Consider the following 56,978-nt stretch of genomic DNA (forward strand, 5'->3'; position numbering starts at 1 on the left):
CCCAAGCAGAATGACCAATGCGTAGACGTAAATTACCAATCGCGTCATTCACCACCTTTTCTTTATCAGCACCGAAGAAAATAATGTCGCCATCTTTAGCGCCAGTACGTTTTAAGATGCCCTCAATTGCTGCATCATGCAAATTCTTGACGATCGGAGATTGCAAACCATTGCGACCTTCAGCAACCGAGTTCACCTTAATCCAGGCCAAACCTTTGGCACCATAGATGCTAACGAACTGAGTGTAGTCATCAATCTCACTCCGACTAATCTCAGCACCACCAGGGACACATAAGCCGACTACACGGCCGCCCTCTTGGTTTGCAGCGCCTGAGAAGACCTTGAAATCGACATCTTTCATCAAATCAGTCAACTCCGTGAACTCAAAGCTCACCCGCAGATCTGGCTTGTCGGATCCAAAGCGTGCCATACCCTCTGAATAAGGCATAGTTGGGAATGGATTGGGTAATTCAACATTCATCGTCTTCTTGAAAATATGACGAATCATGTTTTCAAAGAGCTCTCGAATCTCTAGCTCGCTTAAGAAAGCTGTTTCACAGTCAATCTGCGTAAATTCAGGCTGGCGATCTGCGCGCAAATCTTCATCGCGAAAGCATTTAGTAATTTGGTAGTAACGATCAAAGCCAGCTACCATCAACAGCTGTTTAAATAACTGTGGAGATTGTGGCAATGCAAAGAATTGGCCATCATGCATACGGGAGGGGACCAAGTAATCACGGGCACCTTCTGGCGTACTCTTGGTCAACATCGGAGTTTCGATATCAATAAAACCAGCCTCATCTAAATAGCGGCGGCACTCCATTGCAACGTTGTAACGCAAACGTAAGTTCTTCTGCATTTGAGGGCGGCGTAAATCTAATACTCGATGAGTTAAACGTGTTGTCTCAGATAAATTCTCATCATCAATCTGAAATGGTGGAGTTACAGAAGCATTCAAGATCACAAGGTTGTAACAAAGGATTTCTACTTTTCCGCTAGCTAGATCATTATTTTCAGTTCCAGCAGGACGTGCGCGCACAAGTCCTTTAATCTGAATGCAGAACTCGCTTCGCACTTGCTCGGCCAAAGTAAACATCTCAGGACGATCCGGGTCGCATACTATCTGGACAAAACCTTCACGGTCACGCAAATCAATAAAGATCACGCCTCCATGGTCACGGCGGCGATTCACCCATCCGGCAAGGGTTACTTCTTTACCAATCAGTGAATCGGTTACCTGTCCACAGGTATGGCTTCGCATCGACATAACAATTTCCTATAAATCAAAGATGGCGTGGTGACTGGGGTGCAGGCAATCCACTAGAACTATTGGGAGGTACAGAGCCCATTGAAACGATATGTTTCAATGCTTCTTCTACGCTCATCTCCAGTTCAATCGTTTGAGCACGCGGCACAATCATGAAAAAACCAGAGGTAGGATTTGGAGTAGTAGGCAAGAATACGTTTACATAATCCTCACCCAATTTAGCAGTCACTTCTCGTGCAGGAGCGCCTGTTTGAAAAGCGATTACCCAAGAATCGGCATGAGGGTAACGGATCAATAAGGCCTTACTAAAGGCTTGACCGCTTCCAGAAAATAAAGTGGATGAAACCTGCTGAACACTGGAATAAATTGAACGCACAATCGGAATACGATTGACAAACTTATCCCAAATCTTTAACCACCATTGACCAGCAAAACTAATCGCCAGTAATCCGGTGAACATAATGACTGCAATCACAATCAATATTCCAACGCCTGGAAGCTCACGGAAATGCTGAAAATCTAATGCGGTATCACTTGGAAGAACCACGATAATGGCATGCATCACCGAGCCATATACGCTGTCTAGCAAACCTAAGCCCCACCCAATCACCCAAACGGTGATTGCTAGCGGTGCCCAAACCAGGATGCCTGCGATAAAGTATTTTTTCATGTGTTCTGCCTAGCCCGCTATTTTAGCGGTTTAGAGCCCAATCAGCCAAAGACTAGTAAATACCTAGGCTGATAATCAAAATTCCAGCTAAAAAACCACCAGCAAAGAGCAAGGCGCCCGCCACGAGACGATGAGTTCGCCTTTCTTCGAGTAAAAGCGCTTTTAGGGCCTCTAGCTCGCCATTTTGATCTTTTGTCTGATCGCGACCTTGCACTAGGGCATCAGCAATCAAACGGGGCAAAGTTGGCAGAATCTTGGCCCAAGAAGGTGCCTCCGTTTTTAAGCCCTCAATTAAGCCACGCCAACCCAATTGCTTACTGATCCATTTTTCTAAGATAGGCTTAGCGGTTTTCCATAGATCCAGGTCGGGGTCTAATTGGCGCGCCAGACCTTCGACATTTAAGAGCGTTTTTTGTAAGAGCGTTAACTGCGGTTGAATTTCTATCTTAAAGCGGCGCGATGTTTGAAATAAACGCAACAAAACTAAGCCAAGAGAAATCTCTTTGAGCGGGCGGTCAAAGTAAGGTTCGCACACTGAACGTACTGCACCTTCTAATTCTTCAACCCGAGTATCGGCAGGTACCCAACCTGATTCGACATGCAGCTCTGCAACCCGACGGTAATCACGATTAAAGAAAGCCAAGAAATTCAGCGCTAAATAATTTTTATCGGATTCGCTCAGCGCACCAACAATGCCAAAGTCTAAAGAAATAAAGCGGCCGAATGTTTCTGGCTCAAGGCTAATCATGATGTTTCCAGGATGCATATCTGCGTGGAAAAATCCATGCTCAAACACTTGAGTGAAAAATATCTCAACACCATCCGCAGCTAACTTTTTGAAATCGACTCCAGCCGCTCCTAGCTCTGCAATTCTTCCAATAGAGATGCCATACATCCTCTCCATCACAATCACATTGGTATGGCATAGATCCCAATACATCTCTGGAATCATTAACTGCTGTGAATCTTCAAAATTTCTGCGTAGCTGACTTGAATTGGAAGCTTCGCGCATTAAATCCAATTCATCATGGAGATAAGTATCAAACTCAGCAACATTCTCACGAGGCTTTAATCGACGCCCGTCTTCAGAGCTTTTTTCGATAACCTTCGCTAAGTCATACATCAAGGCGATATCGCCCTCAATCACCGGCAGAATGCCAGGTCGCAAGACTTTAATAGCAACCGCTTTACGATCCCATTCTGGATGTTTTTCAGTGGCACGCAAAATTCCAAAATGGACTTGTGCAACAGAGGCACTCGCTACAGGTGTCGCATCAAAACTAATAAAGACTTCCTCGATCGGCTGACCTAATGCTTTTTCAATTAAGCGGCGTGACTCTTCATTAGAAAATGGCGGAACTTGGTCCTGTAGCTTTGCTAACTCGTCAGCAATATCTTCTGGCAATAAATCTCGACGCGTTGAAAGCACTTGTCCAAACTTCACAAAGATTGGGCCAAGAGCTTCTAGCGTCAAACGAATACGCTCTCCCCTAGGCAAGCCTACACCAGGTGAAGTCCAACAGACAACGGTGAGGGCGCCTTTACTAATTCCTGGCTTGAGAATATCGCGCAAAAGCGGCAATAAGCCATAACGCCAAGCAGTAAAGAAAATAAAACAAAGACGAGCAATTCGACGCACGATTTATCTAGCCTTTTGCTCTAAGTGTTGAATACGCTTCTCGATTCTATCCACAGATTCGCGTAACTCATTTATTACGGATTTATGAGCTATAAAGTCTCGTTTGTTCAAAAGCACTTTTCTTTCTTCACTGACATACTCAACGACATTGTCCAGCAAATCGGAAGCGGCGGAACGAGATGCTGAGACAAACTTTTTACCTTGTCTCACAGCAAAGTTTGCCGGCGCATCACCAACTAAACGAGCCAAATCTTCTTCATACTCCCAACGAAGCTGACCGGCTAAGCGGCCTATTAATTGAGCTAAGTCTGCATCACCAGTAAGCTTCACAGCTTTAAAAGCTTGCTCACGCAAGCTACCTGAACTTGCTGCTAAATCGCCCAATGCTTTACTTGAAACTTCTAAAGTCAAAGAGGGGCTATCAGCCTCTTTTAAAACGCCTAAGTAGCCAGTAGGCGCAATCTCAAATCCAAGCTCACCCAAAGGCAATTGAAGCAAAATCGTTTTGCCAGTATGTTTAGCCAATTCTGCTGATGCCCAAGGCTCACTCCCTAATACATGGTTGATTCCGCGGCAAGCAGCCCCAGCAGCAATGGTATGGGTAGAGGATAAATGCGTATTCATAAGTGTAAAAAACCCGCACTAGTGCGGGTTTTCCAATGGAAAGTACCTAGAGCTTAAACTAACTGCGAGATACCCGCTAGTACCCAGCCTCCTGGGCCCTCTACTGGCTTACTTAAATTCCAGATTTCAGAGAAGTCGCTTGCCGGAGCGCCTACTTGCTCACGAATCATGCCGCTGAACTGAATACTACAGAAATAATGCGCATCTACAGTCTCAATACCAATGAGCTGGGCATTAATGGTAACTACATCAGTTTGATTGGTAGTATCGGTCCGACCTGCTAGATCCTGTTGAATTGTGGCGAACATATCCGGTGTCGTAAATTCACGCAAGGCAACAAGATCGCCCTGATCCCAAGCTTTTTGCAAAGTAGAAAAGTACTGCTTTGCGTTCTCCAAAAAACTCCGCTCATCAAAACCGGGTGGTAATGTTGATTGAAATGCCGGAGCCTCAGCGCTCACGCCACCAAAGGCATTTGCAGCTGGCGTAAAAGCGGGCTCATGTCTAGGGGCTTGCTCAATACTAGTTCTCTGTAGACCACCCGCTGGAGCATTAGCAGCGCTACCTGCACCAGAAAAGGATGGGAGCAATCTACGAATCACAAACATGATGGCAAAGCCTGCCAACACAGCAATTAAGAGTCCAGTAATCATGGAGGATGCACCCTCCCCTAAACCGAAATGAGATAAAAGATAGCCAATACCTAAACCGGCAGCTAAGCCACCTAAGAGACCGCCCATACCACCAAAGCGGCTAGGTGCTTGAGGAGCTGGAGCAGGAGCGGCTGGCTGAGCTTGCTGTGCAGGCTTTTGTGCTGGAGCAGCCTGCTTTTGCATTGGTGCGCTTGGCGCTTTTCCAACGCTCTTGCCATTACCCAAACGGGCAGCATCAACATGGCCAACAGTTGCAAATACCAAAGTAAGACTTAGTAGAACTGCTTTGAAAAAATGCTTATTCATCTTTATGACTCCCTCTAATAACTTCTGAATTACTTTAATTTATAAGCGCTTAAAAGCTATATAACTGTCAGTATTTAACACCAATATGTAAGGCAACGATACCCCCAGTCATCCTATGGGTTTCTACTTCATCAAAACCCACACCCAGCATCATTTCTTTGAGGGTTTGCGCATCGGGGTGCATCCGGATAGATTCTGCCAAATAGCGATAGCTTTCTGAATCTTGCGCAATCTTATCGCCCAACCAAGGCAAGACCTTGAAAGAATAGGTGTCATATGCAGGCTGCAAAAATGCATCGGGCTTAGAGAACTCCAACACCAGAACTCGTCCACCCGGCTTAATCACCCGACACATTTCACCTAATGCCACTTCTTTATGGGTCATATTGCGCAAACCAAACGCTACGGTGACAACATCAAAATGATTATTTGGAAACGGAATCTTTTCAGCATCAAACTGTACGCAAGGTAAGGCCATGCCGCGGTCTAATAAGCGATCACGCCCCACACCCAACATCGACGCATTAATGTCACTTAACCAAACTTGAGCGTCAGGATTAATACCCCAATCTGCTGCCTTGGCAAATGCTGCTGCAAGATCGCCAGTACCTCCAGCGATATCTAAAACCTTTTGTCCTGACCGAACATTTGCACGCGCAATCGTGATTTTTTTCCAAACACGATGCAAACCAAATGACATTAAGTCATTCATCACATCATATTTGTTTGCTACTGAATGAAATACCTCGGCAACCTTGCCGGCTTTTTCAGCCTCATCAACGCTTTGATAACCAAAATGAGTTTTACTCATTAGTGACTTCCACAAGAATGGCCAGCGACATTCATAGGCGCATCACGATCAAGGCCTGCGGCCGCCAATTTATCTAAATGCTCTTTCCATAACTGTTCTTGATTCTCACAGAGGTACTGCAAGTAATCCCAAGAATAGAGGCCTGAATCATGGCCATCAGAAAAGCTAGGCTTTAGTGCGTAATGTCCAACTGGCTCAAGGTTAGCAATCAAAACATCGCGCTTACCAGTTTGCAAAGTCTCCTGTCCTGGTCCGTGACCCTGAACTTCTGCTGAAGGTGACAGTACCCTCAAAAACTCAAAAGGAAGACGATAGATATTGCCATTTTCATAAGAGAGCTCAAGCACCTTAGATTGCTGATGTACCACGATATTATTCGGAATCATTAAACGAGAACCCTTTCAATACCACCCTGATTTGCTTTAGCAACATAATCTTGCATCCAATTTTCACCAAGTAATTTATTGGCCATCTCCACCACAATGTAATCAGCAGTGGTATCGCTATCTGAATCGAAACGGCTTAAGCCCTGCAAACAAGATGGGCAGCTTGTCAATACTTTGACATCGCCAGCAGGGCTGTCCTTACGTAATTCATTCGCAGCTTTTTTCATCTCAATTTCCTTACGGAAGCGAACCTGGGTCGAGATGTCTGGCCTTGTAACGGCCAAGGTTCCAGACTCGCCGCAGCAACGATCATTCTTCAAAATCGATTTACCATCCTCTAATTGAATCAACTCATTTACGGTCTTCAAGGGATCCTGTAACTTCATTGGAGAATGGCAAGGATCGTGATACATATACTTCACTCCGGTGACTCCAGATAGCTTGACGCCTTTTTCTGCCAAGTACTCATGAATATCAATGATGCGACAACCTGGGAAGATCTGTTCGAACTGATAACCGGCTAACTGGTCATAACAAGTTCCGCAGGAGACCACGACGGTCTTGATGTCTAAGTAATTCAGAGTATTGGCAACCCGATGAAATAAGACACGGTTATCCGTAATCATCTTGTCAGCTTTATCAAAATCACCATTACCACGCTGTGGATAGCCGCAACATAAATAACCTGGCGGCAATACTGTTTGTACACCAACATTCCACAGCATTGCTTGCGTTGCTAGGCCCACTTGCGAGAAGAGGCGCTCAGATCCACAGCCCGGGAAGTAAAACACAGCTTCGGTATCAGCAGAAGTCGTCTTTGGGTCGCGAATAATTGGTACATAGTTTGCATCTTCGATATCTAATAAAGCACGGGCAGTTTTTTTAGGCAGATTACCTGGCATCTTCTTATTGACAAAGAAAATAACCTGCTCTTTTATGCTCGGCTTTCCTACAGTTGCAGGTGGATGTACGGTTTGCTTCTTGGCAAACTTGCGAAAAATATCGTTACCTAAACGCTGCAACTGATAACCCCAGCCAATCATGGTCTTGCGAGCCAAATTAATCGTTTCTGGACTAGTAGCATTCAAGAAGAACATCGATGCCGCTGTACCAGGATTAAAGCGCTGCTGACCCATCTTACGTAAGAGGTTGCGCATATTCATTGAGACATCACCAAAGTCAATATTGACTGGACAAGGTGTCAGACACTTATGGCAAACAGTACAGTGTGCTGCCACATCATCAAACATTTCCCAATGGCGAATGGAAACACCACGACGGGTTTGCTCTTCATACAAAAAGGCTTCTATTAATAATGAAGTAGCCAAAATTTTGTCGCGTGGGCTGTACAGTAAATTAGCGCGTGGAACGTGAGTAGCGCAGACAGGCTTGCACTTACCGCAGCGCAGGCAATCCTTCACGCTATCAGCAATCGCTCCGATATCACTTTGCTGCATGATGATGGACTCATGTCCCATTAAACCAAAGCTCGGCGTATAGGCCATACTCAGATCCGCATGCGGCATCAGCTTACCCTTATTAAACCTGCCTTCAGGGTCAACACGATTCTTATAACTCCGAAAATCTTTTAATTCCGCTTCAGTTAAATACTCAAGCTTAGTAATGCCAATCCCGTGCTCACCAGAAATCACGCCATCTAAAGATCGAGCCAATTTCATAATGCGATCGACTGAGTGGTGTGCATCTTGCAACATCTCATAGTCATCCGAGTTCACTGGAATATTGGTGTGTACATTGCCGTCACCAGCATGCATGTGCAAAGCCACGAATACCCGTTTGCGCAAAATAGTTTTATGAATTGCCTCAAGCTTAGCCAGAATAGGTTCAAATGCTAGGCCGCCAAAAATAATACGCAGTTCAGAGCGGACTTCTTCTTTCCATGAGGCGCGCAAACTGTAATTTTGTAGTTGCGGGAAATAGGTATCCATCTGCGTCAGCCAATCAGCCCAGCGACTACGTACCTTGGTAATAAGGTCTAGAGCCTGCTGAACACGATCTCCCAAGATTTCTGCTGTTGGTATCTCGTATTCTTGATCGCTCTTACCTAATGGCAAAGTGCTCTTTTTCAAAAATAATTCAAGACCATCAAGCACTTGCAATTTGTTCTTTAGGGACAATTCGATATTGATACGATCAATGCCATCGGTGTACTCGCCCATCCGCGGCAATGGAATCACAACGTCTTCATTGATCTTAAATGCATTGGTATGGCGAGCAATCGCTGCTGTACGAGCGCGATCTAACCAAAACTTTTTACGAGCCTCTGCACTGACTGCAACAAAGCCTTCACCAACACGCAAGTTCGCCATCCGCACTACTTCGCTAGTAGCTGCCGCTACCTCTGCTTCATTATCGCCAGCAATATCTCCAATTAAGACCATCTTGGGCAAGCTATTGCGCTTAGATTTTGTGGAGTAACCAACCGCCTTTAAGTAGCGATCATCCAAATGCTCAAGGCCAGCCAAAATGGGTCCGCCCTGTTTACTTAAGTCATCTAAGTAAGCTTTAATTTCTACAATACTCGGAATAGCCTCGCGTGCCTGTCCAAAGAACTCGAGGCAAACCGTCCGCATGAACGCGGGCATGCGATGCAAGATCCAAGTTGCGCTGGTAATTAATCCGTCGCAACCTTCTTTTTGAATGCCAGGTAAGCCAGATAAAAATTTATCTGTTACGTCTTTACCCAAGCCTTCTTTTCGGAAACGCTTGCCTTCAACTTCTAATAATTCGGTTTTCAAAATCCGTTGGCCAGGCTCACTATTGCCATCAGACCATGTCAGCTGAAAGCGGACAGTGGCAACATCATGAATCTTGCCAAGGTTATGTTCAAGACGCTCCACATCCAACCAATTACCTTGTGGATCAACCATGCGCCAGCTTGCAAGATTATCTAAAGCAGTTCCCCAAAGAACTGCTTTTTTTCCGCCAGCATTCATCGCGATATTGCCACCAATACAGCTTGCATCTGCAGAAGTAGGATCTACTGCAAATACAAGTCCGGCCCGTTCTGCAGCATCAGATACACGACGGGTTACAACTCCTGCGCCAGTAAAAATAGTGGGCACATCATGATCAAGACCAGGCAAACGCTTACTCTTTACAATATCTATTTGCTCAAGCTTCTCAGTATTAATCACCGCAGACATCGCATATAGAGGAATAGCGCCGCCGGTATAGCCAGTGCCGCCTCCCCGAGGAATGATCGTGAGACCTAATTCAACACAGGCTCTAACTAAGCCCGGAATTTCAGACTCGTAATCAGGCTTCAGAACAACTAATGGGTACTCCACCCGCCAGTCAGTTGCATCTGTCACATGTGCAGCACGTGATATACCATCAAAACAAATATTGTCACTAGCAGTGTGGCGTCCTAATTCTTTATTGGCACGCTTACGAATTTGCTCAACTTCTTTAAAACCGTTTTCAAAACTTTCAATCGCGCCATAAGCAGCACTTAATAAAATTTCTACTTGATCAGCTGAGTCACCACTATTCCGTTTTTTTACTTCGCCCAGACGATGCCATAAAGCATCGATCAATTGTTTGCGTCGATCAGGGCTATCTAATAAATCATCCTGCAAGAATGGATTGCGTTGAACTACCCAAATATCACCCAAGATTTCAAACAACATCCGTGCAGAGCGGCCAGTTCGTCGGACGCCACGCAAATCATTCAGAACGCGCCATGACTCCTCGCCCAACAAGCGAATAACAATCTCTCGATCAGAAAAGGAGGTGTAGTTATAGGGAATTTCACGAAGACGGGGGGAATCCGCCTCAGCGTCCAACAACCGGTTCAAAGCTAGTGGGGCATTCATAGCGACATATTTGGTAAATAAGCATTTTAATTGAGCGAACCTGATAGTGGCAGGAAAAGGTGAAAGTCGCTCCCTGAAGAGATAAAACCTTGCAAATCTAAGGGCTTAGGAGCCATCCGTGGTACGCTCATTGGATGGCAACGAACTATTTAAAGAAAATTTTATCGGCTCGCGTCTATGACGTAGCCAGAGAAACTGAGCTACAGCTCGCGCCTGAGCTCACCAAACGTTTGGGCAATCAGGTTCTCTTAAAAAGAGAGGATAACCAACCAGTTTTCTCATTCAAACTCCGTGGTGCCTATAACAAGATGGCTCATTTATCCCCGGAAGCCATAAAACGCGGGGTAATTGCCGCTTCCGCAGGAAACCATGCCCAAGGGGTGGCTCTCTCAGCAGCCAAAATGAAATGTAAAGCCGTCATCGTGATGCCGGTAACTACGCCTAGCCTAAAAATTGATGCAGTGAGGGCCAGGGGCGGCTCTTGGGTAGAAATCATCCTGCATGGTGAGTCTTATAGTGATGCCTTCAAGCACTCAGAACTCTTGGGCAAAAAACGGGGTCTGACTTTTGTCCACCCATTTGATGACCCTGATGTCATTGCCGGTCAAGGAACAATCGCGCAAGAAATTTTTTCACAACACCAAGAACCAATCGATGCAATTTTTGTTGCCATCGGTGGTGGTGGCTTAATTTCTGGTATCGGCGAATACACCAAAGCAGTTAGCCCAAAGACTAAAGTCATTGGTGTACAAGCTTCCGACTCCGATGCTATGAATCAATCTCTCAAAGCAGGCAAACGTATCGAAATGAAAGATGTTGGTCTTTTTTCAGATGGTACTGCGGTGAAATTGGTTGGCAAAGAAACTTTCCGTATTTGTAAAAAGGTGGTTGACGAAATCGTCACTGTTGATACTGATGAAATCTGCGCAGCCATTAACGATGTCTTTACTGATACCCGTAGCATCCTTGAGCCTGCTGGCGCACTAGCAATTGCAGGCATGAAGAAGTATGTTCAGAAAAAGCGTATTCAGAAGAAAACGCTTGTGGCAGTTGCCTGTGGCGCCAATATGAACTTTAGTCGTCTACGCTTTGTAGCAGAACGCGCAGATGTTGGTGAGTTTCGTGAAGCAGTATTTGCTGTGACTATTCCTGAAGAGCGAGGATCGTTTAAGCGTTTCTGCCAATTACTCGGCAAGCGTAACGTGACAGAATTTAACTATCGTATTGGCGATCAAAGCGAAGCGCATATTTTTGTTGGTGTCAGCACTCAAAAAGCGGGCGACAGCGAGGCAATTGCAAAACACTTCCGTAAAGCGAAGTTTGCAACGATTGACTTAACGCATGATGAGCTGGCGAAGTCTCATCTACGTCATATGGTGGGTGGTCACTCTGTACTTGCTAAAGATGAATTACTCTACCGCTTTGAGTTTCCAGAACGTCCGGGGGCTCTAATGAAATTCTTAACCAGCATGGCACCGAACTGGAATATTAGCTTGTTCCATTACCGTAACCATGGTGCGGACTACGGCCGCATTCTAGTAGGTATACAGGTCCCCAAGAATGAGCAAAAGAAATTCCAAGTATTTTTAGAGAAATTAGCCTATCCGCATTGGGATGAAAGCAATAACCCTGCTTATCGTCTTTTCCTGAAATGAAACTGAATACGTAAGATGTCATATACGCTCACCGGAAAACTTGTCGTTGCGATTTCTTCGCGCGCCCTGTTTGATTTTGAAGAAGAGAATCGCATCTTCGAATCGGCCGATGACAGCGCCTACATGAAGTTACAACTTGAGCGCCTAAGTGAGGCAGCTCAAAAAGGTGTGGCATTTCCCTTGGTCAAAAAACTTCTTGCCTTTAATGACGAGGGTATGCAACGCGTTGAGGTGGTGATCCTCTCCCGCAATGATCCAGTCAGCGGCTTAAGAGTATTCCGCTCTGCAGAACACCATGGCTTACATCTTGAACGTGGTGTATTTACAAGAGGTCGTCCTCCATATCACTACCTACGCTCATTGCACGCTAATCTTTTCTTATCTGCAAATGAAGATGATGTGCGAGCCACCATTGATGCAGGCTTCCCAGCAGCACGCGTCTATCCAGAATCAAGCAAAACAGCAGAATCACATCCAAATGAGATTCGTATTGCATTTGACGGAGATGCAGTACTTTTTTCAGATGAGGCAGAGCAGGTTTTCCAGAAAAAAGGTCTTGAGGCTTTTGTAGATCATGAAAGCAAGAAGGTCGATATTCCACTGCCGCCAGGGCCCTTCAAACCCTTACTGGAAGCACTTCATAGTCTGCAACGCTCCACTAGCGAAAACGGTATGAGGATTCGTACTGCCTTGGTTACTGCACGCTCCGCTCCTGCACATGAACGTGCCATTCGGACTCTGATGGCATGGGGCATTGATGTAGATGAAGCAATGTTCCTCGGTGGTTTATCAAAGAGTGAGTTCTTAAGAGAATTCGAGCCAGACTTCTTCTTCGATGATCAAACTGGTCATTGCCAATCAGCAGCATCTGTTGCGCCTACTGGCCATGTGGTATCAGGCGTATCGAACAAACCTAAGAAGTAAGCAAATATATTAATGGCAACAATATCTCTTGGACAAGCAACGCAATATCCAGATCAATATGATCCGAGCTTGCTCTTTCCGATTCCTAGAATTGAGAACCGCAAAAAACTAGGCCTTCAAGAAGGTCGAGTATTGCCTTTCGTTGGTGTTGATATTTGGAATGCTTTTGAACTCAGCTGGCTCAATAAAAAAGGTAAGCCTCAAATAGCATTAGCAGAGTTTCAAATTCCTGCAGACTCCCCTAATATGGTTGAGTCTAAGTCCTTCAAGCTTTATCTCAATAGCCTAAATAGTGCTCGCTTCGAAGATGAGAATGAAGTCAAAGAAAGGCTCACCACTGATTTATCAGCAATCGCTGGCAGTAAGATCACAACCCGCATCAACCCAACTGAAGTAATTGCTAAAAAAGGTATGCAAGAAATGGGAGGCATCCTAATGGATCGCCTGGATATTGAAATAGATCCGAATCTCCCTGCAGACCCAAGCCTGCTTGGAGTCAATGAATCATTTGGGCCAATTGAACAGTGCTTAGTTTCCCATTTACTGAAATCGAACTGTCCCGTAACAGGGCAGCCAGACTGGGCTAGCGTGCAGATTCGTTATCAAGGGCGCCCAATTCTTGAGGAAGGTTTATTACGCTACCTCATTGGCTTCAGACAATTAGGAGAGTTTCATGAGCACTGTGTTGAAACGATCTTCACCGACATCAAGCGCCAGTGCAAACCGGAAAAACTCTCTGTCTATGCGCGCTACACAAGACGGGGTGGACTCGATATCAATCCATTTAGAACGGATCACAACTCACCGTGGCCTGAAAATATTCGGCACGCACGCCAATAAAATAGGAGTAGGTAAATAAAAACCCCTTCTAGGAATTCCTAGAAGGGGTTTTTGCTATTACGGTTTTACTATTTAAAACGGAATATCGTCATCCATTGCACCGAGTGATGCGGCATTAGATGATGCTGGAGCAGACTGCTCAGCCGGCTTTGAACGAGCATAGCTCTCGCCACCATCACCACTTCCACTTACTGGCTTACCACCAAGCATTTGCATTGTTTCTGCAACGATCTCAGTAGAATACTTTTCTTGCCCACTGGCATCCGTCCATTTACGTGTTCGTAAACGGCCTTCACAATAAACTTGGGAACCTTTTTTGAGGTATTGACCGGCGATTTCTGCGAGCTTACCAAAGAACGCAACACGATGCCATTCTGTGGTTTCTTTCATTTCACCAGTTTGCTTATCTTTGTAGCGATCAGATGTTGCTACTGAAATGTTTGTAACGGCATCGCCGCTTGGCATGTAACGTGTTTCTGGATCGCGCCCTACGTTACCTACGATGATGACTTTATTTACCGAAGCCATGTTGTCTCCCGAAGAAAAATACTGCTGTTATTGCTGCTCGAAATGTACTGCTCGTTTTAATTTAATCAATAGTGCTACGGCTATGTCTTTAGGGCTACATCCTTTGAGTCTGTTGCTCTCGCCGGCATTTCACCCATCGACCAAGCGATTATAAGCCAGCAAACTAAGAGGACTGTGCCGGCTGCAAAGACCGATAAATCACCATGGCTATCCATCAACCAACCCCCTAATAAGGCACCAGAAAAGAGACCAATGGATTGGGTTGTGTTGTAAACCCCTAAAGCCGTTCCCTTCGACTCTTTTGCATAACGCGTCACTAATGAAGGTTGTAAAGCCTCTAGTAAGTTAAAGCCTACGAAATAAATCAGTAATGCGACTGTGATTAGCGTCACAGTTGAGGCTTGAGTAAAGATAATTTCGGCAATAATCAGAAGAATGATGGCGATTAATAAGACAAGTCGTATGCGCTGTTTTTTCTCGCCATAAATTAAAAGTGGCACCATAAAGACAAAAGAAAGCAGCACGACTGAGAGATAAATTTGCCAATGTGAAGCTAGCGGAAATCCAGCCTGCTCTAATAAGCGCGGTACTACTAAAAACATTGCCACTTGAGTGGCGTTTAATACAAATACTCCAATATTGAGACGCATCAGCTCTGGCCGTAGAAACACCACTTTGAGTGAATCTTGTTGCACAGGAACTTGAGGTTTGTTATCTGGTAATACAAAATAGGTCACAACCATTGCTATCACGCCTAAGATTGCGAGCACCACAAACATTCCGCTCAAAGTAATCATGCGGTACAGAGGAGCAGCAACAACCAAGGAAATAGCAAAAGATAGAGAAATGCTGGCACCAACCAAAGCCATGGCTTGACTACGTACTTGTTCCCGGGTTAGATCGGCAACCCAAGCAGAAACAGCCGCAGAAATGGCTCCAGCACCCATAACGCCTCTACCAATCGAGATCCACAGCAAATCATCTTTAGAGGCGCAAATTAAGGCTCCAGCAACAAATAAGGATAGGCCCCATAAAACGACTGTTTTTCTACCAATTCGGTCGGAAAGTCTGCCTAAAGGTATATGGAAGCAGGCCTGAACAATATTGAAAATTCCCAAGGCCAGCCCTATCAAGAAGGCTTGATCGCCTCCGGGCAAGTCTTTGGCATGAATGCTAAAGACGGGCAAAAGCAAGAAAAGGCCCAGCATACGCAGGCCAAAGATGCCTGCCAAGGCTAGAGAGGAGCGAAGTTCAGAAGGATTCATGGGAAAGAGCTATATTAACAAGTTACGCTAAAAAATAATGACTAACGAAATCAAGATCCGCGGTGCCCGCACCCATAACCTCAAAAATATCAATCTAGACATCCCTAGAGAGAAATTAGTCGTCCTCACTGGATTGTCAGGCTCCGGCAAAAGCTCATTAGCTTTCGATACTCTCTATGCAGAAGGCCAGCGTCGCTATGTCGAATCGCTCTCTGCCTACGCGCGGCAGTTTTTGCAGCTCATGGAAAAGCCAGATGTCGACACCATAGAAGGTTTATCACCTGCAATTTCGATTGAACAAAAAGCAACTAGCCATAACCCACGCTCAACTGTGGGAACTGTTACTGAAATTCATGATTACCTACGTCTGCTGTTCGCACGAGCAGGTACACCCCATTGCCCCGACCATGATCTTCCATTAGAAGCGCAAAGTGTTTCGCAAATGGTAGACACCGTACTGTCGATGCCAGAAGATACAAAGTTAATGATTCTGGCGCCGGTTGTCAGCGAACGCAAAGGCGAGTTTGTAGATCTCTTTCAAGACCTGCAGGCTCAAGGCTTTGTGCGCTTTCGAGTGCGCTCTGGTGGTGGCACGGCCAATGCCGCAAAAGCAGCAATCTTTGAAGTAGATCAATTACCCACGCTGAAAAAAAACGATAAGCACTCCATTGAGGTAGTAGTGGATCGCATTAAAGTGCGCCCTGATATTCAGCAGCGTCTTGCGGAATCTTTTGAGACAGCTCTGCGACTAGCAGATGGCAAAGCCATGATTGTCGATATGGATAGTGGTAAAGAAATGATTTTCTCAAGCAAGTTTGCTTGCCCAGTTTGCTCATACTCCCTTCAAGAACTGGAGCCACGCCTCTTCTCATTTAATAATCCAATGGGTGCTTGCCCATCATGTGATGGCCTTGGTCATCAATCCTTTTTTGATCCAAAACGGATCGTTGCCCATCCAGATTTATCCCTGGCTTCTGGTGCGATCAAAGGCTGGGACCGTCGCAATCAGTTTTACTTCAAGTTACTGCAGACCTTGGCTAAGCACGGTGGCTTTGATGTGGAGAAGCCTTTTGAAACACTCTCTAAGAAACAGCAAGACCTCATCCTGCTGGGCTCAGGCGATGTGACTATTCCTTTTGAGTACATCAACGAGCGTGGAAAAAACACGACGCGAGAGCACGCCTTTGAAGGCATCATTGCCAACTTTGAGCGTCGCTATCGTGAAACAGACTCCATGACTGTGCGTGAAGAGTTATCGCGCTATCAAAATGTACAAACTTGTCCAGTATGTAATGGCACCCGCTTACGTAAGGAAGCGCGTTTTGTCAAAGTCGGCGAGAAAAAACAATCACGCGCTATTTATGAGATCAGCGCATTACCACTTAAAGAAGCAAAAGAGTATTTCGAAGCTCTAGAACTCAAAGGGGCTAAACGAGAAATTGCTGACAAGATTGTTAAAGAGCTTAGTGCACGCCTACGCTTCTTAAATGATGTAGGACTTGACTATCTTTCTCTTGAACGTAGCGCGGACACCCTTTCTGGCGGTGAAGCGCAGCGTATTCGCCTTGCAAGCCAGATTGGCTCTGGCTTAACCGGAGTCATGTACGTTCTAGATGAACCATCTATTGGACTACATCAACGTGATAACGATCGTTTGATTGGCACACTCAAGCACTTACGCGATCTTGGTAATAGCGTCTTAGTCGTTGAGCATGATGAGGATATGATTCGGGCGTCTGACTGGGTCATCGACATTGGTCCTGGTGCCGGCGTGCATGGTGGCGAGATTGTGGCTCAAGGCACTCCTGCTGAAGTTGAAGCAAATCTGAATTCTTTAACTGGTGCCTATCTTTCTGGTCGCGAAGCCATTGCAGTTCCAGAAAAACGCATTCCAGTTAATGATCGATTCTTAGAAATTCTCGGCGCACGTGGCAATAACTTGCAATCTGTGCACGCCAAAATTCCTGTAGGGCTACTGACTTGTGTTACTGGTGTTTCAGGGTCTGGTAAATCCACATTGATTAATGACACCTTGCATCATGCGGTGGCACAGCACCTTTATGGCTCTAACGCAGAACCAGCAGCACACGATTCAATGAAGGGCTTAGAACATTTTGACAAAGTCATTAGCGTAGATCAGTCACCGATTGGCAGAACACCGCGCTCTAACCCAGCAACCTATACAGGGCTATTTACACCGATTAGAGAACTTTTTGCAGGTGTTCCAGCGTCACGTGAGCGTGGCTATGAAGCTGGCCGCTTCTCTTTTAACGTTAAGGGTGGTCGCTGTGACTCTTGTGAAGGGGATGGTGTACTGAAAGTAGAAATGCACTTTTTGCCAGACGTGTATGTGCCTTGTGATGTTTGTCATGGCAAGCGTTACAACCGCGAAACTTTGGACATTCGCTACAAGGGTAAGAACATTCATGAAGTTCTGTCGATGACCATCGAACAAGCACATGAATTCTTTGAGGCTGTTCCGATTGTTAAACGTAAACTCAAAACTCTGCTTGATGTTGGCTTAGGTTATGTCAAGCTTGGGCAGAGTGCTACCACCCTATCTGGCGGTGAGGCACAACGTGTCAAGCTTTCACTTGAGCTCTCTAAACGCGATACCGGTAGAACCCTATATATCCTGGATGAACCGACTACTGGTTTACATTTCCATGATATCCAGCTATTGCTTACAGTAATTCAGACATTGAAAAAGCAAGGCAACACTATCGTCATCATTGAGCACAACTTAGATGTGATCAAGACTGCCGACTGGATTATTGATTTAGGACCTAAGGGTGGTGCTGGTGGTGGGCAAATTATCGCTACCGGAACACCAGAAGATGTGGCTAAAAATGCAGCCAGCTTTACTGGTCATTATTTAGCGCCATTACTAACGCGCAAGTCTGTTGCAGCTAAAAAGAAAAAATAATATCGGCTGAAGAAGTGATTGATATCAGAGTAATTTAGCTTCAGCCAAATCAGTCGCTTCTGAATTGCCTGAGATCACTAAAATATCATTCGCCTCAAGCTTCAGTTCGGGAGCAAGTGTAAGCTGCACATAATCAGCGCTTGCTGTTTTTCGACGGACAGCCTGAACACTGACTCCCTCATTTTCAAGATCAAGCGCGCCAAGGGTTTTACCAACAGCTTGGGAGTGCGGTAATAGCGTAATCGCATGCAAACGCCAAGACTCGTTTGACCCAAAGTCATCATCTGCAGAGCCCCGGAAATAACCCCTCAATAAGCTATAGCGCTCTTCACGAGCAGTAGTAATTCGTCTGACCACCTTGCGCATCGGTACGCCCATGATCAGTAAGACATGAGAAGCAATCATGAGGCTGCCCTCAATGAGCTCCGGAATGACTTCAGTAGCACCAGCGGCCTGTAATTTTGCAATATCAGCATCATCCCTAGTGCGAACCAATATCGTCATGCCTGGACGCAAGTGCTCTACTTGTCTTAGGACGCGTATGCTTGCCGCAGTATCTGCATAGGTAATGACTACCGCTTTTGCTCGAGAGAGGCCGGCAGCAATCAAATAGTTCTCACGACTAGCATCGCCATAAACAACGTTATCACCAGCAGCAGCCGCTTCTTTAACACGATCAGGATCCAAATCCAAAGCAATGTAAGGAATCTTTTCTTGATCTAGCATCCTTGCCAAGCTTTGACCTGAGCGACCAAAACCACAAATCACAACATGGTTTTCATTGCGCACACTCTTTGCTGCTACCCGGGTCAAAGCGAGTGATTGCAATAGCCATTCATTACTAGAGAAGCGCATTGCAATAAGATCGCTATATTCAATTAAGAAAGGCGCACAGAACATCGAGATCAGCATTGCTGCTAACACTGCCTGACTCAAAGTGGGATCAATTAAATCTAAGCCATCAATTTGAGTTAGCAAAACAAAACCAAATTCGCCTGCCTGAGCCAGACATAAGCCGGTTCGAATGGAGATCCCAGTGCTAGAACCAAATGCCTTAGAGAGTAAAGCAATGAGGCCGAATTTGAATACCAGCGGGCCTATTAGCAAGGCCAAAACTAAGATCCATTGCTCTCGAATGACATTGAAATCGAGCAGCATGCCAATCGTAATAAAGAAAAGTCCAAGCAAGACATCGCGGAAAGGTTTGATGTCTTCCTCAACTTGGTGGCGATAGGGTGTCTCGGCAATCAACATGCCCGCCAAAAATGCGCCGAGCGCTAAAGACAAACCGAAGTGCTCAGTCAAGCCCGCCATGCCCAAAACAATTAATAAAAGATTGAGCATGAATAATTCTTGAGAGCGCAACTTGGCAACCAACTTGAACCAGCGGCTCATCAGTGTTTGACCGATAAAGAAAATCAACACTAATGCAATCATGATCTTGACTGATGCAGCAGTAAGTGCAACAAATAAGTCTGTAGGATTTTTTCCAAGCGATGGCAGTAAGATCAACAAGAAGACGACTGCTAAATCTTGAAATAGCAAAATACCAATCACATTACGACCGTGCTCTGTCTCTAACTCAGCCCGATCAGAAATCAATTTAATTACGATGGCAGTCGAAGACATTGCTAAAGCGCCGCCCAAAGCAATTGCCGCATGCCAAGAGATGGGATAAATCCAGTTCATCAGCAAACTAGCTGGAACTGCCAAAAGTATGGTCAAAATTACCTGGCTAGCGCCAAGACCAAATACGATCTTGCGCATTGCCCTCAGCTTATTGAGGTTAAATTCCAGGCCGATTGAAAACATCAAGAAAACAACCCCAAATTCAGCCAAATACTTTACCGTGGCAGAGTCGCTTGCTAGACCAAGGGCATTAGGGCCAATCAGGACACCAATGGCTAAATAGCCCAAAATAGGGGGTAAGCCAAAATAGCGGAAAATAACCACTCCGGCCACACCAGAGGCCAAGAGAATGAGAGTTAATTGAAGGGCTGACGGCATATACTTACCCGATGATAGCTAAGACTCGAGAACGAACCCTAAAGCTTGCACGCGATACCCTCACTATTGAGGCTGCCGCACTGCAAACGATGCGCGACCGCCTTGAAGGGCCTAATGCTGATGCCCTTGTGCTGGCGGTTGAACTACTCCATGGCTGCAAAGGCAGAATTGTGGTGTCTGGCATCGGTAAATCTGGTCACATTGCACGCAAAATTGCTGCCACCTTTGCCTCTACTGGTTCCCCTGCTTTCTTTGTTCACCCAGCTGAGGCCAGTCATGGTGACTTAGGAATGGTAACTCGGGATGATGTTTTTGTAGCACTCTCAAATTCTGGTGAGACCGATGAACTACTAACCATTGTTCCCATCATCAAGCGTACTGGGGCAAAACTGATTGCATTAACTGGTGCACCGAATTCATCTCTTGCAAAACTGGCTGATGCACACATAGACACTAGCGTTGAAAAAGAAGCTTGTCCACTCAATCTTGCACCAACCACGAGCACTACCGCAGCATTAGCAATGGGAGATGCCTTAGCAGTTGCCTTGTTAGATGCAAGAGGATTTGAAGCGGAGGATTTCATCCGCTCGCATCCAGGTGGCAGACTTGGTCGTAAACAACTTATGCATGTCAGCGAAGTGATGCGCAGCTTTGATGGCACACCAAAAATTTCCGTTGAAGCTTCATTACAAGATGCTTTGCTAGAGATGACCTCTAAGCGGATGGGTATGGTTGTTGTCTTAGATCAAGACAACAAAGTATTTGGCATTTTGACTGATGGCGATCTACGCCGCCTGTTAGAAAAGAAAACTAATCTTGATGGCATCACCTTAAAAAGTGCCACCACACCTGGGCCCCGCACCATTCCACCTGAGCTTCTTGCAGAAGAGGCAATTGAGATGATGGAGAAACATCGCATTAATCATTTGGTTGTCAGCAATAGCAATGGGCAACTATTAGGCGCACTCAATCTGCATGATTTGTTTGCAGCAAAAGTTATTTAATCTTTCATCTAATTTAATTACGATGCCGAGCGCTTTTACTCCACACAATACGAATCCTCTAGCTCAATACCCACAAGCCTGGGAGCGTGCTAGCAGAGTCAAGCTCTTGGTTCTAGATGTCGATGGTGTCTTAACCAATGGGCAAGTATGGATGGGTGCCGATGGCAAAGAGTCTCTGAAAGCGTTTGATATTCAGGATGGCCTGGGCATTAAATTACTAGAGCAATGCGGAATACCAACTGCCATCATCACCGGCAGAAATTCAAAAATGGTCTTAGCGCGCTGCGAAGAATTAGGCATTAAACACCTCCACATGGGCGTAGAAAACAAAGCCATTGCCTTGGCCCAGGTGATCAAAACCTTAGATCTTTCTCTCTCAGACTGTGCTGTCATGGGTGATGACTGGCCGGATTTACAAATGATGAAAAATGCTGGCTTTAGGATTTGTCCTGCTCAAGCTCATGAAGCAGTGAAAGAATCTGCCCATTTCGTAACGATTCATCACGGTGGAGATAGGGCTGTACGAGAAGCATGCGATCTGATTCTGAAGGCGCAAAACCACTACGATGAATTACTGAATAAAGCGCGTAACTAGGTAATGCAATTCAATTCCCAAAAAATCAAACTCGGTATTGGACGTGCTTTATTACGTTTGATGCCATTGATTTTGATGGGGACGTTAACACTCGTAACTTTTTGGCTGGTACAAAAAGTTACCCCTCCTGAAAAATCTTCGCTGGAGCGTGTCAGACTTCATGAGCCTGATTACATCATCAATAATGGCGCTCTATCTGCACTAAATGAATTTGGTAACACCAAGTACCGAATCTTAGGCAAGAAAGTAATCCATTATGACGATGATGCCTCGATTGATATTTTGACGCCTCGCATGCGCTTCTTTCTGGCTGGTAAGGCTCCAGTGACCGTGAAATCTGACACTGGACACCTTGATGGCGAGCTCACCATTTTGGATCTGATTGATAACGCATCTATTTTTCGACCTGCCCAAACAGCAACTGCCTCGCAGGCTGCAACGCTGAGAATGCTTGCATCCTCCACCTATTTCAAAGTACTCATTAATGATGACATTATTGAGACCAATAGGCCCATTACGCTTGAGCAAGGCATGTCAATCATGCACTCTACCGAAGGTGGAAAATTTAATAACGTTGAACAAAGTATAGCGCTATTAGGGCAAGTGAAAGGACGCATTGAGCGAGCGCCAAGAGGTAATCAGTAAATGATCAATCAATTGCACTCCTCGCTCCACTCGATTACTTTTATTCTAGTAGCTAGCTTAGGTGTGGCCGGTTTTTCCCATGCAGAAAAAGCAGATCGAGATAAGCCAATCATTCTTGTGGCAGAAAAAGTTTCTGTAAACGATGTTAAACAAATTTATGATCTCAAGGGTCAAGTGTTACTGATTAAAGGAAGCATCATCGTTACTGGTGAAGATGGTCATATTCAAGTAGATCCTGAAGGTTATGAGTTTATTGACGTTGAGGGGACACCAGATACTACGGCTAGCTTTAGACAACGTCGCGAAGGGCCTGCGGATGAATTCATGCAAGGCTTAGCGACTCAGGTTGTCTACAATGGTAAAACTGAAGTTCTCACATTAACTGGTGATGCTAAGCTCAAGCGCCTACTCAATATGGAAATGCTAGACCAATTGCGCGGCTGGAAAATTGAATATGATGATGTAAAGCAGTACTATCGAGTTACCCCCCCTAAAGACGCAAAGCCAGACGATCTCCCTCTGGCTAGAGCAATTCTTTCACCAAGACGAAAAGCCACCTTAGAGAAATGACAACGGATTTAGCTCAAACCAATAGCCCAGCAACTCTGAGTGCGCACCATTTACAAAAACGTTATGGCTCTAGGACGGTAGTTCGAGATGTTTCTATCGAAGTGAAATGTGGCGAAGTGGTTGGCTTACTTGGACCCAATGGTGCCGGTAAAACAACCTCGTTTTATATGATTGTTGGTTTAGTTCCACTTGACGCAGGCAGTATTGTTTTGGATGGTGCCGACATCACCCGCCTACCCATCCATCAGCGCGCTCGCATGGGTTTGTCTTATCTTCCTCAAGAAGCCTCTATTTTCAGAAAACTCAATGTTGCCGAGAATATTCAGGCCGTACTAGAACTTCAGGCGCAAGGTGGCAAGGCTCTGACTAAAGCCGAAATTGCCGACCGCCTCGATGAGCTCTTGGGTGAGCTGCAAATTGGCCATCTACGCAATAACCCCGCTCTATCCCTATCTGGTGGTGAGCGTCGTCGAGTGGAGATTGCTAGAGCTTTAGCCTCCCAGCCCAAATTCATCTTGCTAGATGAGCCATTTGCCGGCGTTGACCCTATTGCCGTTGGGGAAATTCAGCGCATCGTGCGTTTCTTAAGAGACCGCCAGATTGGCGTTCTCATCACAGACCATAATGTTCGGGAAACCCTGGGTATATGTGATCACGCCTACATCATTAGCGAGGGCAGCGTGCTGGCAGAAGGCGAGCCAGACCAAATTATCCAAAATGATGCCGTCCGTAGAGTCTACTTGGGTGAAAACTTTAGGATGTAAGCTAGGCGGCCTTCTGGGCCATTTAACTAATAAAGATGGTTTTCCCTCTTGGTTTTCAGCAAATTCGCTGATACGCTGGAGGTTCATGAAGTTCCCTTCCAAAAATACCGTTCAAACGATTTCAGGGGCTTGCTGCGCACCCCAGGCATGAGCATGCGCACGCGTATATAGGAGATGCTGATGAATTTGAAAATTAATAGCCGCCATCTGGAAGTAACCCCAGCCATGCGTGCCCACCTAGAAGCTGGAATGGCCAAAATTCGTAAGCACTTTGACCATGTCATTGATGCATCTGCCTTTCTGGTAGTTGATAACGCCAAAGAAAAGGAACTTCGTCAGAGCGCTGAAATTACCATTCACCTGAAAGGCAAGGAATTATTTGCCGAGGCACACAATGCCGACCTTTACCATGCGATGGATGCCGTGGTCGATAAGTTAGAACGCCAGGTTGTAAAACACAAAGAAAAGATCCAGGATCACCACCACGATAAGCGATTTGAGTGATATCAACAGTCAGGACACCTATAATCAATTCCCATGAATGCCCTGACCAATCTTTTCACCCCTGACTGCATTGCATTAAATCACCCTGCCACTAGCAGAGCCGATGCATTTGCAGCAGCCGGGGACCTCTTCTTTAAAAAAGTAGGTATTAATGCAGCTTCCGTCGTAGAGTTTTTGAACGCACGTGAAGATTTAGGATCCACCGCACTTGGTGCTGGTGTTGCAATTCCTCATGGACGCGTTAAAGGCCTTAAGCAACCAAGCGCCGCTTTTATAAAACTCAAAAGTCCGATTGAGTTCGCTGCACCTGATGGTGAGCCTGTATCCATTCTAATTTTTTTATTGGTTCCTGAAAAAGCTACTCAACAACATTTAGAAATTCTGTCTTCTATTGCACAACTACTATCTGATGCGGACAATCGTCAATTTCTATCGTCTGCCAACGATCCAGTTAAGGTATGCGAATTATTACAAGAGTGGGATGTAACAAAATGACACAGCCCTTGCTCCTCGAAGGAGTAACTGCACAGCAGATTTTTGATGACAATGTTGCAGATCTCAAGCTTTCCTGGATTGGCGGACTAGAGGGCGCAGATCGCACCTTCCCGGCGGAGGCAGTCAAAGCAGCCGCAGCTAGCTCAGACTTAGTGGGACACTTAAATCTCATTCACCCAAGTCGCATCCAAATCTTTGGTGAACAAGAGGTTGACTATCATGCAGCGCTCGAGCCCGAACAAAAGCAAGAGCAAATCGCTAACTTAATTTCTAAAACGCCTCCCTGCGTCATCGTAGCCGACGGCAAATCAGCCGATTCAGATTTGCAGCTCTACTGTCAACGTACTTCCACCCCTTTATTTACTACCCCCATCTCTGCAGCAGAAGTGATTGATCATTTGCGGATCTATCTCACCAAAATTGGTGCGCCTCAAATCACAATGCATGGTGTTTTTATGGATATCTTGGGCTTAGGTGTATTGCTAACTGGTGAATCAGGTTTAGGTAAAAGTGAATTGGGTCTTGAGCTGATTTCTCGTGGCCATGGCTTAGTGGCAGATGATGCCGTTGATTTTGCTCGCCTTGGTTCAGACTATATCGAAGGACGTTGCCCAGTTATCCTGCGCAACTTACTTGAAGTTCGTGGCTTAGGCCTGCTGGATATTCGTACCATCTTTGGTGAAACTGCCGTACGCCGCAAACTCAAGCTCCGTCTCATTGTTCAGCTAGTTCGCAGAACGGATGGAGAGTTTGAAAGATTACCTCTTGAAGCTCAACACATCGATGTCCTAGGGGTTCCGATTCGTACAGTAAAAATTCAGGTTGCCGCAGGACGTAACTTAGCGGTACTAGTTGAAGCTGCTGTTCGCAATACGATTTTGCAATTACGTGGCATCGATACCTTAAAAGAATTCATGGAACGTCAACGTATTCAAATGAATGCCGAAGCTGATTCAGTCAAATCCCAGGGTCGCTTACTCTAAACTATGCAAATTAATCTGATTACCGGAATCTCTGGCTCAGGTAAATCAGTCGCCTTGAGGGCTTTTGAAGATGCAGGCTATGACTGTGTAGATAACCTGCCAGTCTCCCTCCTTAAGAATTTGATTGTCACCCTCGAAAAAGAAAAGAGTGAGTGTGTAGCAGTAGCAATTGATGCACGTCGCGGTGAATCTATTGCTGAACTGCCCTCTATTCTGGAGAACTTGCGTCGCAATCATCAAGTCAGAATTGTTTTCTTAAACGCTGACACTAATACCTTAGTGCAGCGCTTTTCAGAAACCCGCAGACGCCATCCCTTATCAACCAATGCTCAGCAATCTCAATCGGCAACACTCATCGAGGCGATCGATAGAGAGCGAAACCTACTTGAACCACTTCGTACCCAGGCGCATAGTATTGATACCAGTAATTTGCCAGCACATGCGCTACGCTCCTGGATTGGCGATCTTCTCAAAGATAAGCCTCTTGGACTATCCGTGATTTTTGAATCCTTTGGTTTCAAAAAGGGGGTTCCTAGTGAAGCGGACCTAGTGTTTGATGTGCGCTGCCTGCCCAATCCTCATTACGATAAGGATCTAAGACCACTAACTGGTAAGGACAAACTGGTTAAAGAGTTCCTTGAGAAAATCCCTGAAGTAGTTAGCATGGAAGGTGACATTATTCAGTTTATTGATAAATGGTTGCCGCACTATATTGCAGATGGTCGTAGCTATTTAACGGTGGCAATTGGATGCACCGGCGGACAACATCGCTCAGTCTATTTAGTTAATCGTATTAGCGAACACTTTCGTGCACAAAAAGATTTGGCTGCGCTGCAGCTTAATTTTTTAGATCGTCACCGCGAGCTAGACTCAATCCCAACAGCAAAACTTTAATTGGCTGCGGCAAGCCATATCGCCCTAACTGACTAAGGTGTACCCACTTCAAATCAGAGCTCGAGAACTCTACTGCGCTCGCAGAGTTTAATTCCCAAATCTGCATCCATAAACGACGGTGGGTGAAGATATGTTTAATTTGATTACCCTGCTTTAGACCCTTTAATGATTTAGCTAGCCCGGCAATATTCTCCTTGGGCAAAGTGACAGTCAGCAGCCCCTTGAGGGTTGAAATGCTCTTGTCCTCTTTCTCAGTTTTAGGTCTCCATGCTGACTCTGGCAAAGACCATAGCCCTCCCCAAATCGCCTTACTGGGTCGTTTTTGCAAAAGAACAAAATTACCCGATCTGATCAACAACATATCGCAATCAAATTCGGGTGACTTTGCTTTGATCACCTTTTTTGGCAAAGCCAGAACCTGATCACTTAAGTTCGCCTGGCAATCCTTTGCAAAGGGGCATTTTTTCTCCACGCCCATGCATACTGGTTTACGGGATGTACACCAAGTGGCACCAAAATCCATCAAGGCCTGTGTATACACCGGCATATTATTTGCTTGATTGGGTAATAGATCATTTGCTAATTGCCATAGGCGATCATTCACTGCTTTATCTTGTATTGCACCGTCAATAGCAAATAAACGTGCCAGAATTCTTTTGACATTTGCATCTAGTATGGGCGCCCTTTCATGAAAAGCAAAAGCGGCAATCGCTCCTGCTGTTGATCGACCAATCCCCTTTAGCTGCTCAAGCAATACTGGATCGCTCGGAAACTTTCCAGAAAATTCCTGCATTACTTGCTTTGCGCATGCGTGCAAGTTTCGAGCACGAGAGTAATACCCCAAGCCCGCCCATTCAGCCAATACTTCATCAATATCAGCTGCCGCTAATTTTTTGACAGTCGGAAAGCGTTTCATAAAGCGCGGGTAGCGCTCCAAAACTGTTGCAACTTGAGTTTGTTGCAGCATGATTTCAGAAACCCAAACTGCATATGGGTCACGATTACCTTGCCATGGCAAACCTGAGCGGCCGCTGACCCCATGCCAAGCAATTAGCTTTTTTGCAAAAGCATTCATTATCGTTTTTGACATTGGGGGCAGAAATAGGTGGAGCGCTGCCCCTGGACAATTTGTGTAATCGGCGTTTTACAAACCTTACAGGGCAAGCCTTTGCGGTCATAAACTTTAGTTTGCACCATGAAGTGACCGGGATCACCTTCGCTATTTACAAAATCTTTCAAGCTACTACCGCCAGCAGCGATCGCATTTTTCAGAATGAGTCTGACTGCATTTGCTAAACGAGCACACTGGGGTTTGCTTAACTTACCAGCAGCCTTTGCAGGATGAATGCCCGCCTCAAATAAACTTTCTGAGCAATAAATATTGCCGACGCCCACTACGGCCTGACCAGCCAGTAAAAATTGCTTCACCGCTACAGTGCGTTTGCGTGAGGCTTTATAAAGAACATCAGCGCCAAGTTGAGCTGAGAACTCAGCTGAAAAAGGCTCAACCCCCAACTTTTGTAAAAGGGGATTTTTCTCAAGCGGGCCTTTCGTATTGGCATGCCATAAAACTGCGCCAAATTTTCTGGGGTCGTGCAATCGTAGGCTCAGCTTGCCAAATTCAAAAGTGACACGATCATGAGGCTTCAAAGAATCGGCGCTTGGCAGGATCCGCAAGGTTCCAGTCATACCCAAATGGATAAGTAAATGACCGGTATCCATTTCCAGGAGGAGATATTTGCCGCGCCTTGCAATCGACTGAACCTTCTGCCCTATCAAAATCTTAGGCAATTTAGTAGGCACGGGCCAACGCAAGCGCCCATCCAGAACTTTGACGGCGCTGACCTTCTGCCCCTCAAGGTGGGGGGCAATTCCTAATCTGGTGACTTCTACTTCTGGAAGTTCTGGCATCAATGGATTGTAGATTCGCAGATTAGAATGTGCTTATGAGCAAATTCATACGCAAGCCCCTTTTGCAGGGCTTATTCCTTTTGGTCGCATCTAGCGGCTTAGTCTTTTCTGGCCAAACCCAGGCCCAAATAGATGGCTTAAAGACTGGTGAAGGGGTATTTGAGGTGCTTGCCTCAGAGATAGCCCTCCAAAGGGGCGAGGCTGGGCTGGCTTACAACACCTATCTGGAAATGGCCCGGCAGTACAAAGACCCCCGTCTGGCTCAAAGAGCAATGGAAATCGCTATTAGCGGAGGCTCGCCCGATTTAGCGCTTCAGGCTGCAAAAACATGGGATGAGCTATCGCCAAGCTCAGAAACCAAACCTAAGGAGGTACTCATTACTCTCCTCGTTTTGAGTAATCGCTGGCCTGATACGGTGAAACCAGCAATTTCTTTGCTACGGCAACAAACTCCAGCGCAACAAGAAAATACTTTATTGCAACTACAAGCATTGCTTGCTAAAGCAAAAGATGAAACGGAAGCATTACGAGCTTTCTATGAGATTGCATCCACTGTCAAAGTGCCACTAAAAGATCCAGGTCTGCTTTACACCTATGCGATGTCTGCAGAAAAATATGGGCGTAACGATGTGATGGAAAAAACTTTGCGTGAAATTTTACGTAAACGTCCAAACGATGCCAACTCTCTGAATGCTTTAGGTTACTCTTTAGCTGATCGCAACATCAAACTTCCTGAAGCGTTTGCACTGATTAGTAAAGCACATGAACTATCCCCAAAAGATGCTTTCATTTTAGATAGCTTGGGCTGGGTGAACTTTAGGCTGGGGAAAAATGCTTTGGCATTAGAGCAACTGCAGCAGGCATTTGCGATGAAGCCTGAGGCTGATATTGCCGCTCATACTGGCGAAGTCTTATGGATTATGAATCGTCGCCCTGAGGCAGAAGAGGTATGGTCCAAAGGACAAAAATTAGACGCTAATAATCCGACCCTCAAAGAAACTTTAAAACGCTTCAAACCAGACTGGTCTACCCCAGAAAAACCTCCTCAAGGCTCATGGGATGGCCGTTTCGCAGTAAAAGTCATCGGTATTACTGACTCGCAAAATCAAGGTGGCTCAGGTGGCTTTACTTTGACTCAAGATGCGCTCAAGGATATCTTGGAAATTCGAAATCCTATTGGTGGCTCTATTGCAAAAATAACGATCAATCCTGGTGAGGCAACTTTAGAGCGCGATGGTCAGGTCGTCACCGCAATTGATGCAGACACATTAATACAAAATACTCTGGGCTTGCCCTTGCCTGCGCGTGGCCTATCAAATTGGCTCAGAGGTGAAGTGAGACCGGGTAGCGAAGCTAGCATCGATAGAAATGCCAAAGGTCAAGTGAGCAAAATTAATCAGGATGGTTGGGAATTAGCTTATACCTGGGGTAAGAACATGCGCCTAGATAAACTCACGATGACGCGTAATTCTAATATTGGATCGATTGATATTCGTTTGGTTTTTGACCATCCCAATGAGTAAGTCAATCTTGGTGCTGCGATCACCAGCAAAGCTCAATCTTTTTCTTCATATCATTGGACGCCGTACCGATGGCTATCACCTACTTCAATCTGTTTTTCAACTGATTGATTGGTGCGATACCGTCACTTTAAAAATCATTCCAGAAAATGAAGTACGCCGAATCAATCCAATACCTGGTGTATCACCAGATCAAGATTTGGTTGTGCGTGCTGCAAAATTATTAAAAGATTTTTGCAAGTTTGAGGGCGGGGTTGAAATTAGTCTTCAAAAAGAAATTCCGATGGGCGCTGGATTAGGTGGCGGCTCTTCTGATGCAGCAAGTACCTTGATCGGACTTAATACGCTCTGGAATCTCGAATTAGACCAGGCAACTTTAGCGAGCTTAGGCCTGCAACTGGGTGCAGATGTGCCTTTCTTTATCTATGGACAAAATGCTTTTGTAGAGGGAATAGGCGAAAAATTTCAAGGAATTGAGTTGGAAAAGCGTGATTTTTTGGTGATTTTTCCCCGGCAGGGAATCGCCACTGCAAGCATTTTTCAAGCCCCAGAATTGACCCGAGATCACGCTCAGATTACAATTGATGGCTTTCTTGCGTCACCATGGTCCGATCTATCAAACGATTGTCAGGCTGTAGCGATGCGGATTTGCCCTGAAGTGAAGCAAGCTTTGGATTGGATTAGCCGCGCAGTACCGGGCTCAAAGCCCCGTATGTCCGGTTCTGGAAGTAGCGTTTTTGCCGTCTTAGACCCTAAGACCGATCCCGCAAAACTAGAAAATCTTTTACAAACTCTTCCACAAGGGTGGGTAGGTCGGATTGTTGGGGGCTTAAATAAAAATCCCGCTTACAATTTGATTTCTTCAGAATGAGCTGTAGGGGAATCGCCAAGCTGGTTAAGGCACTGGATTTTGATTCCAGCATGCGAAGGTTCGAATCCTTCTTCCCCTGCCAAATACTGTAGAAACGATAAAGATAATCTTTTGACCCGACAAAGCCCTTGATCCTATGACTACCCCGACCCACTCAGATTTACTGACCCTATTCACAGGTAATGCAAATCCCATTTTGGCAGAGGCTGTTGCCAAAGAGCTCAAACTCAATATGGGCAAAGCTTTCGTAGGTCGTTTCTCAGATGGCGAGATTCAAGTTGAGATTCAAGAAAACGTCCGCGGTAAAAATGTTGTCGTGATTCAATCTACCTGCGCTCCAACGAACGACAACTTAATGGAGCTCATGATCATGATTGATGCTCTTAAGCGTGCATCAGCTGGTCGTATTACCGCCGTGATTCCTTACTTTGGTTATGCCCGCCAAGACCGTCGCCCTCGCTCTGCCAGGGTTGCAATCTCCGCACGCATCATCGCCAATATGCTGCAGTCAGTTGCTGGTATTGAGCGCGTGCTCACCATGGATCTCCATGCCGATCAGATCCAAGGCTTCTTTGATATTCCGGTAGACAATATTTACGCCTCGCCAGTACTCTTGGCTGACCTAGAGGCGCAGAAGACGCAAAAAGATCTCATCATCGTTTCTCCAGATATTGGCGGTGTTGTTCGCGCTCGCGCAATGGCAAAACAACTCGGTACTGATTTAGCAATTATTGATAAACGTCGTCCTAAAGCAAACGTTTCTGAAGTAATGCATCTGATTGGTGAAGTCGAAGGTCGTCATTGCGTGATCATGGATGACATCATTGATACCGGTGGGACCCTCTGTAAAGCAGCTGAGGCGCTCAAAGAGCGTGGCGCTAAGGGTGTTACTGCCTACTGTACTCATGCAGTCCTATCGGGCGGTGCAGTCGCCCGTATAGCCGCCTCTGAACTCGATGAATTAGTTGTGACCGATACCATTCCATTGACTCCTGAGGCCATGAAAGTGACCAAAATTCGTCAATTGACAGTGGCCCCCCTCTTAGCCGAAACCCTTTCCCGCATTAGCAAGGGCGACTCAGTCATGTCGATGTTTGCCGAATAGGCCAAAAATCCCTGTTTTACCTCGTTTTTTGGCAATTTTGAGGGGTTTGTAGGCAAAAACTCCCTTTCCCACGATATAATCGAAGGCTTTTCTGTTTGGTCGCGAACGGAAATTAACCTTAACTAGGGAATTTAATATGAAAGTAGTAGCCTTTGAAAGAAGCGTACAGGGAACGGGTGCGAGCCGCCGTCTGCGCAATTCCGGAAAAACTCCGGGAATCGTTTACGGTAGTAAAGATGCAGCCGCTGTTATCGAGTTAGACCACAACGCACTGTTTCATGCTCTCCGTAAAGAAGCATTTCACTCATCCATTTTGGATTTGGAAATCGGCGGAAAAACACAAAAAGTGTTGTTACGTGATTACCAAATGCATCCATTTAAGCCATTGGTATTGCACATTGACTTTCAGCGCGTATCTGCGACTGAGAAAGTTCATATGCGCGTTCCATTGCATTTCACTAACGCTGAGACTTCAGCTGCCGTGAAATTGCAAGGCGCTGTTGTTAGCCACATCCTCAATGATCTGGAAATTTCTTGCTTGCCAGCAGACTTACCAGGCTTCCTTGAAGTGGACTTGAGCAAAATTGAAGTAGGTCACTCTATTCATGCTAAAGACGTTGTATTGCCAAAAGGTGTTAGCTTGGTATTGCACATTGAGCAAGAGAACCCAGTGATTGCAAACGCACGTATTCCAACGGTCAAGGCTGCTGAGACTGAAGAAGCTGCTCCTGCCGCTGCTCCTGCCGCTGCTCCTGCCGCTGATGCTGCTAAGGACAAAGATAAGTCTTAATTTGCTTAAGCTACACTGCTTGCATTCAGAAAGCCCGCGCAAGCGGGCTTTCTTTTTTACTTTTTGTAGAAAAGTCTTGAAGACTTTAAACTCCCACCATGACTAAATTAATTGTTGGCCTAGGCAATCCTGGAGACGAGCACGAAGAAGATCGGCATAACGCTGGCTTTTGGTTTGTTGATGCCTTAGCAAAACAATTCAATGTCCGTTTTGAGTCTGAAAAACGTTTTCATGGAAAAGTTGCAAAAGCAAAATGGGAAAGTGAAGATCTCTTTCTTCTTAAGCCTAGTACTTATATGAACCTCAGCGGTCAAGCAGTGGGTGCTCTGTGTCGCTTTCATAAAATCACACCTGCAGATATTTTGGTGGTTCAAGATGAGCTCGATCTAAAGCCGGGGACTGCCCGGATTAAGTTGGGCGGCGGCACTGGCGGCCACAACGGCTTAAAAGACATTCAAGCGCACTTAGGAACGCAAGACTACTGGCGTCTTCGCTTAGGCATCGGTCATCCACGAGATGTAGCTGGTGATGGTCGCATGATGGATGTAGCAGATTATGTATTACGTAGACCGCAACAGGCAGAACAAAAGCTGATTGATACCAGTATTGAAAATAGCCTACAGATCTTGCCGCTATTTATGAAGGGCGATACTCAAACTGCCATGCTGGAGCTGCACTCCAAAGGCTAAACAGCATTTGCTTTTTTGCTTGCAGTTAACAGCTTGTACTTCGCCATGAGCTGCTCTTGAGATTCCGTATATTGAGGATGAAATGGAATGCAATCTACTGGGCAAACTTGGCGGCACTGAGGGGCATCATAGTGTCCAACACACTCTGTACATTTATCAGGATTGATCTCGTAAATCTCAAGTCCCATATAAATCGCATCATTAGGACACTCGGGCTCGCACACATCACAGTTGATGCATTCGTCCGTAATCATTAAGGCCATATGTACGCGCTAACCTTACTTTTTAGCCTGGCCATTACTCGCCATCTTCTTGACCAACCACTTCTCAACAGATGGGAAAACAAACTTACTGACATCACCGCCCATAGAGGCAATTTCACGCACAAAGGTGCCCGAAATAAATTGATATTGATCGGAGGGGGTTAAGAAAAGGGTTTCAACATCAGGCAGGAGATAACGATTCATGCCAGCCATCTGGAATTCATATTCAAAGTCAGAAACTGCCCGCAAGCCACGAACAATCACTCGCGCATTGTGCTCACGTGCAAAATCTTTTAATAAACCGTCAAAGCCAACTACTTTGACATTGGGGTAGTGACTCAGAACTTCGGTAGCAATATCAATACGCTCTTCTAAAGAAAAGAAGGGGTGCTTGCTACGACTAGAGGCAACGCCCACAATCAGCTTATCAAAAATGCTGGATGCACGACGCACTAAATCCTCGTGACCACGAGTAAAGGGATCAAATGTTCCTGGGTATACAGCGACAGTCATAACTCTCCTAAGGCTTTATCAGCTATAGGCAAGAGTTTAGCCTCTTCTACCCCGAAATAGACAGGCTTTTACCTGGCCTGCCTCTAAGTATTTTCCACAATGCCAGTCTGGGAGTAGGGCCTCTATCTCATCGCGAGCACGACTGGAGGGAAATTCAACATAAATGCCGCCCCCACTGGAATCATCACAAACTCGGCCAGCCTCAATCAGAGCTTGATCTAATAAGCCCTGGTCCTGAAATGGAGGGTCGATAAAAATTAAGTTGCTTGAGTGATTTACCTGTTGCTTGAGATATTCAAGACTATCTCTGTGCAAAATTTCTACCTTGCCACTAACGGGTGAAGACTGTAGCAAAACATAATTACTCACTAAGCTTGTATGGGCTTTTTTATCTTTTTCTAATAGGACTACCAGCTCAGCGCCACGAGAGGCTGCCTCAAAACCCAGCGCACCAGTTCCGGCAAAGAGATCTAGACAATGCAATCCCGTTAGATCCTGACCAAGCCAATTAAAAAGGGTTTCTCTAATACGATCAGTGGTTGGACGCAATCCAGGCAAATCTAAAACGGCTAGCAGGCGACTTCTCCAGACGCCACCGATGATGCGCACTTTCTTGGGCGGCTCTGCCTTTAAAGTCTTTGCGGACTTATTTATTTTTTGCCCCTAACACCACAATCCTCATTCGATCCATAGCTAGATATTTTTGGAAAGCGCCGCGCACTTGCTCTAAAGTCACTGACTCTACTTGCTTAGTCCAAACGTCCATCGTATCGAGCGGTAAATCGTTCCATGCGATTGATGACACGTTATCTAATAATTTTCGATTGTTATCAATCCTCAATGGATAACCATTGACCAAGTTAGATTTAGCAGCAATCAATTCGGATGTTGTTGGGCCATCGGCAATAAATTTTGCAATGGTTGAACTCATGACCTCTAGTGCCATAGTAGCCTGATCATTCTTAGTCTGAAGGCCAGCCCGGAAAATACCAGTATCTTTGCCTGGAACAAAGTAACTAGAGACGCTGTAGGCAAGCCCACGCTTTTCACGTACCTCTGACATTAAACGAGATACAAAGCCACCACCGCCTAATATGTAATTACCAACTAAAAGAGGAAAGTAATCCGGATTGCTTCGAGTTACCGCCGTCATACCCATGGCGATATGTGCTTGTTGGGAATCAAATGGAATCTGAATTTCACGCTGCGCTAAAGGCTCTACTGGAGAACGTTGCAACTCTGGCAGCTTAGCAATAGGATTTCCTGACTGAGGAATCTTTTGTAGTAGGGTCTGCACGATTTCATTAGCTTGGGCTCGGTCAACATCACCAACAATGCTGACAATCATGCGATCACTACGATAAAACTGCTGATGAAACTGTGTCAGATCTTTTGCGCTTACTGCACCTACTGATTTAACAGTTGGATTATTCCCAAGCGGGTAATCACCATAAATAGATTTTGCAAAACGGCGCTCTAGTACAAACTCTGGCTTTGTTTCAGCCTCAAGCAAATTGGTAATCGTCCTTTGCTTTTCGCGCTCAACTATTTTTGTTTCGTAAGTAGGTGAACTTAACATTGCTGCAGCTAATTTCACTGCTCGATCTCGCAAATCTTTTCTGCTTAAGCTGCGGATGCGCAAAATGGCACGTTCGCCGCCAACAGATAAACCAATATTGGCACCTAAATCTGCGATCTCATCGGCAATCTGAGCCTCACTCAGAATGCCTTGATCACCTCTCACCCCATAATTCATGAGGCCTGCTGCCATATCAGCTAGACCACTCTTGCCAGATGGGTCAAAGCGATCGCCAGCATCAATACTGACTTCAATATCAACCATGGGCAGCGCTTTAGTTTGAACTAAAAATCCCTTGCTACCTTTGAAGGTATCCAGTTTCTCAATCGGCAAAATAGCATGAGCGGTAACAAAATAGCCAAATGTAAGCAGGCAAATCAAAATACTTTTTTGGAGAGCATTCATTATTTACCCTCCTTACTAACTACAGATTTGCGGGCCTGAGGCTCTAACACGGCAATCGTTAAGCCTGGATCCACCAAATATTTTTGAGCAACCGCTTGGACCTGTTCAGGCGTAATCGTTTGCATTTTTTCTAGCATATAGTCGATATCTTTCCAAGAAAATCCCGCCATCTCGGTAGTACCAATTTCCATTGCTTGGCCGAAAATAGAATCACGCTTATAAATTTGATCAGACAGAATGCGCACCTTGATACGCTTGAGTTCAGACCCTAAGATTCCTTTTTGCTTTAACTCATCTAAGGCTTTACGAATACTGGCTTGGGCTTGAGCAACAGTTTTCCCCTTCGCCATAGAGACGCTGATCAAAAATAACTCTGGTCCGCGAGAGATCATGTCATAAGCAACGCCAACATCATTGACTACTTTTTCCTGTTTAACCAGAACTCTATTGAGACGGGCGTTGTCATAGCCATCAAGTACAGCAGTCAGAAGTTCTAGCGCATACGGCTCAGGATCATCCAGCTTGCCAGGTTCCAAGCGCGGCACTTTCCAAGCCATGGCCAACTGAGCACTATCGGCTACAGCCCTCACCTGAACTTGCTTAATTCCTTTTTGGGGTGGCTCAATTTGCGGCTTACGTTCTGGTAATTCTTTTCTCGCAATGACGCCGTAATACTTTTCAACTGCCTTCAGAATTTGCTTGGGGTCGACATCACCACTAATAACTACAGTTGCATTATTTGGCGCATACCAGCTGCGATACCAATCACGTGCATCAGCAGGCTTCATATTTTGTAAATCATTCATCCAGCCTATTACTGGATGACGATAAGGCGAAGTCATATAAGCTGTTGCCATGAGTGATTCGTTTAAAAGGCTACTAGGATTATCTTCAGTCCGCAAGCGACGCTCTTCCATGACCACCTGAATCTCTTTTAAGAATTCTGCATCATCAAAATTGAGATTCGACATACGATCTGCCTCAAGTTTGATCACTTCATCTAGCTTCGATTTTTCAACCTGCTGAAAGTAGGCAGTGTAATCACGGGAAGTAAATGCGTTCTCGCGTCCACCAACAGCGGCGACTAATCGCGAGAACTCTCCAGACTTCACTTGATGGGTACCTTTAAACATCATGTGTTCGAGAACGTGAGCAACGCCAGTGCGGCCGTTTACCTCATCTATCGAGCCTGCGCGATACCAAACCATATGAGCAACAGTAGGTGCGCGATGATCCTCTCGAACAATCAGCTTTAAACCATTACTGAGCATAAATTCATGAGTATCGGCAGAATTGCTACTAGCAGCCCAAGATAATGGGATACAGAGTAAGAATAAAAAGCAAATTCGGAGTAAATTGGAATGCATGTACTAAATCACCATATCCCAAAAATTAAATTGATAAGATGCAAGGTTAAATTGTATCGATTATGTTCGGCTTACGTAAAAACCTCGGATCCCTTTTTAAATCAAGCAAATTAGATGAGGCTTGGTTTGATACTTTGGAAGAGTCACTGATTCAAAGTGATGTGGGTCTACCTACGACTGAGCAATTGATTCTTAAGCTTCGTAAGGCGGCTAAATTAGAAAAAGCTTCCAGTCCAGAAGCGCTTCAAACGCTTCTGATTGAAGAAGTCAGCACTCTTTTACAGACCTTAGAACCCTCAGCAAATCCACTCTTTGATTCTAGTAAATCCAACACCCCAGAAGTATGGTTGGTAGTAGGGGTAAATGGGGCCGGTAAGACAACGACGATTGGCAAGCTTTGCAGACTCTTTCAGTCCCAAGGTAAATCTGTTCTCTTAGCCGCAGGAGATACCTTTAGGGCTGCCGCACGAAATCAATTGCAAGAATGGGGGGGTCGTAATCAAGTAGAGGTGATTAGCCAAGAAGGTGGTGATGCTGCTGCAGTTGCTCATGATGCCGTCCATTCAGCCATCTCGCGTAAAAGCAATATCTTGATCATTGATACTGCAGGACGACTGGCTACTCAGGATCACCTGATGGAAGAACTGAAGAAGGTGAAAAGGGTCATCAGCAAAGTATTACCTGGGGCACCTCACCACACTTTGCTGGTGCTTGATGGTAATACTGGTCAAAATGGTTTAAGCCAAGTGAAGGCTTTTCATGCAGCCTTAGGTCTTACCGGAATCATCGTTACTAAGCTAGATGGCACTGCTAAGGGCGGTGTTATCTGCGCCCTGGCACACACCCTCCAAGATGGGTCAAAACCAGCCGTATTAGCCCTTGGCAAAGGCGAGGGTATCGATGATTTAGCCCCATTCACAGCCAGGCAATATTCATCCGAATTATTCAATTAAATCAATATCTTACGGAATCTTTAAACCATTAGCACTCTCTTGACAGGAGTGCTAAAATGGAGGTTCATTAACACCTCACATTTACAACAAAAATGGTTCTAAAGAAATCTGACAATTCAAATATGCAAAGACTGCCCATCGCGCAGACTGCATCTGCGTCTGCATTTCCGATGCTGCCATCCTTAGGGGTTGGTACTCTTGATTCCTATATTGCGTACGTGAATCGCGTACCAATGCTAAGTGCTGCTGAAGAGTTGCATCTTGCGCAGGAATTTCGTCGCGCTGAAAATGTCGATGCCGCTAAAACTTTAGTGCTATCCCATTTACGCCTGGTAGTTTCTGTTGCTCGTCAGTATCTTGGCTATGGTATTCCGCATGCTGACTTGATTCAAGAAGGCAATATTGGCCTGATGAAAGCGGTCAAACGCTATGACCCAAACAATGGTGCACGTTTAGTGTCTTATGCAATCCATTGGATCAAAGCTGAGATTCATGAGTACATTCTGAAGAATTGGCGCTTAGTCAAAATGGCGACGACTAAAGCACAGCGTAAGTTGTTCTTCAACTTACGCAGCAATAAGCCTACTTTGAGCGCCCTCACTCCCGGTGAAATCGATGCTTTAGCTAAAGCACTTGATGTCAAAGGTTCTGATGTTAAAGAAATGGAAATGCGGCTTGCTGGTGGTGATATTGCGCTTGAGGGTGATGACACTAATGAAGATACAGCCTATGCACCGATTCAATGGCTTGCTGATAACAGCCAAGAACCCACAGAACGCATTGCTAGCAATGAGACTGATGCGCTTCAAGGTCCTAAGCTTGATCAAGCCTTGATGGCCTTAGATGAGCGTAGCCGCAATATTGTTCAGTCACGCTGGCTAGCAATGGACGCTGATGGTAAAGGTACAAAAACCTTGCACGACCTTGCAGATGAATACGGCATCTCAGCTGAACGCGTCCGTCAAATTGAGACAGCAGCTCTCAAGAAGATGCGCGGTATGCTGCAATCTGAGTCAGCTTAAGTAACTTAAGCTACTCTAGCCCTCACACCCTCTTACTTTAAGAGCTCTTTCAAGTCATGCGCCAAGGCCTCAGGGCCTTGAGCATGCTTAATATATAAACGCAATCGACCCTCTGGATCAAATGCATAACTACCTGCTGAGTGATCTATCGTATAAGACCCGGGGCTGACGCCTGGCATCTTCTTGTAATAAATCTTGAAGTCTTTGGCGACCTTCTCTAAGGCAACATCATCTTCAGAGCGAAGCCCTAAGAAGCGTGGATCAAATGCAGGGACATACTGCTTCAAAATCGCAGCAGTGTCTCGCTGGGGATCAACAGTCACAAAAAGTACCTGTACCTTATCTGACTGAGGTCCCAAGATAGTCATTACTTGTTGCATCTCAGTCAAAGTGGTTGGACAAACATCAGGGCACTGTGTATAACCAAAGAACATCACCACTACTTTGCCCTTAAAGTCCGCCAGCGTTCTCACCTTACCATCTGGATCTACCAAACTAAAGTCTTTACCAAAGGCTGTACTACCAGTGATATCAATATTCTTAAACTCCGGCTTTGGACTACAAGCCGTCAAAATCAACAATAAAGTAGCAATACAACAAGTACGTAAAAGGGAAATATTCATCTTAGAGGAAGTAGTGATCTATGAGTAGCGCTGCAAACAGCAAGGACAAATAGGTAATTGAAAAACGGAAAGTTTTTTTAGCTAAGGGATCACTATAGGAAATAAATAAAGCAATAGCATAGGCTAAAAATATTAGCCCAAGAATAGTAGCGGAGACGAGATATACCATGCCACTCATGCCGTAGATATAAGGCAGCAGAGTCGCTGCGATCAATATCAGGGTATACAAAAGAATATTGAGTACCGTAAAGCGTTCACCATGCGTTACTGGCAGCATCGGTAAGCCTGACTGCACATAGTCCTCACGACGATATAGAGCCAAGGCCCAAAAATGGGGAGGTGTCCAGACAAAAATAATCAACACCAAGAGCCAGGCCTCAGCGGGCACTGTATTGGTTACAGCCGCCCATCCAAGCGCTGGAGGCATTGCTCCAGAGAGGCCGCCGATCACAATATTCTGGGGTGTAGCTGGCTTTAATAGCCAGGTATAAATCACGGCATACCCCACAAATGTTGCCAAAGTCAGCCACATTGTTAACGGGTTGCAAAAGTTCCACAAAATAATCATGCCGAGTGAACCCAGAATGATTGAGAAAACAATAATCTGAAATGGAGTCACCTCACCAGTTGCTGATGGACGCCAAGAGGTGCGCCTCATTTTTGCGTCTACTGCTTGCTCAATTAAACAGTTCACAGCAAACGCTGCGCCTGCCAATAACCAAATACCAATAAATCCACCAAATAGAACGGGGTAAGGAACCATTCCCGGGGTAGCCAAGAACATGCCAATCAAGGCACAAAAAACGGCAAGTTGAGTCACTCTGGGTTTGGTTAAAACCCAGTATTGACGCCAACGTGGCATTGCTACAGGCGTAAATTTTTGGGGTGCGCTCATAACTTTGCCATCTTATTTTGAATGGGTAGGCGCCAAGATGCCCAATAACTCATTCTGACCAAACAGAATACTAAAGCTGCTGAGCCAGCGGTGTGTAATAAAGCTGCTAATAATGGCCACTGAAATACGACGTTTGATATTCCGGTAATGACTTGTAGTAAGAGTATCGCTAGTAAAAGTTTTGCGTAGCGGCCAAGGCCAGACAAGACTGGGGTTGCCAACTGTAAAGCCTTCAGGCTCAAGGCACCCAAGACTATCAAAACCGCAAGAGCAAACAGACGATGTGCCCAATGAATGGTTTGTAAGGCCGTTGGAGAAATAAATTCACCTTGAGCATTCAGACCTAATTGACGCCATAGCGTAAAACCTTCCCTCCAGTTAGTTTCTGGCCACACACTTCCTAGGCAAGTTGGAAAATCAGGACAAGCTAGTACGGCGTAATTAGTGCTGACCCAAGCGCCTAAAAATATTTGGATAGTAAGCACTACAAAAGCAATGATTAGTAGTTGGGCTGGTAAAGGACGTATACGAAGAATATGAACCGAAGAGCTCTGCTCCCAAGCCTGCTGAGCATAGACAGTTAAGCAAGCCAATAAGAACAAAGCGAGCATTAGATGAATTGTCACAATGATGGGCTGTAATTTCAAGGTTACGGTCCAAGCACCAAATGCCCCCTGAATACAAACCAGTAAAAGCAAGCCTAAGCTACAAAATACAGGGGATTTTCCTAAGGACTTCAGCTTGCCAAAAGCCACACCTACTTGCACCAAAATTAAGGCACCAACCGTCATTGCGAGATAACGATGAATCATTTCTATCCAAGCCTTGATCACCGTGACGGGCCCACTCGGCATGGTACTTTCAGCCTGCTGTATTTCTCCAAGGGCATGAAAAGGGTTAGAAGCGCCGTAGCACCCAGGCCAATCTGGGCAACCCAGACCCGAATCCGTCAGGCGGGTAAAAGCACCGAACACAATGAGATCGAAAGTCATAAAGACCAATACCCAATTGAGTTTTTGGAAAAAGCTATATCCAGGTCTTGTCCAAAGATATACCAAGGGTAGTCCAGCAAAAACAATTGCGATGGCAGCTAACTCTAGAAACAAAACTAAAGTGGGCATTACAGTTTCTCGCCCTTGTGATTTAACTTCAAAAGTTTCTCCAAATCTTTTTTGATGAAAGCAAATTCCTTTGGAGAATTGGTGACTGGGAAATACATCATCTTTGCTGGACTTGGATCAATCAACTGAATTTGTTGACCGCCACCCTCTTTATTAAGCCAAGCCTCAAACTCTGCCCTCAGCTTAGGGTCTCTTGGTGGCGCAACAATCTTGAACCCAGCAACTTGTTCGTCATAAGCCTTTGCCACTTCAGGGTCAACAGGCTTACCATCGGTATTGATCCATAGCAGCTGAACACGCTTGTTTTCTCTGCCCATGGCAACCTTCACTTGACGCATTAGAAAAAATGCTTCAATACATTTTTCATCTTTGATTTGGCATTCGCCTGCAGGCCGCGCAATGAGCAAAGTCCACTTGCCTTGTAACGGAACATCTAGCCAAGCAGAATTAAATTCTTGAGCCGGGTAAACCAATGTGCCAAAGTTTGTCTTGCCCCAGTCAGGCTTAATTACGTAATACGCCAAATATGAAGCGATCACAGGCGTAGCACATGCCAGCAAAAGCAAAAGCATTTGAATGCGGCCACGACGAGTTTGCGCATTGATTGCTACTAAATCAGTTTGCGAAGCCGGAATTAATAACTCTTTATCACTCACTCTTGATCCCCATTCACACCCTGCCGCCAATATTGACGCAAGCCAGTAATTATCCAAAATAAGAAACCGCTAACCGCTAAGGCAAACCACTGGAATGCATAAGCATAATGGCGATCGACCCCGGTTGTCAGTGGAGCCCACTCACGCAACAAGCCATCCTCGACACCAGTATCTACCTCTCGCAAAATAAAAGGGCTTTGCACCCAACCGCGTAGCTTACCCTCAGCTCGTAAATTAAAATTTTGCTCAATTCGTGGCTTGCTGGCATCAATGATGACCTGACCTTCCCCTAAGGCATAGACCTTACCAGGATGGGCAAACACAATACCTTCAATAGTGACCGCCTTGCTTGGCGTTTTCACAGGCGGTAAAGACTCTCGGTTCTCACTATCGCGTGGCGCCCAACCCCGATTGATCCACAGAATCTCATCACGTCCCTCAAGCTGCAATGGCATCAGGAGATAAAAACCAGACTGTGAGGTATTGCTTCCGGCTGGAGGAATAGGTCTTGGTCGGTTATCTAACCAAATAGCAGCCTGCGGAATATACTGCCCACGAGCAATCATGCGGCGCTCGCTCGCATCCTCTAAGCTTAAAAGAGCATCATTCGCACTCAAAATTGGCATCTGTTGCCGTGCTAATAAATTAGCAGCTAAAGCAATCTTGCCATCCGCCCTATTCAGCTGCCAAATACCGGCGGCACAGGCGATTGCAACAACCAACAAGGCTGATACAGTAGCAACTATGCGCTTAGCAATGAGAGCAGTAAAAAGCGTATTCAAGAGATTTCAATATAAGGATTTAAGATGAAGTGGATTATTCCGATTGTCCTACTAATGATTGTTGCTAGCTTAGGATCAGCCTTGTATTACATGATGAAAGGTAGGGGTAATAGCTCCAGAATGGTGTACTCACTCATGCTGCGTATTGGGCTATCAATTACGCTATTTGTTGGAATTCTCCTGGCCTATTACTTTGGCCTGATTGAAGCTACTGGCATTAAAGTGGGCACAAACTAAAGCCTACTTCATCAGAATAGCGTGCCTAATAAATGAATCGGGGCTTGAGGCCCCGATTTTTGATGCAACTTACATCCAGTACACAACGATGTAAAGACCGAGCCAGACAACGTCCACAAAGTGCCAGTACCAAGCAGCACCTTCAAATGCAAAGTGATTCGTAGACGTAAAGTCGCCACGAATCATACGACGCAAAACAATCGCTAGCATCGTGCCCCCAAGGAATACGTGAAAGCCATGGAAACCAGTCAACATGAAAAAGGTTGAGCCATAGATACCGGAGGTCAATTTCAAGTTGAGCTCATGGTAAGCATGGTAGTACTCGTAAACCTGAAAGCCCAAGAAGATAGTGCCCAAGCCAACAGTTGCAGCTAAGGCAATAATCGCCTTCTTCATGTGATTTTCAACTAGCGCATGGTGCGAAATTGTGATCGTCACACCCGAGCTCAACAACAGTAGAGTGTTGATAGTTGGAATTGGCCAGGGGCCCATGGTGGTAAATTTTTCAACCAAGCCAGCAGGGCCATCATTAGGCCAAGCCGCTGCGAAGTTAGGCCAGAGTAATTTACTTTCTACATCACCCAACCAAGGCATCGCAATATTGCGCGCATAAAATAATGCAGAAAAGAAAGCGGCAAAGAACATAATCTCAGAGAAAATGAACCAAGCCATCGACCAACGATAAGAAACATCTACGTTGACACCATTCTTACCAGAATTTGACTCGGCAATCGTATCGCCAAACCAGTTGTAGAGCACGAATAAAATCCATGCCACACCAATCAAGCTCAGAGCACCGCCCCAAGAGGTTTGGTTTACCCAGCCAGACATACCCGCGCCAAAAGCGATCAAGCCGACTGCTGCCATAGCAGGATGTCTAGATAGTGCTGGGACAAAATAGTATGGGGTTGAATTGGATGACATCTTATTCTCTCTACTCAATCAAAAAATAATCAATGGGATACAACTAGTTTCACTATCAAGAGCAGGATAGCCATAAAAATCAGGGCACCAACAACCCCCGCAATGATAATGTGTACAAAACTTAGTGAAGCTACATCTTCTTGCAAGCCTGCTTTTTTACGCACCCCCAAAAAGCCCCACATGACGGCTTTCATAGACTGCATAAAACTACTTTTTTTCTTCATAACACTACCTTCGACTTAGGCGCCGGCGGCGTGCCACCCAATCCCAGCTCAAAGAAAGTATAGGACAAGGTGATTGTTTTCACATCATCAGGTAAGCCTGCATCAATCACAAACACTACCGGCATCTTCTTCGTTTCGTTTACTGCTAGTGTTTGTTCCTGGAAACAAAAACACTCTAATTTAGTAAAAAACTCAGTTGCACTTTTGGGCGCATAACTTGGTATTGCTTGAGCCCGAACTGTGCGGCCAAGATTATTTGTCACTTCATACACAATCTCAGTCATTTCACCAGGATGAACTTCTAAAAAATTCTTCACCGGCTTAAAAGTAAAAGGCCCGCGGCTATTGGAATCGAATTCAATCGTCACCGTACGAGCATAGTTCACTTGTGTATTACCAACTCGATTAGGGCTAAAAGCTCGAACACCGTAATCATTCTTACTGGTGACCACATTTATTCCAGTAACCTCACACAAGGCTTTATACATAGGAACTAAGGCGTAACCAAAACCAAACATCATCACAGCTGCAATTAAGAGCTTTAATAAAATCTGACGATTTAAAGTTTGAGTAGTAACCATCGCAATGTATGGGATTAACCCAGCCAGCTCCGTTTAATCACAATTCCAATAAAAAAGACTAGAACAATACTGAGAAGAACAAACCCCAATCTACGATTACTCGCAACTAGGGCTTGTTTTGCCGAAGAATTAAATTCCTGCTTCACGCATCTGCTCGGCACTAGGCGGAGTCTCAAAAGTATGATGTGGCGCTGGTGAAGGTATTGTCCACTCCAAGCCTTTAGCACCATCCCATGGATTCATGGCTGCTTTTTGACCCTTGCCACGATAAGCAGGCATTACTACGAAGAGCAAGAAATATACTTGTGACAAACCAAAGCCCAAGGCGCCAATGGAGGCAACCATATTGAAGTCAGCAAACTGGGTTGGGTAATCCGCATAACGACGCGGCATACCAGCCAAGCCCAAGAAATGCATTGGGAAGAAGGTCAAGTTAAAGAAAATCATGGAAGACCAGAAATGGATCTTGCCACGAGCTTCGCTAGCCATATAACCTGTCCACTTAGGACACCAGTAGTAAAAACCAGCAAACATTGCAAACAAGGAGCCTGCTACCAAAACATAGTGAAAGTGCGCTACAACATAGTAAGTATCTTGAACGCCAATATCAATTGGGGCCATCGCCAAAATTAATCCGGTAAAGCCGCCCATCGTAAAGACGAAAATAAAACCGATAGCCCATAACATTGGAGTTTCAAAGGTCATAGAACCTTTCCACATCGTTGCAACCCAGTTAAAAATCTTCACGCCAGTTGGCACGGCAATCAACATCGTTGCATACATGAAGAACAACTGACCAGTCACAGGCATACCAGTTGCAAACATATGGTGAGCCCAAACGATAAATGACAAGATCGCAATAGACGATGTTGCATAAACCATGGAGCTGTAACCAAACAACGTTTTTCTAGAGAAGACGGGAACGATTTCACTGACGATTCCAAATGCTGGAAGAATCATGATGTAAACCTCTGGGTGGCCGAAGAACCAGAAAATATGCTGGAACATCACTGGGTCACCGCCACCTACAGCAGAGAAGAATGAGGTACCAAAGTGACGGTCAGTCAAGACCATGGTGATTGCACCAGCCAATACAGGCATCACAGCGATCAATAGGTAAGCAGTAATTAACCAAGTCCAGCAGAACATGGGCATCTTCATCAAAGTCATGCCAGGAGCGCGCATGTTCAAGATGGTCACGATGATGTTGATCGAACCCATAATGGAAGAGGCGCCTAATAAATGGAGGGCAAAAATTGCCATATCCATTCCAGGACCCATCTGTAAACTCAATGGAGCATAGATTGTCCAGCCGCCTGATGGAGCGCCGCCAGGAACAAGGAATGAGCCAAACAATAAGATTGCAGCCACTGGCAAAATCCAGAAGCTAAAGTTATTCATACGAGCAAATGCCATATCGGATGCGCCGATTTGTAAAGGCACCATCCAGTTAGCAAAACCAACGAAGGCTGGCATGATCGCACCGAAAACCATCACCAAGCCATGCATGGTGGTTAATTGATTAAAGAATTCAGGGCGGAAGAATTGCAAGCCTGGCTGGAATAATTCCAGACGAATTCCCAAGGCCATCACGCCACCAGCTAATAAGCTAACAAAAGAGAAAATCAAATACATCGTGCCGATGTCTTTGTGGTTGGTTGCGAACAACCAACGGCGCCAACCATGTGGCGTGTGGTCATCATGCGCATGATCGTGTGCGTGGTCTATGGTAGTAGAGACTGTGCTCATGGATTACTCCGGTTTCGTTTTATCTGTATTAATGAATGGATTACTTGCCGCCACGTGCGGTAATAATTTCTTGGGTCTGAATGACTTCACCCGTCTTATTACCCCATGCGTTACGTGTATAAGTCATGACTGCAGCGATATCACCATCAGGAATTACGCCAGCCCACTTCGGCATTGCGCCCTTACCGTTAATGAGGATGTTGTATTGGGCTGCTTTAGGACCCAAGACCATTTTGCTGCCGTCCAATGCCGGGAATGCGCCTGCACCCTTGCCGTTAGGCTGGTGACAAGCAGCGCAGTTTGCTGCGTAAACTTTTGCACCGCGCTCTTTTTGCTCGTCCATGGTGTAAACCTTAGATGGATCTTCGCCGGCACCACCCATTTCTTTTTTCTTCTCTGCAACCCAAGCTGTGTAGTCCTCTTGTGAAACAACTCTCACAACGATAGGCATAAAGGCATGCTGTGCTCCGCACAACTCAGAACATTGGCCACGGAATGTACCAATTGTTTCAGCCCTAAACCAAGTATCACGAACAAATCCTGGGATTGCATCTTGCTTTACGCCAAACGCTGGAATTGTCCAAGCATGAATCACATCATTAGCGGTAGTAATCAAACGAATTTTCTTCCCAACAGGGACAACCATTTCGTTATCTACTTCCATCAAATACGTATTTGATTTTGGTGCGAGATTATTAATTGCTTCCCGTGAAGTTGACAGGGTAGATAAGAAGCTAATGCCCTCACCTTCGCCCTTGATATAGTCATAACCCCATTTCCACTGATAACCAGTAGTTTTAATGGTGATATCTGAATTCGTTGTATCTTTCATCGCCACAACAGTTTTTGTTGCGGGTAATGCCATACCAATGACAATCAACAGCGGAATCACAGTCCAAATAATTTCAACTGTCGTGCTCTCGTGGAAAGAGGCAGATTTGTGACCCAATGATTTGCGATGCTTCAAAATTGAGTAAAACATCACCCCAAATACGCCGACGAAAATCACTGCGCAGATCACCAACATCATCCAATGCAACCAGTGGATTTCTTGCATGATTTTGGTGGCGGGCGCAGGAAAGTTCAGCTGATATAAAGCTGGGCCGCCAGGCATATTTTCTGTTGCCTGTGCAAAAGCAGTACCAAAGGCTGCTACTAGATAGAGCGAAGCCCTAGTGACTTTTCCAAATAAATTCATCTTATTCTCTGTTTATTGTCGTGAGCAAAGTGCTTAAATACCCTAGCAAATGCTCAAAAAAGCGGTTTTAAGCCATTACGTACTGCGATGATTATAGGGTTAATTGTGCACAACAACAAATCTGGATATGCTGGCTTCATTCAATCTTGACAAAGCTTAAAATGATAGTAAGCACTTACACTTAATCTAGATACTACCTAGTCTTGCGTCCAATTTGATTTGCATCGATGTAGGCAACGTTATCCTGGGTCTTGCTAAGCTGCTTTCCAATCACCCATGCATGTCCATAAACCACCTCTAAGGTCATTTTTTGGGGCAAAAAACCTTGTTTAGAGACTTCAGATGCGGGCACTTGAAGTAATTTCAGTGCCTCTAGATCGAGAAGTAGAAGTGCATCCGACTGATAATCAAGGCTGATAAATTCCATATCCATTACGGGATCAGAAAAGCGCTCTCCTAAAAGAGCATCCCCCATATCGTGCATATCCCAAGGGCTTAATAAATTCTTAAACTGAATGAGACCGGGCTCAAGGGCGTGGAGCTCCTTGCCAGTGTCAGGCCCTAAATAACTAAATGTGATCAGACCGCCCTCTCGCAAAACACGCCGACACTCGCGCAAGAAATGTCGTGGATCAGTCAAGTTCTGCAATAAGAGATTGCTCAATACCAAATCAACAGAATTATCAGGAAGATTAAATTTACCTTTTGCTAAGTAATGAGCTAAGGGGGTTGTATTTCCACGAAATAAAGAGCGCCAATGCGATATTGCTTTTGAGCGCCACATTTCTAATCCTGTAATACCCTCTTCTGTAAGACTATGAATATTGGCATAGGGATAGCGTTTTGCAAAAAATGAAAAATGCTTTCCTGGAAAATCTGGAACGATTAATACATCTTTGACATCGAGTTTAACGATATCGAGCTTTTGCAACACACGATCTGCAATTTCATCTTGTAACCATCTGATTGGCTGGGTCATTCGCTCAGTATACTCAGCGTCCCATGCGATTTCTAGAGAAGATTTTTCAATCCATTAATAGCCAAGTTTTACCAAGTGCTTGCATCGCATGCGAGCGCTATCAACAGCATTCTATTTGTGCAAACTGTTTGCAATCTTTAAATGCCAATGGCTTATTCAATTATGAATGCTGCTATCAATGTGGCATCACTCTAAATACGGGAGAGCTCAAAGAGCAGCGTTGTAAACAATGCAATCTTCATCCCCCGTATTTTGATGAGACATATTGCATAGATCGCTATGAAGGAGTGCTACAAAATGCGGTCCATCAGCTGAAATATCAAAAGCGTTTGGCATATGCGCATGGGCTTGCAAATACATGGGATCATCTTTTTTCAAAGCAACTCAAAAATGTCAAGGGAAACTATCTTCTTCCTGTACCACTCAGCACTCAAAAATTATCTGCGCGGGGCTTTAATCAAAGCTGGGAAATTGCACGCAGAATAACTTGTAATTCAAGCATACAGAAATTGCCTTACGCACTAAGACGTCATCACCATGAATTTCAACAGGCAGGGGGCAGGCTTGCTACACGACATTTAGCAATTGCGGGTATGTTTTATATTGATCCTCACTTTATTGAAGTTCTACGAGGCCAAAGCATCATCATTTTTGATGACGTCATGACTAGCGGAGCCACTCTTAATGAAATTGCCCGCATTCTGAAGGACAATGGTGCATCACACATCACTAATTGGGTTTTACTCAGAACAGTAAAAGTACCGCATGTTTAATATTGTTTTATTCGAACCAGAAATTCCGCCAAATACAGGCAATATCATTCGGCTCTGCGCTAATACTGGAGCAAAACTTCATTTGATTGAGCCTTTGGGCTTTCCCATGGAAGATGCCAAACTCCGTAGAGCAGGTCTTGACTACCATGAGTTCGCGAAAGTTAAGGTTCATGCTAATTGGACTCAATTTCTAAAAGATGAGCAACCAGACCCACAACATCTTTTTGCTTTAACAACCAAAGGCAGCGGGAAGTTTCATGAGGGTAAATATGGTCCTAATGATTACTTTGTTTTTGGCTCTGAGACCAAAGGAATTACTGAAGAAGTTCGTAACACCATTCTAGAAAAAAATCGAATGCGCTTAGCTATGCAAGATAGCAGCCGCAGCTTGAACTTATCTAATACTGTAGCGATTGTGGTGTATGAAGCCTGGCGCCAAAATGGTCTTGTGGGCGGCAAGTAAGGATTGAGTTAAACCTGAGCTTTACTAAGTTTCTATTTTTGGGTCACGGCCCATTAACTTCTTCAATGCCTCTTGTGGCGAAAGTCTTCCGGCTAGCACCTCGCCCATCATCGCCGTAATTGGCATCTCTACGCCCAAACGCTTTGCCAAGTCCCCAACTGCAGCGGCACAAAGCACGCCTTCGGCAACATGACCTAAGCCAGTCAAGATTTCAGCCAAGGACTTGCCTGCAGCAAGCTCAAGGCCCACTCGTCGGTTACGAGAAAGGTCTCCAGTTGCCGTCAATATTAAGTCGCCAACACCAGTAAGACCCATACAGGTTTCTGATCTTCCGCCTGCTGCCTTCACTAAACGCATCATCTCAGCCAGACCTCGTGTAAGGACTGCAGCACGAGCATTTAAACCCAAATCTAAACCGTCACCAATGCCAGCTGCAATTGCCAAAACGTTTTTAATGGCGCCGCCTAGCTCCACACCAATCAAATCATCGCTTGAATAAATGCGCATATTGCCATGGTGAAAAGCGGCTTGAGCTACCGTACATAAATTTGCAGAAGTACTGGCAATTGTTAATGCGCAAGGCATTCCAGAGCCTACCTCAGATGCAAAACTAGGGCCAGATAATGCGCCATAAGAATGGGAAATGCCATGGCTATGTAATTGATCTTCACGTTCAACCACTTGATGTGGCAGAAGCGCTGTAGTAGGTTCCAAACCTTTGCAAAGCCAAATGATATTTAGAGGGTATTCTGCAATTTTTAATACCTGAGCAATCGTTTCTGAAAGCGCAGACATTGGCGTTGCAATTACCAATAGATCATTAGTAGAAAGTCTTTTGATAGCGACTGAGAAGTTATTTTCTAATGTAATATTTTTAGGAAGCTGAATTCCAGGCAAATAGGAGCGATTCTCACCGCTCCTCTCAATATCTACCAACTGTTCCTTACTACGGGACCATAAACAGACATCCCCATCCTTGAGATGGCGTGCTGCTTGCACAGCCATTGCTGTTCCCCAAGCTCCAGCACCAATCAGGGTCACTTTCATGATCTGTGTGCTCGCTGTTTAGGTCTAATGAGGAAGAATTATTTTGCTCTCATCAGTGGCTCCGCTTTCTTCGCCAGCTGCCTGTTGAGCTTGCATGAGGCGGTGCTCATACATACCTTGGAAATTGATTTCATTCAGATGAATCGGCTGGAAGCCTGCGCGACTAATAATGTCAGCAATATTTGAACGAAGATATGGATACAAAATAGTTGGGCAAGCGATACCCAGCATTGGATCAATTTGTTGCGGTGGAATATTGCTGAATTCAAAAATACCCGCTTGCTTAGCCTCAACTAAAAACAAAACTTTTGAATCCACTTTTGCAGTCACAGTAGAAATAATCGCCACCTCAAAAATATCATCACTTAATGGAGTAACCCCAATATCAATCTCTACTTGTACTTGAGGCTCAGCAGCGACTGACAAAATCTGTGGTGCATTGGGCTGTTCTAAGGACAAATCCTTAAGATAAATGCGCTGAATTGCAAATCTAGGCTCTTTTGAGTTATCAGCCTCTGCTTGAGGTGCGGAAGGTTGTTCAGTCATTGCTATCTTTCTTGACAAATAAATACATTAAACCAATAAAGGATCGAGCTTGCCTGCGCGATCTAAAGCCACGAGATCATCGTACCCACCAACGTGGGTCTCACCGATATAAATTTGGGGAACCGTACGACGCCCCGTGCGAGTCATCATCAGCTCACGCTGTGCCGGATCACGATCAATCAAAATCTTTTCTAAATTGCCGACCCCTTTTTTGAGCAATAGTTTTTCAGCCATTACGCAATATGGACAAACTTGGGTGCTATACATGAGAACTTGAGGCATAGATCTATTGCTTCACTAATGGAAGAGCGGCTTGTTTCCAGGCTTGAACGCCACCGTCTAGGGTTCCGATTTCCTCAAAACCGAGTTTCTTAACCTCATTAATCGCCTTGCGAGAGTGGGCACCGGTTTCGCATACAAGCACCACTGGGTGCTTACGGTCTAATTTCAGCTTCTCAATCGCTGCTGAAATATCAGCTGGGTTAATCAATTTAGCCCCCGGTAATCGCCCCGCTTTATAAGCCGCTTCAGGGCGCAGATCCAAAACATGGGCCTTGCGACGATTAATCCAAATAGTGGCCTCAGTAGGCGACAAGCCTTTTCCGCCAATAAGCGTAGATAATGTAGGCATGAAGAGCGCAGTGCCCGAAACTAACAGGAGGGCAATCAGCGCTAAATTATCAATTTGAGTAAGAAAGTTCATCACCGGATTATAGAATGGCTCTATGAAACAACTTGTCCTTATTCGTCATGGTGAATCCACCTGGAACCTTGAAAATCGCTTCACTGGCTGGGCAGACGTTGACTTAACCCCAAAAGGGGCCGAACAAGCCATGTCAGCTGGGGAAAGTCTCAAAAAAGCAGGCTATGAATTTGACGTGGCCTACACCTCAGTTTTAAGACGTGCTATTCGTACACTTTGGCACATTCAAGATGCTATGGATTTAATGTGGCTGCCCGTAGTCCATAGCTGGCGATTAAATGAGCGGCATTACGGCGCCCTCACCGGTCTTAATAAAGCAGAAACTGCTGCTAAGTATGGTGACGAACAAGTCCATATCTGGCGTCGCTCATATGATGTGCGCCCTCCATTACTAGAGCCTGGCAATGAGCTCAATCCTAAAAATGATCAACGCTATTCAAAACTGAATGCTGCTGATATTCCTTTGGGCGAGTGCCTCAAAGATAATGTCGAGCGCGTAATTCCTTTGTGGAATGAATCCATTGCGCCAGCGCTTAAAGCTGGTAAACGCGTACTGATAGTCGCGCATGGTAATAGCATTCGCTCTCTCATTAAATACTTAGATCAAATGTCTGACGAAGCCATTATGGAAGTGAATGTTCCTAATGGCGTACCCCTTGTGTATGAGCTTGATGACAATCTCAAACCCATTCAACACTTTTATCTGAACTAGGATTAAAAAGAAATATGCGCCAATTTCTAAAGAATTTTGCTCTCATCTCAGTTGGTTTGATTGCTGGTATAGCAGCAACCATTCAACTGTCAGCAACCGCCCAGCAAGGTGCTCAGCTACCGCTCGATGAACTACGTACGCTCTCAAATGTCTTTGCACAAATCAAGCGTGAATACGTTGAACCAATTGAAGATAAGCAACTCTTAACTGATGCTGTCAAAGGTATGGTCAGCAGCCTTGATCCACATTCAACCTTTCTCGACAAAAAAGATTTTTCTGAAATGCAAGAAGCAACCTCAGGAAAATTTGCCGGCCTTGGAATTGAGATTACCTCCGAGGATGGTGTTGTTAAGGTTCTGAATCCAATTGAAGATAGTCCTGCTGCACGTGCTGGGTTACAAGCAGGTGATTTAATTACTCGCTTAGACGATAAGCCAGTACGCGGCATGTCACTTGATAAAGCAGTCCGCACGATGCGCGGTACGCCTGGCACTAAAATTACATTAACCGTATATCGCAAGAGTGAAGAGCGGAGCTTTCCAGTCACCATCACTCGCGCAGAAATTAAAGTGCAATCTGTTAAAGCAAAGATTCTCGATAACGATATCGCATGGGTTCGGGTAACTAGCTTTCAAGAACGTACTGTTCCTGATCTTGCTAAAAAGTTAACGGACCTTGCCAATCAAAACCCAAAGCTCAAGGGCATCATTCTTGATCTACGAAACAATGGCGGCGGCCTCCTGCAAGGCGCAGTTGGCGTTGCTGCGGCCTTCTTGCCAGCCGATGTAGTGGTAGTTTCTACCAAAGGCCAGGCACCGGATTCTAAACAAGTATTTAATGCCACACCAGCGATGTACCGCCTCAGCGAGCCTGGCGACCCATTGGCAGGTGTACCAGAGATTTTCAAAAAATTACCAATGGTTGTGTTGGTCAATGCCTATTCGGCTTCTGCTTCTGAGATTGTTGCGGGTGCCCTACAAGACTATAAACGCGCAACTATTATTGGTAAGACGACCTTTGGTAAAGGTTCCGTACAAACCGTACGCCCACTAACAAATGATTCTGCACTAAAGATCACCACCGCTTATTACTACACGCCGAGCGGAAAATCGATTCAGGCATTTGGCGTTAAACCTGATATCCCGGTTGATCAAAATAAAGATGGCGATCCAGACGATGTATTGATCACCCGTGAAATCGATAGTGAAAAACATCTGCGTAATAAACAATCAGCGGAAGATAAGCTCATTAAAGATCGGGAGAAGCGTCGCCTTGAAGAGTTACAACGCATTGAAGAAAAGAATGCAAAGAAAACTGCCGAAGAAAAAGAAAAGGATAAGAACAAGAAGCCGCCTGAGCTTGGTAGCGCAGATGACTTCATGCTGTCACAGGCACTTGCATTTATTAATGGTCAGCCGGTGAAGCGCTCTTCATCTAAGCTTGAGTAATTTACTGGTCTGCACATGAATGATGAGCAGTTACTTCGCTACTCAAGGCACTTACTCCTTGAAGAAATTGATGTTGCAGGCCAAGAAAAGCTCTTAAGCTCTCACGTCCTAGTTATTGGTGCTGGCGGCCTGGGAAGTGCAGCAGCCCCCTACCTCACTGCTGCTGGTATTGGCCACATTACGCTGATGGACCACGACCAAGTTGAGCTGACTAATCTACAGCGCCAAATCATGCACAGCGAGAAAAGTATTGGTAAGAGCAAGGTCAGTTCTGGAAAGCAATTTTTATCACAGCTCAATGCGGGTATTCAGATTGAAACTGTTGAGGGTAAAGCAACAACAGCACTTCTAGATGAGTTACTTCCTAGCGTTGATATTGTTTTAGATTGCACCGATAACTTTACAAGCCGCCATTTAATTAATGCGAGCTGCGTGAAGCATCAGGTTCCATTAGTTTCTGGCTCAGCTCTCCGCTTTGATGGTCAGATCAGCGTTTTTGACCCACGCAATTCAATATCGCCTTGCTATGCCTGTATCTTCTCGCCCGATGAAAATTTTGAAGAAGTCAGCTGCTCTTCAATGGGAATCTTTTCTCCACTGGTAGGCATTATTGGTGCCATGCAAGCGGCACAAGCAATACAAGTACTGATTGGTTTTGGGGATCCCTTAGTAGGCCGTATGATGCTTTGGAATGCTCGCACTACCCAGATAGATGAATTCAAAATCTCTCGCAATCCCGAGTGTTCGGTTTGCAGCAAAGTGCATTAAGCCATTAAACGCTCTAGGGCTTTAGCTTGCTCATCGGGCTCATAAGCCTTTAGGACTCTGGGGAGACGGGACTTTAACAAGCCTACATTTGCCTTTAGTATCTCGCGCTTGACCAATAAGAGCTGACTGAAGTGCATCGAGAAGTCAGTCAACCCCATACCAAGCAATAACCTGGTTAGGGAGGGATCGCCAGCCATCTCGCCACATACCGCAATTGGGACATTTGCACGTTTCGCTTGGTCAATAATATTTGCAAGCAAATGCAAAATTGCTGGATGCAATGGATCATATAAGTGAGCCACGGCATGATCCGCGCGATCAATTGCTAAGGTGTACTGAATTAAATCGTTCGTACCAATTGATAAAAAATCAAAGCGATTGATAAACAGAGGTAGGACGAGAGCGGCGGCTGGAATTTCAATCATGGCACCCACTTGAATATTGGGATTAAATGCCTGACCACGTTGATGTAACTGCTGCTTTGCTTTTTCAATCAAACGGAAGGTTTCATCAATTTCTTTGGCATGAGCCAACATCGGAATCATGATACGAGCCTGGCCGTATGCGGAAGCCCGCAAAATTGCTCGCAACTGAGTTAAAAATATTTCTGGTTCTGTTAAAGACCAGCGAATCGCCCGTAAGCCCAATGGTGATACACCAGTTTGAGAGACGTCGCTGCCGCCAGCGCCCAACGCTTTATCAGCACCCACGTCAATTGTTCTAATGTTGACAGGCAAACCATGCATCAAATCTACCACGCGGCGGTA

General features: G+C 45.3%; 61 protein-coding genes and 1 tRNA gene (1 of these 62 cut by a window edge). 27 read left to right on the forward strand and 35 right to left on the reverse strand.

The annotated features are described in order from the left end of the window. From aspS to ICN31_RS08030, 8 genes are all read right to left on the reverse strand, one after another. Positions 1-1,267 (reverse strand): aspartate--tRNA ligase (gene aspS / locus ICN31_RS07995; protein WP_216260283.1); only part of this gene is annotated, 1,267 nt, incomplete at its 3' end. A 16-nt stretch (positions 1,268-1,283) separates the two neighbouring features. Next, positions 1,284-1,937, reverse strand: coding sequence for a DUF502 domain-containing protein (locus tag ICN31_RS08000; RefSeq protein WP_216260285.1), 654 nt, complete (start codon positions 1,935-1,937; stop codon positions 1,284-1,286). A gap of 52 nt (positions 1,938-1,989) precedes the next feature. Next, on the reverse strand, positions 1,990-3,576 hold the full coding sequence (gene ubiB, locus ICN31_RS08005) for a ubiquinone biosynthesis regulatory protein kinase UbiB (protein WP_370624303.1): 1,587 nt from the start codon (positions 3,574-3,576) through the stop codon (positions 1,990-1,992). Positions 3,577-3,579: 3 nt separating this feature from the next. After that, positions 3,580-4,200 (reverse strand): SCP2 domain-containing protein, encoded by a 621-nt coding sequence (locus tag ICN31_RS08010; protein WP_216260287.1) that lies wholly within the window; start codon positions 4,198-4,200, stop codon positions 3,580-3,582. Positions 4,201-4,253: 53 nt separating this feature from the next. Next, positions 4,254-5,159 (reverse strand): Tim44 domain-containing protein, encoded by a 906-nt coding sequence (locus ICN31_RS08015; RefSeq protein WP_216260289.1) that lies wholly within the window; start codon positions 5,157-5,159, stop codon positions 4,254-4,256. 67 nt (positions 5,160-5,226) lie between these two features. After that, on the reverse strand, positions 5,227-5,970 hold the full coding sequence (gene ubiE / locus ICN31_RS08020; RefSeq protein ID WP_216260291.1) for a bifunctional demethylmenaquinone methyltransferase/2-methoxy-6-polyprenyl-1,4-benzoquinol methylase UbiE: 744 nt from the start codon (positions 5,968-5,970) through the stop codon (positions 5,227-5,229). Then, positions 5,970-6,356 carry a gamma-butyrobetaine hydroxylase-like domain-containing protein gene (locus tag ICN31_RS08025; protein ID WP_216260293.1) on the reverse strand — a complete coding sequence of 129 codons (387 nt, stop codon included), beginning with the start codon at positions 6,354-6,356 and terminating at the stop codon, positions 5,970-5,972. Before ICN31_RS08025 ends, ubiE begins: the two co-directional genes overlap by 1 nt. Further along, positions 6,356-10,195 (reverse strand): FAD/FMN-binding oxidoreductase, encoded by a 3,840-nt coding sequence (locus tag ICN31_RS08030; protein WP_216260295.1) that lies wholly within the window; start codon positions 10,193-10,195, stop codon positions 6,356-6,358. Before ICN31_RS08030 ends, ICN31_RS08025 begins: the two co-directional genes overlap by 1 nt. Before the next feature lie 134 nt (positions 10,196-10,329). Between ICN31_RS08030 and ilvA the strand changes: the two genes are divergently transcribed. From ilvA to queF, 3 genes are read left to right on the forward strand one after another with little or no spacing between them, the layout of a single operon-like run. Further along, entirely contained in the window at positions 10,330-11,850 is a 1,521-nt protein-coding gene (ilvA, locus tag ICN31_RS08035) for a threonine ammonia-lyase, biosynthetic (RefSeq protein WP_216260296.1), read from the forward strand. Positions 11,851-11,865: 15 nt separating this feature from the next. Next, positions 11,866-12,774, forward strand: coding sequence for a 5'-nucleotidase (locus tag ICN31_RS08040; protein WP_088525399.1), 909 nt, complete (start codon positions 11,866-11,868; stop codon positions 12,772-12,774). A gap of 12 nt (positions 12,775-12,786) precedes the next feature. After that, positions 12,787-13,614: an NADPH-dependent 7-cyano-7-deazaguanine reductase QueF gene (gene queF / locus ICN31_RS08045; protein WP_216260298.1), complete on the forward strand. Its 828-nt coding sequence runs from the start codon at positions 12,787-12,789 to the stop codon at positions 13,612-13,614. A 72-nt stretch (positions 13,615-13,686) separates the two neighbouring features. Here queF and ssb read toward each other — a convergent pair whose 3' ends face one another. After that, positions 13,687-14,142: a single-stranded DNA-binding protein gene (gene ssb / locus ICN31_RS08050; RefSeq protein ID WP_088525401.1), complete on the reverse strand. Its 456-nt coding sequence runs from the start codon at positions 14,140-14,142 to the stop codon at positions 13,687-13,689. 80 nt (positions 14,143-14,222) lie between these two features. Beyond that, on the reverse strand, positions 14,223-15,407 hold the full coding sequence (locus tag ICN31_RS08055; protein ID WP_216260300.1) for an MFS transporter: 1,185 nt from the start codon (positions 15,405-15,407) through the stop codon (positions 14,223-14,225). A 37-nt stretch (positions 15,408-15,444) separates the two neighbouring features. Between ICN31_RS08055 and uvrA the strand changes: the two genes are divergently transcribed. After that, on the forward strand, positions 15,445-18,333 hold the full coding sequence (uvrA, locus tag ICN31_RS08060; RefSeq protein WP_216260301.1) for an excinuclease ABC subunit UvrA: 2,889 nt from the start codon (positions 15,445-15,447) through the stop codon (positions 18,331-18,333). A gap of 24 nt (positions 18,334-18,357) precedes the next feature. Here the strand turns inward: uvrA and ICN31_RS08065 are convergent, their stop codons facing one another. After that, complete coding sequence (locus ICN31_RS08065; RefSeq protein WP_216260303.1) at positions 18,358-20,340, reverse strand: monovalent cation:proton antiporter family protein; 1,983 nt, start codon at positions 20,338-20,340, stop codon at positions 18,358-18,360. 11 nt (positions 20,341-20,351) lie between these two features. On the opposite strand from ICN31_RS08065, the gene ICN31_RS08070 reads away from it, so the two are divergent. The 9 genes from ICN31_RS08070 (at position 20,352) to rapZ (ending at position 26,794) form a co-directional block, all read left to right on the forward strand. Next, on the forward strand, positions 20,352-21,344 hold the full coding sequence (locus ICN31_RS08070) for an SIS domain-containing protein (RefSeq protein ID WP_088525405.1): 993 nt from the start codon (positions 20,352-20,354) through the stop codon (positions 21,342-21,344). A gap of 22 nt (positions 21,345-21,366) precedes the next feature. Then, a complete protein-coding gene (locus ICN31_RS08075; protein ID WP_216260306.1) occupies positions 21,367-21,939 on the forward strand; it encodes an HAD family hydrolase in 573 nt (190 codons plus the stop codon). 3 nt (positions 21,940-21,942) lie between these two features. Further along, a complete protein-coding gene (lptC, locus tag ICN31_RS08080; RefSeq protein WP_216260308.1) occupies positions 21,943-22,584 on the forward strand; it encodes an LPS export ABC transporter periplasmic protein LptC in 642 nt (213 codons plus the stop codon). Next, entirely contained in the window at positions 22,585-23,154 is a 570-nt protein-coding gene (gene lptA / locus ICN31_RS08085) for a lipopolysaccharide transport periplasmic protein LptA (protein WP_216260310.1), read from the forward strand. Next, on the forward strand, positions 23,151-23,918 hold the full coding sequence (lptB, locus tag ICN31_RS08090) for an LPS export ABC transporter ATP-binding protein (RefSeq protein ID WP_216260312.1): 768 nt from the start codon (positions 23,151-23,153) through the stop codon (positions 23,916-23,918). The genes lptA and lptB overlap by 4 nt, the downstream gene beginning before the upstream one ends. A gap of 180 nt (positions 23,919-24,098) precedes the next feature. Further along, a complete protein-coding gene (gene hpf / locus ICN31_RS08095; RefSeq protein ID WP_216260314.1) occupies positions 24,099-24,422 on the forward strand; it encodes a ribosome hibernation-promoting factor, HPF/YfiA family in 324 nt (107 codons plus the stop codon). A 33-nt stretch (positions 24,423-24,455) separates the two neighbouring features. After that, a complete protein-coding gene (locus tag ICN31_RS08100; RefSeq protein WP_216260316.1) occupies positions 24,456-24,917 on the forward strand; it encodes a PTS sugar transporter subunit IIA in 462 nt (153 codons plus the stop codon). An 8-nt stretch (positions 24,918-24,925) separates the two neighbouring features. Then, a complete protein-coding gene (hprK, locus tag ICN31_RS08105; protein ID WP_216260846.1) occupies positions 24,926-25,900 on the forward strand; it encodes an HPr(Ser) kinase/phosphatase in 975 nt (324 codons plus the stop codon). 3 nt (positions 25,901-25,903) lie between these two features. Next, positions 25,904-26,794, forward strand: a complete 891-nt coding sequence (gene rapZ / locus ICN31_RS08110) for an RNase adapter RapZ (protein ID WP_216260317.1) — start codon at positions 25,904-25,906, stop codon at positions 26,792-26,794. Here the strand turns inward: rapZ and mutY are convergent. Next, a complete protein-coding gene (gene mutY / locus ICN31_RS08115) occupies positions 26,739-27,869 on the reverse strand; it encodes an A/G-specific adenine glycosylase (protein WP_255530940.1) in 1,131 nt (376 codons plus the stop codon). The two genes, rapZ and mutY, sit on opposite strands and share 56 nt — an antisense overlap. Beyond that, positions 27,869-28,705 carry a bifunctional DNA-formamidopyrimidine glycosylase/DNA-(apurinic or apyrimidinic site) lyase gene (gene mutM, locus ICN31_RS08120; RefSeq protein ID WP_216260319.1) on the reverse strand — a complete coding sequence of 279 codons (837 nt, stop codon included), beginning with the start codon at positions 28,703-28,705 and terminating at the stop codon, positions 27,869-27,871. Before mutM ends, mutY begins: the two co-directional genes overlap by 1 nt. A 35-nt stretch (positions 28,706-28,740) precedes the next feature. Between mutM and ICN31_RS08125 the strand changes: the two genes are divergently transcribed. From ICN31_RS08125 to pth, 6 genes are all read left to right on the forward strand, one after another. After that, positions 28,741-30,228: a lipoprotein insertase outer membrane protein LolB gene (locus ICN31_RS08125; RefSeq protein WP_216260320.1), complete on the forward strand. Its 1,488-nt coding sequence runs from the start codon at positions 28,741-28,743 to the stop codon at positions 30,226-30,228. Next, complete coding sequence (ispE, locus tag ICN31_RS08130) at positions 30,221-31,096, forward strand: 4-(cytidine 5'-diphospho)-2-C-methyl-D-erythritol kinase (protein WP_216260321.1); 876 nt, start codon at positions 30,221-30,223, stop codon at positions 31,094-31,096. Before ICN31_RS08125 ends, ispE begins: the two co-directional genes overlap by 8 nt. A gap of 5 nt (positions 31,097-31,101) precedes the next feature. Next, a tRNA-Gln gene (locus ICN31_RS08135) sits at positions 31,102-31,178 on the forward strand. A 54-nt stretch (positions 31,179-31,232) separates the two neighbouring features. Then, positions 31,233-32,201, forward strand: coding sequence for a ribose-phosphate pyrophosphokinase (locus tag ICN31_RS08140; RefSeq protein WP_088525417.1), 969 nt, complete (start codon positions 31,233-31,235; stop codon positions 32,199-32,201). A gap of 136 nt (positions 32,202-32,337) precedes the next feature. Next, complete coding sequence (locus tag ICN31_RS08145; protein ID WP_216260322.1) at positions 32,338-32,991, forward strand: 50S ribosomal protein L25/general stress protein Ctc; 654 nt, start codon at positions 32,338-32,340, stop codon at positions 32,989-32,991. 98 nt (positions 32,992-33,089) lie between these two features. After that, positions 33,090-33,680 carry an aminoacyl-tRNA hydrolase gene (gene pth / locus ICN31_RS08150; RefSeq protein ID WP_216260324.1) on the forward strand — a complete coding sequence of 197 codons (591 nt, stop codon included), beginning with the start codon at positions 33,090-33,092 and terminating at the stop codon, positions 33,678-33,680. Here pth and ICN31_RS08155 read toward each other — a convergent pair. Genes ICN31_RS08155 through ICN31_RS08175 form a run of 5 tightly spaced genes read right to left on the reverse strand, consistent with a single transcriptional unit; the run spans position 33,677 to position 37,807 of the window. Continuing rightward, a complete protein-coding gene (locus ICN31_RS08155) occupies positions 33,677-33,943 on the reverse strand; it encodes a YfhL family 4Fe-4S dicluster ferredoxin (protein WP_216260327.1) in 267 nt (88 codons plus the stop codon). The two genes, pth and ICN31_RS08155, sit on opposite strands and share 4 nt — an antisense overlap. A 15-nt stretch (positions 33,944-33,958) precedes the next feature. Then, a complete protein-coding gene (gene coaD / locus ICN31_RS08160) occupies positions 33,959-34,456 on the reverse strand; it encodes a pantetheine-phosphate adenylyltransferase (protein WP_088525421.1) in 498 nt (165 codons plus the stop codon). A 36-nt stretch (positions 34,457-34,492) separates the two neighbouring features. Continuing rightward, positions 34,493-35,110, reverse strand: coding sequence for a 16S rRNA (guanine(966)-N(2))-methyltransferase RsmD (gene rsmD, locus ICN31_RS08165; RefSeq protein WP_216260848.1), 618 nt, complete (start codon positions 35,108-35,110; stop codon positions 34,493-34,495). After that, positions 35,103-36,440 carry a pitrilysin family protein gene (locus tag ICN31_RS08170; protein ID WP_216260330.1) on the reverse strand — a complete coding sequence of 446 codons (1,338 nt, stop codon included), beginning with the start codon at positions 36,438-36,440 and terminating at the stop codon, positions 35,103-35,105. The genes rsmD and ICN31_RS08170 overlap by 8 nt, the downstream gene beginning before the upstream one ends. Beyond that, positions 36,440-37,807, reverse strand: coding sequence for a pitrilysin family protein (locus ICN31_RS08175; protein WP_216260331.1), 1,368 nt, complete (start codon positions 37,805-37,807; stop codon positions 36,440-36,442). Before ICN31_RS08175 ends, ICN31_RS08170 begins: the two co-directional genes overlap by 1 nt. 62 nt (positions 37,808-37,869) lie before the next feature. Here ICN31_RS08175 and ftsY point away from each other — a divergent pair, with 62 nt between their 5' ends. Both ftsY and rpoH read left to right on the forward strand, forming a co-directional pair. Next, the gene (gene ftsY / locus ICN31_RS08180; protein WP_216260333.1) at positions 37,870-38,760 is read left to right on the forward strand and encodes a signal recognition particle-docking protein FtsY; all 891 of its coding nucleotides are present in this window, start codon (positions 37,870-37,872) and stop codon (positions 38,758-38,760) included. Between the two features lie 122 nt (positions 38,761-38,882). Next, the gene (rpoH, locus tag ICN31_RS08185) at positions 38,883-39,782 is read left to right on the forward strand and encodes an RNA polymerase sigma factor RpoH (protein WP_370624306.1); all 900 of its coding nucleotides are present in this window, start codon (positions 38,883-38,885) and stop codon (positions 39,780-39,782) included. Between the two features lie 32 nt (positions 39,783-39,814). Here the strand turns inward: rpoH and ICN31_RS08190 are convergent, their stop codons facing one another. Genes ICN31_RS08190 through ICN31_RS08210 form a run of 5 tightly spaced genes read right to left on the reverse strand, consistent with a single transcriptional unit; the run spans position 39,815 to position 43,859 of the window. Continuing rightward, positions 39,815-40,405 (reverse strand): SCO family protein, encoded by a 591-nt coding sequence (locus ICN31_RS08190; RefSeq protein ID WP_216260338.1) that lies wholly within the window; start codon positions 40,403-40,405, stop codon positions 39,815-39,817. A gap of 1 nt (position 40,406) precedes the next feature. After that, a complete protein-coding gene (gene cyoE, locus ICN31_RS08195; protein WP_216260340.1) occupies positions 40,407-41,300 on the reverse strand; it encodes a heme o synthase in 894 nt (297 codons plus the stop codon). Next, on the reverse strand, positions 41,297-42,421 hold the full coding sequence (locus tag ICN31_RS08200; RefSeq protein WP_216260342.1) for a heme A synthase: 1,125 nt from the start codon (positions 42,419-42,421) through the stop codon (positions 41,297-41,299). The genes cyoE and ICN31_RS08200 overlap by 4 nt, the downstream gene beginning before the upstream one ends. Then, positions 42,421-43,077, reverse strand: coding sequence for a hypothetical protein (locus ICN31_RS08205; protein ID WP_216260343.1), 657 nt, complete (start codon positions 43,075-43,077; stop codon positions 42,421-42,423). Before ICN31_RS08205 ends, ICN31_RS08200 begins: the two co-directional genes overlap by 1 nt. Beyond that, entirely contained in the window at positions 43,074-43,859 is a 786-nt protein-coding gene (locus ICN31_RS08210) for an SURF1 family protein (RefSeq protein WP_255530941.1), read from the reverse strand. The genes ICN31_RS08205 and ICN31_RS08210 overlap by 4 nt, the downstream gene beginning before the upstream one ends. Before the next feature lie 24 nt (positions 43,860-43,883). Here ICN31_RS08210 and ICN31_RS08215 point away from each other — a divergent pair, with 24 nt between their 5' ends. Next, on the forward strand, positions 43,884-44,096 hold the full coding sequence (locus tag ICN31_RS08215) for a twin transmembrane helix small protein (RefSeq protein ID WP_216260344.1): 213 nt from the start codon (positions 43,884-43,886) through the stop codon (positions 44,094-44,096). A gap of 69 nt (positions 44,097-44,165) precedes the next feature. On the opposite strand, the gene ICN31_RS08220 is transcribed toward ICN31_RS08215, so the two are convergent. The 7 genes from ICN31_RS08220 to ICN31_RS08250 form a co-directional block, all read right to left on the reverse strand. Next, positions 44,166-45,020: a cytochrome c oxidase subunit 3 gene (locus ICN31_RS08220; protein ID WP_216260345.1), complete on the reverse strand. Its 855-nt coding sequence runs from the start codon at positions 45,018-45,020 to the stop codon at positions 44,166-44,168. Positions 45,021-45,049: 29 nt separating this feature from the next. Then, positions 45,050-45,244, reverse strand: a complete 195-nt coding sequence (locus tag ICN31_RS08225; RefSeq protein ID WP_088525433.1) for a DUF2970 domain-containing protein — start codon at positions 45,242-45,244, stop codon at positions 45,050-45,052. Then, positions 45,241-45,825: a cytochrome c oxidase assembly protein gene (locus ICN31_RS08230; RefSeq protein ID WP_088525434.1), complete on the reverse strand. Its 585-nt coding sequence runs from the start codon at positions 45,823-45,825 to the stop codon at positions 45,241-45,243. Before ICN31_RS08230 ends, ICN31_RS08225 begins: the two co-directional genes overlap by 4 nt. Positions 45,826-45,839: 14 nt before the next feature. Next, on the reverse strand, positions 45,840-46,055 hold the full coding sequence (locus ICN31_RS08235; RefSeq protein ID WP_216260346.1) for a cytochrome oxidase small assembly protein: 216 nt from the start codon (positions 46,053-46,055) through the stop codon (positions 45,840-45,842). Then, positions 45,955-47,574, reverse strand: a complete 1,620-nt coding sequence (gene ctaD / locus ICN31_RS08240; protein ID WP_216260347.1) for a cytochrome c oxidase subunit I — start codon at positions 47,572-47,574, stop codon at positions 45,955-45,957. Before ctaD ends, ICN31_RS08235 begins: the two co-directional genes overlap by 101 nt. 40 nt (positions 47,575-47,614) lie before the next feature. Further along, positions 47,615-48,772, reverse strand: coding sequence for a cytochrome c oxidase subunit II (gene coxB, locus ICN31_RS08245; protein ID WP_216260348.1), 1,158 nt, complete (start codon positions 48,770-48,772; stop codon positions 47,615-47,617). Between the two features lie 193 nt (positions 48,773-48,965). Then, positions 48,966-49,751 (reverse strand): class I SAM-dependent methyltransferase, encoded by a 786-nt coding sequence (locus tag ICN31_RS08250; RefSeq protein ID WP_216861408.1) that lies wholly within the window; start codon positions 49,749-49,751, stop codon positions 48,966-48,968. A gap of 23 nt (positions 49,752-49,774) precedes the next feature. Here ICN31_RS08250 and ICN31_RS08255 point away from each other — a divergent pair, with 23 nt between their 5' ends. Continuing rightward, positions 49,775-50,524 carry a ComF family protein gene (locus ICN31_RS08255; RefSeq protein ID WP_216260349.1) on the forward strand — a complete coding sequence of 250 codons (750 nt, stop codon included), beginning with the start codon at positions 49,775-49,777 and terminating at the stop codon, positions 50,522-50,524. After that, entirely contained in the window at positions 50,517-50,987 is a 471-nt protein-coding gene (gene trmL / locus ICN31_RS08260) for a tRNA (uridine(34)/cytosine(34)/5-carboxymethylaminomethyluridine(34)-2'-O)-methyltransferase TrmL (RefSeq protein WP_216260351.1), read from the forward strand. Before ICN31_RS08255 ends, trmL begins: the two co-directional genes overlap by 8 nt. A gap of 24 nt (positions 50,988-51,011) precedes the next feature. Here trmL and ICN31_RS08265 read toward each other — a convergent pair whose 3' ends face one another. Genes ICN31_RS08265 through ICN31_RS08280 form a run of 4 tightly spaced genes read right to left on the reverse strand, consistent with a single transcriptional unit; the run spans position 51,012 to position 53,283 of the window. Further along, positions 51,012-52,034, reverse strand: coding sequence for an NAD(P)H-dependent glycerol-3-phosphate dehydrogenase (locus ICN31_RS08265; RefSeq protein WP_216260354.1), 1,023 nt, complete (start codon positions 52,032-52,034; stop codon positions 51,012-51,014). A gap of 24 nt (positions 52,035-52,058) precedes the next feature. Next, a complete protein-coding gene (gene secB / locus ICN31_RS08270) occupies positions 52,059-52,580 on the reverse strand; it encodes a protein-export chaperone SecB (protein WP_216260355.1) in 522 nt (173 codons plus the stop codon). Between the two features lie 27 nt (positions 52,581-52,607). Then, positions 52,608-52,862: a glutaredoxin 3 gene (gene grxC, locus ICN31_RS08275; RefSeq protein ID WP_088525441.1), complete on the reverse strand. Its 255-nt coding sequence runs from the start codon at positions 52,860-52,862 to the stop codon at positions 52,608-52,610. Positions 52,863-52,866: 4 nt separating this feature from the next. Next, positions 52,867-53,283, reverse strand: coding sequence for a rhodanese-like domain-containing protein (locus ICN31_RS08280; protein WP_216260358.1), 417 nt, complete (start codon positions 53,281-53,283; stop codon positions 52,867-52,869). A 22-nt stretch (positions 53,284-53,305) separates the two neighbouring features. Between ICN31_RS08280 and gpmA the strand changes: the two genes are divergently transcribed. From gpmA to ICN31_RS08295, 3 genes are read left to right on the forward strand one after another with little or no spacing between them, the layout of a single operon-like run. Then, positions 53,306-53,995 (forward strand): 2,3-diphosphoglycerate-dependent phosphoglycerate mutase, encoded by a 690-nt coding sequence (gene gpmA, locus ICN31_RS08285; RefSeq protein WP_216260359.1) that lies wholly within the window; start codon positions 53,306-53,308, stop codon positions 53,993-53,995. A gap of 14 nt (positions 53,996-54,009) precedes the next feature. Further along, positions 54,010-55,443, forward strand: coding sequence for a S41 family peptidase (locus ICN31_RS08290; RefSeq protein ID WP_216260360.1), 1,434 nt, complete (start codon positions 54,010-54,012; stop codon positions 55,441-55,443). A 15-nt stretch (positions 55,444-55,458) separates the two neighbouring features. Further along, positions 55,459-56,211 carry a HesA/MoeB/ThiF family protein gene (locus ICN31_RS08295; RefSeq protein WP_216260361.1) on the forward strand — a complete coding sequence of 251 codons (753 nt, stop codon included), beginning with the start codon at positions 55,459-55,461 and terminating at the stop codon, positions 56,209-56,211. Here the strand turns inward: ICN31_RS08295 and ptsP are convergent. Beyond that, on the reverse strand, positions 56,208-56,978 hold the 3' portion of the coding sequence (gene ptsP / locus ICN31_RS08300) for a phosphoenolpyruvate--protein phosphotransferase (protein WP_216260362.1). 984 nt of this gene lie beyond the right edge of the window; 771 of the gene's 1,755 nt are visible here — the last part of the coding sequence; its start codon lies off the right edge, out of view; it ends in the stop codon at positions 56,208-56,210. The two genes, ICN31_RS08295 and ptsP, sit on opposite strands and share 4 nt — an antisense overlap.

The sequence above is a fragment of the Polynucleobacter sp. UB-Piko-W3 genome (assembly GCF_018881635.1).
Lineage (GTDB): Bacteria > Pseudomonadota > Gammaproteobacteria > Burkholderiales > Burkholderiaceae > Polynucleobacter.

Bases quoted from the DNA above. Each gene is read 5' to 3' on its own strand.
- lptA (WP_216260310.1), top strand. From the start codon at position 22,585: ATGATCAATCAATTGCACTCCTCGCTCCACTCGATTACTTTTATTCTA.
- coxB (WP_216260348.1), bottom strand. From the start codon at position 48,772: ATGAATTTATTTGGAAAAGTCACTAGGGCTTCGCTCTATCTAGTAGCA.
- mutY (WP_255530940.1), bottom strand. From the start codon at position 27,869: ATGAATGCTTTTGCAAAAAAGCTAATTGCTTGGCATGGGGTCAGCGGC.
- coaD (WP_088525421.1), bottom strand. From the start codon at position 34,456: ATGACTGTCGCTGTATACCCAGGAACATTTGATCCCTTTACTCGTGGT.
- queF (WP_216260298.1), top strand. From the start codon at position 12,787: ATGGCAACAATATCTCTTGGACAAGCAACGCAATATCCAGATCAATAT.
- ICN31_RS08040 (WP_088525399.1), top strand. From the start codon at position 11,866: ATGTCATATACGCTCACCGGAAAACTTGTCGTTGCGATTTCTTCGCGC.
- ICN31_RS08125 (WP_216260320.1), top strand. From the start codon at position 28,741: ATGAGCAAATTCATACGCAAGCCCCTTTTGCAGGGCTTATTCCTTTTG.
- ilvA (WP_216260296.1), top strand. From the start codon at position 10,330: ATGGCAACGAACTATTTAAAGAAAATTTTATCGGCTCGCGTCTATGAC.
- ICN31_RS08230 (WP_088525434.1), bottom strand. From the start codon at position 45,825: ATGGTTACTACTCAAACTTTAAATCGTCAGATTTTATTAAAGCTCTTA.
- ICN31_RS08000 (WP_216260285.1), bottom strand. From the start codon at position 1,937: ATGAAAAAATACTTTATCGCAGGCATCCTGGTTTGGGCACCGCTAGCA.
- ICN31_RS08155 (WP_216260327.1), bottom strand. From the start codon at position 33,943: ATGGCCTTAATGATTACGGACGAATGCATCAACTGTGATGTGTGCGAG.
- ctaD (WP_216260347.1), bottom strand. From the start codon at position 47,574: ATGAGCACAGTCTCTACTACCATAGACCACGCACACGATCATGCGCAT.
- rpoH (WP_370624306.1), top strand. From the start codon at position 38,883: ATGCAAAGACTGCCCATCGCGCAGACTGCATCTGCGTCTGCATTTCCG.
- lptC (WP_216260308.1), top strand. From the start codon at position 21,943: ATGCAATTCAATTCCCAAAAAATCAAACTCGGTATTGGACGTGCTTTA.
- rapZ (WP_216260317.1), top strand. From the start codon at position 25,904: ATGCAAATTAATCTGATTACCGGAATCTCTGGCTCAGGTAAATCAGTC.
- ubiE (WP_216260291.1), bottom strand. From the start codon at position 5,970: ATGAGTAAAACTCATTTTGGTTATCAAAGCGTTGATGAGGCTGAAAAA.
- grxC (WP_088525441.1), bottom strand. From the start codon at position 52,862: ATGCCTCAAGTTCTCATGTATAGCACCCAAGTTTGTCCATATTGCGTA.
- ICN31_RS08215 (WP_216260344.1), top strand. From the start codon at position 43,884: ATGAAGTGGATTATTCCGATTGTCCTACTAATGATTGTTGCTAGCTTA.
- ftsY (WP_216260333.1), top strand. From the start codon at position 37,870: ATGTTCGGCTTACGTAAAAACCTCGGATCCCTTTTTAAATCAAGCAAA.
- mutM (WP_216260319.1), bottom strand. From the start codon at position 28,705: ATGCCAGAACTTCCAGAAGTAGAAGTCACCAGATTAGGAATTGCCCCC.
- ICN31_RS08065 (WP_216260303.1), bottom strand. From the start codon at position 20,340: ATGCCGTCAGCCCTTCAATTAACTCTCATTCTCTTGGCCTCTGGTGTG.
- lptB (WP_216260312.1), top strand. From the start codon at position 23,151: ATGACAACGGATTTAGCTCAAACCAATAGCCCAGCAACTCTGAGTGCG.
- ICN31_RS08265 (WP_216260354.1), bottom strand. From the start codon at position 52,034: ATGAAAGTGACCCTGATTGGTGCTGGAGCTTGGGGAACAGCAATGGCT.
- pth (WP_216260324.1), top strand. From the start codon at position 33,090: ATGACTAAATTAATTGTTGGCCTAGGCAATCCTGGAGACGAGCACGAA.
- ICN31_RS08280 (WP_216260358.1), bottom strand. From the start codon at position 53,283: ATGAACTTTCTTACTCAAATTGATAATTTAGCGCTGATTGCCCTCCTG.
- ICN31_RS08070 (WP_088525405.1), top strand. From the start codon at position 20,352: ATGATAGCTAAGACTCGAGAACGAACCCTAAAGCTTGCACGCGATACC.
- ICN31_RS08170 (WP_216260330.1), bottom strand. From the start codon at position 36,440: ATGAATGCTCTCCAAAAAAGTATTTTGATTTGCCTGCTTACATTTGGC.
- ICN31_RS08145 (WP_216260322.1), top strand. From the start codon at position 32,338: ATGAAAGTAGTAGCCTTTGAAAGAAGCGTACAGGGAACGGGTGCGAGC.
- ICN31_RS08190 (WP_216260338.1), bottom strand. From the start codon at position 40,405: ATGAATATTTCCCTTTTACGTACTTGTTGTATTGCTACTTTATTGTTG.
- ssb (WP_088525401.1), bottom strand. From the start codon at position 14,142: ATGGCTTCGGTAAATAAAGTCATCATCGTAGGTAACGTAGGGCGCGAT.
- secB (WP_216260355.1), bottom strand. From the start codon at position 52,580: ATGACTGAACAACCTTCCGCACCTCAAGCAGAGGCTGATAACTCAAAA.
- ICN31_RS08030 (WP_216260295.1), bottom strand. From the start codon at position 10,195: ATGAATGCCCCACTAGCTTTGAACCGGTTGTTGGACGCTGAGGCGGAT.
- ICN31_RS08015 (WP_216260289.1), bottom strand. From the start codon at position 5,159: ATGAATAAGCATTTTTTCAAAGCAGTTCTACTAAGTCTTACTTTGGTA.
- ICN31_RS08255 (WP_216260349.1), top strand. From the start codon at position 49,775: ATGCGATTTCTAGAGAAGATTTTTCAATCCATTAATAGCCAAGTTTTA.
- ICN31_RS08250 (WP_216861408.1), bottom strand. From the start codon at position 49,751: ATGACCCAGCCAATCAGATGGTTACAAGATGAAATTGCAGATCGTGTG.
- cyoE (WP_216260340.1), bottom strand. From the start codon at position 41,300: ATGAGCGCACCCCAAAAATTTACGCCTGTAGCAATGCCACGTTGGCGT.
- ICN31_RS08100 (WP_216260316.1), top strand. From the start codon at position 24,456: ATGAATGCCCTGACCAATCTTTTCACCCCTGACTGCATTGCATTAAAT.
- ICN31_RS08075 (WP_216260306.1), top strand. From the start codon at position 21,367: ATGCCGAGCGCTTTTACTCCACACAATACGAATCCTCTAGCTCAATAC.
- ICN31_RS08200 (WP_216260342.1), bottom strand. From the start codon at position 42,421: ATGCCCACTTTAGTTTTGTTTCTAGAGTTAGCTGCCATCGCAATTGTT.
- trmL (WP_216260351.1), top strand. From the start codon at position 50,517: ATGTTTAATATTGTTTTATTCGAACCAGAAATTCCGCCAAATACAGGC.
- hpf (WP_216260314.1), top strand. From the start codon at position 24,099: ATGAATTTGAAAATTAATAGCCGCCATCTGGAAGTAACCCCAGCCATG.
- ICN31_RS08010 (WP_216260287.1), bottom strand. From the start codon at position 4,200: ATGAATACGCATTTATCCTCTACCCATACCATTGCTGCTGGGGCTGCT.
- ICN31_RS08175 (WP_216260331.1), bottom strand. From the start codon at position 37,807: ATGCATTCCAATTTACTCCGAATTTGCTTTTTATTCTTACTCTGTATC.
- ICN31_RS08140 (WP_088525417.1), top strand. From the start codon at position 31,233: ATGACTACCCCGACCCACTCAGATTTACTGACCCTATTCACAGGTAAT.
- ICN31_RS08235 (WP_216260346.1), bottom strand. From the start codon at position 46,055: ATGGTGCTAAAGGCTTGGAGTGGACAATACCTTCACCAGCGCCACATC.
- ispE (WP_216260321.1), top strand. From the start codon at position 30,221: ATGAGTAAGTCAATCTTGGTGCTGCGATCACCAGCAAAGCTCAATCTT.
- uvrA (WP_216260301.1), top strand. From the start codon at position 15,445: ATGACTAACGAAATCAAGATCCGCGGTGCCCGCACCCATAACCTCAAA.
- ICN31_RS08055 (WP_216260300.1), bottom strand. From the start codon at position 15,407: ATGAATCCTTCTGAACTTCGCTCCTCTCTAGCCTTGGCAGGCATCTTT.
- ICN31_RS08025 (WP_216260293.1), bottom strand. From the start codon at position 6,356: ATGATTCCGAATAATATCGTGGTACATCAGCAATCTAAGGTGCTTGAG.
- ICN31_RS08295 (WP_216260361.1), top strand. From the start codon at position 55,459: ATGAATGATGAGCAGTTACTTCGCTACTCAAGGCACTTACTCCTTGAA.
- gpmA (WP_216260359.1), top strand. From the start codon at position 53,306: ATGAAACAACTTGTCCTTATTCGTCATGGTGAATCCACCTGGAACCTT.
- ICN31_RS08290 (WP_216260360.1), top strand. From the start codon at position 54,010: ATGCGCCAATTTCTAAAGAATTTTGCTCTCATCTCAGTTGGTTTGATT.
- ICN31_RS08220 (WP_216260345.1), bottom strand. From the start codon at position 45,020: ATGTCATCCAATTCAACCCCATACTATTTTGTCCCAGCACTATCTAGA.
- ICN31_RS08225 (WP_088525433.1), bottom strand. From the start codon at position 45,244: ATGAAGAAAAAAAGTAGTTTTATGCAGTCTATGAAAGCCGTCATGTGG.